The 57,671-nt window shown below is 71.0% G+C and carries 40 protein-coding genes and 1 pseudogene (1 of these 41 running past the window's edge); 12 read left to right on the top strand and 29 right to left on the bottom strand.

Going from position 1 to position 57,671, the window contains the following annotated elements; genetic code table 11:
- From LZ198_RS19680 to LZ198_RS19660, 5 genes are all read right to left on the bottom strand, one after another.
- Positions 1-2,217, bottom strand: the 5' portion of a protein-coding gene (locus tag LZ198_RS19680; protein ID WP_253973549.1) for a M36 family metallopeptidase. Its footprint begins 1,881 nt before the window's first position; only the first 2,217 of its 4,098 coding nucleotides appear in the window; it begins with the start codon at positions 2,215-2,217; its stop codon lies off the left edge, out of view.
- An 81-nt stretch (positions 2,218-2,298) separates the two neighbouring features.
- Positions 2,299-5,997 (bottom strand): choice-of-anchor A family protein, encoded by a 3,699-nt coding sequence (locus LZ198_RS19675; RefSeq protein ID WP_253973548.1) that lies wholly within the window; start codon positions 5,995-5,997, stop codon positions 2,299-2,301.
- A gap of 169 nt (positions 5,998-6,166) precedes the next feature.
- Positions 6,167-8,032, bottom strand: coding sequence for a Hint domain-containing protein (locus LZ198_RS19670; protein ID WP_253973547.1), 1,866 nt, complete (start codon positions 8,030-8,032; stop codon positions 6,167-6,169).
- A gap of 43 nt (positions 8,033-8,075) precedes the next feature.
- A complete protein-coding gene (locus LZ198_RS19665) occupies positions 8,076-9,395 on the bottom strand; it encodes a S8 family serine peptidase (RefSeq protein ID WP_253973546.1) in 1,320 nt (439 codons plus the stop codon).
- 407 nt (positions 9,396-9,802) lie between these two features.
- A complete protein-coding gene (locus LZ198_RS19660; protein ID WP_253973545.1) occupies positions 9,803-10,693 on the bottom strand; it encodes a sigma-70 family RNA polymerase sigma factor in 891 nt (296 codons plus the stop codon).
- Positions 10,694-10,890: 197 nt separating this feature from the next.
- Here LZ198_RS19660 and LZ198_RS19655 point away from each other — a divergent pair, with 197 nt between their 5' ends.
- Positions 10,891-11,970, top strand: coding sequence for a serine/threonine-protein kinase (locus LZ198_RS19655; protein ID WP_253973544.1), 1,080 nt, complete (start codon positions 10,891-10,893; stop codon positions 11,968-11,970).
- Positions 11,971-11,995: 25 nt separating this feature from the next.
- On the opposite strand, the gene LZ198_RS19650 is transcribed toward LZ198_RS19655, so the two are convergent.
- The 3 genes from LZ198_RS19650 to LZ198_RS19640 are packed head-to-tail and all read right to left on the bottom strand — an operon-like array spanning position 11,996 to position 16,727.
- Positions 11,996-13,489 (bottom strand): SpoVR family protein, encoded by a 1,494-nt coding sequence (locus LZ198_RS19650; protein ID WP_253973543.1) that lies wholly within the window; start codon positions 13,487-13,489, stop codon positions 11,996-11,998.
- 41 nt (positions 13,490-13,530) lie between these two features.
- Positions 13,531-14,640 (bottom strand): DUF444 family protein, encoded by a 1,110-nt coding sequence (locus tag LZ198_RS19645; protein ID WP_253973542.1) that lies wholly within the window; start codon positions 14,638-14,640, stop codon positions 13,531-13,533.
- A gap of 23 nt (positions 14,641-14,663) precedes the next feature.
- Positions 14,664-16,727 carry a PrkA family serine protein kinase gene (locus LZ198_RS19640; RefSeq protein WP_253973541.1) on the bottom strand — a complete coding sequence of 688 codons (2,064 nt, stop codon included), beginning with the start codon at positions 16,725-16,727 and terminating at the stop codon, positions 14,664-14,666.
- A 572-nt stretch (positions 16,728-17,299) separates the two neighbouring features.
- On the opposite strand from LZ198_RS19640, the gene LZ198_RS19635 reads away from it, so the two are divergent.
- Positions 17,300-18,883: an ArnT family glycosyltransferase gene (locus LZ198_RS19635; protein ID WP_253973540.1), complete on the top strand. Its 1,584-nt coding sequence runs from the start codon at positions 17,300-17,302 to the stop codon at positions 18,881-18,883.
- Positions 18,884-18,893: 10 nt separating this feature from the next.
- Here the strand turns inward: LZ198_RS19635 and mltG are convergent, their stop codons facing one another.
- The gene (mltG, locus tag LZ198_RS19630; protein ID WP_253973671.1) at positions 18,894-19,952 is read right to left on the bottom strand and encodes an endolytic transglycosylase MltG; all 1,059 of its coding nucleotides are present in this window, start codon (positions 19,950-19,952) and stop codon (positions 18,894-18,896) included.
- A gap of 9 nt (positions 19,953-19,961) precedes the next feature.
- A complete protein-coding gene (gene ruvX, locus LZ198_RS19625) occupies positions 19,962-20,417 on the bottom strand; it encodes a Holliday junction resolvase RuvX (protein WP_253973539.1) in 456 nt (151 codons plus the stop codon).
- 193 nt (positions 20,418-20,610) lie between these two features.
- Here ruvX and LZ198_RS19620 point away from each other — a divergent pair, with 193 nt between their 5' ends.
- Positions 20,611-22,125 (top strand): hypothetical protein, encoded by a 1,515-nt coding sequence (locus tag LZ198_RS19620; RefSeq protein WP_253973538.1) that lies wholly within the window; start codon positions 20,611-20,613, stop codon positions 22,123-22,125.
- A 5-nt stretch (positions 22,126-22,130) separates the two neighbouring features.
- Complete coding sequence (locus tag LZ198_RS19615; RefSeq protein WP_253973537.1) at positions 22,131-22,655, top strand: tetratricopeptide repeat protein; 525 nt, start codon at positions 22,131-22,133, stop codon at positions 22,653-22,655.
- A 245-nt stretch (positions 22,656-22,900) separates the two neighbouring features.
- On the opposite strand, the gene LZ198_RS19610 is transcribed toward LZ198_RS19615, so the two are convergent.
- From LZ198_RS19610 to LZ198_RS19595, 4 genes are all read right to left on the bottom strand, one after another.
- Positions 22,901-24,094: a M48 family metalloprotease gene (locus tag LZ198_RS19610; RefSeq protein ID WP_253973536.1), complete on the bottom strand. Its 1,194-nt coding sequence runs from the start codon at positions 24,092-24,094 to the stop codon at positions 22,901-22,903.
- 56 nt (positions 24,095-24,150) lie between these two features.
- A complete protein-coding gene (locus LZ198_RS19605) occupies positions 24,151-25,311 on the bottom strand; it encodes a tetratricopeptide repeat protein (RefSeq protein ID WP_253973535.1) in 1,161 nt (386 codons plus the stop codon).
- A 146-nt stretch (positions 25,312-25,457) separates the two neighbouring features.
- Positions 25,458-26,570: an ArsA family ATPase gene (locus LZ198_RS19600; RefSeq protein WP_253973534.1), complete on the bottom strand. Its 1,113-nt coding sequence runs from the start codon at positions 26,568-26,570 to the stop codon at positions 25,458-25,460.
- On the bottom strand, positions 26,567-27,481 hold the full coding sequence (locus LZ198_RS19595) for an ArsA family ATPase (protein WP_253973533.1): 915 nt from the start codon (positions 27,479-27,481) through the stop codon (positions 26,567-26,569). The genes LZ198_RS19600 and LZ198_RS19595 overlap by 4 nt, the downstream gene beginning before the upstream one ends.
- A 159-nt stretch (positions 27,482-27,640) precedes the next feature.
- Here LZ198_RS19595 and LZ198_RS19590 point away from each other — a divergent pair, with 159 nt between their 5' ends.
- Positions 27,641-27,955 (top strand): hypothetical protein, encoded by a 315-nt coding sequence (locus LZ198_RS19590; protein ID WP_253973532.1) that lies wholly within the window; start codon positions 27,641-27,643, stop codon positions 27,953-27,955.
- Between the two features lie 24 nt (positions 27,956-27,979).
- The gene (locus tag LZ198_RS19585) at positions 27,980-28,783 is read left to right on the top strand and encodes a ParA family protein (RefSeq protein ID WP_253973670.1); all 804 of its coding nucleotides are present in this window, start codon (positions 27,980-27,982) and stop codon (positions 28,781-28,783) included.
- Between the two features lie 4 nt (positions 28,784-28,787).
- Here LZ198_RS19585 and LZ198_RS19580 read toward each other — a convergent pair whose 3' ends face one another.
- Positions 28,788-29,432 carry a polyhydroxyalkanoate synthesis regulator DNA-binding domain-containing protein gene (locus tag LZ198_RS19580; RefSeq protein ID WP_253973531.1) on the bottom strand — a complete coding sequence of 215 codons (645 nt, stop codon included), beginning with the start codon at positions 29,430-29,432 and terminating at the stop codon, positions 28,788-28,790.
- 168 nt (positions 29,433-29,600) lie between these two features.
- Between LZ198_RS19580 and LZ198_RS43235 the strand changes: the two genes are divergently transcribed.
- Entirely contained in the window at positions 29,601-32,369 is a 2,769-nt protein-coding gene (locus LZ198_RS43235) for a zinc-ribbon domain-containing protein (RefSeq protein WP_267145478.1), read from the top strand.
- Positions 32,370-32,375: 6 nt separating this feature from the next.
- Positions 32,376-33,155, top strand: a complete 780-nt coding sequence (locus LZ198_RS19570; protein WP_253973530.1) for a hypothetical protein — start codon at positions 32,376-32,378, stop codon at positions 33,153-33,155.
- A 12-nt stretch (positions 33,156-33,167) separates the two neighbouring features.
- Here LZ198_RS19570 and LZ198_RS19565 read toward each other — a convergent pair whose 3' ends face one another.
- Positions 33,168-33,395 (bottom strand): twin-arginine translocase TatA/TatE family subunit, encoded by a 228-nt coding sequence (locus LZ198_RS19565; RefSeq protein WP_253973529.1) that lies wholly within the window; start codon positions 33,393-33,395, stop codon positions 33,168-33,170.
- Positions 33,396-33,507: 112 nt separating this feature from the next.
- Between LZ198_RS19565 and LZ198_RS19560 the strand changes: the two genes are divergently transcribed.
- Positions 33,508-34,233: a glycerophosphodiester phosphodiesterase gene (locus LZ198_RS19560; RefSeq protein ID WP_253973528.1), complete on the top strand. Its 726-nt coding sequence runs from the start codon at positions 33,508-33,510 to the stop codon at positions 34,231-34,233.
- A gap of 7 nt (positions 34,234-34,240) precedes the next feature.
- On the opposite strand, the gene LZ198_RS19555 is transcribed toward LZ198_RS19560, so the two are convergent.
- The 3 genes from LZ198_RS19555 to LZ198_RS19545 all read right to left on the bottom strand — a co-directional run bounded on the left by LZ198_RS19555 (position 34,241) and on the right by LZ198_RS19545 (position 39,605).
- Positions 34,241-35,164: a hypothetical protein gene (locus LZ198_RS19555; RefSeq protein WP_253973527.1), complete on the bottom strand. Its 924-nt coding sequence runs from the start codon at positions 35,162-35,164 to the stop codon at positions 34,241-34,243.
- Positions 35,165-35,334: 170 nt separating this feature from the next.
- The gene (locus tag LZ198_RS19550; protein ID WP_253973526.1) at positions 35,335-38,568 is read right to left on the bottom strand and encodes an MXAN_5808 family serine peptidase; all 3,234 of its coding nucleotides are present in this window, start codon (positions 38,566-38,568) and stop codon (positions 35,335-35,337) included.
- A gap of 215 nt (positions 38,569-38,783) precedes the next feature.
- Positions 38,784-39,605 carry an EI24 domain-containing protein gene (locus LZ198_RS19545; protein WP_253973525.1) on the bottom strand — a complete coding sequence of 274 codons (822 nt, stop codon included), beginning with the start codon at positions 39,603-39,605 and terminating at the stop codon, positions 38,784-38,786.
- A 59-nt stretch (positions 39,606-39,664) separates the two neighbouring features.
- On the opposite strand from LZ198_RS19545, the gene LZ198_RS19540 reads away from it, so the two are divergent.
- On the top strand, positions 39,665-41,008 hold the full coding sequence (locus LZ198_RS19540; protein WP_253973524.1) for a glutamate--cysteine ligase: 1,344 nt from the start codon (positions 39,665-39,667) through the stop codon (positions 41,006-41,008).
- Between the two features lie 22 nt (positions 41,009-41,030).
- Here LZ198_RS19540 and LZ198_RS19535 read toward each other — a convergent pair whose 3' ends face one another.
- The 7 genes and pseudogenes from LZ198_RS19535 to LZ198_RS19505 form a co-directional block, all read right to left on the bottom strand.
- On the bottom strand, positions 41,031-41,654 hold the full coding sequence (locus LZ198_RS19535; protein WP_253973523.1) for an outer membrane beta-barrel protein: 624 nt from the start codon (positions 41,652-41,654) through the stop codon (positions 41,031-41,033).
- A 121-nt stretch (positions 41,655-41,775) separates the two neighbouring features.
- Positions 41,776-43,446: an Hsp70 family protein gene (locus LZ198_RS19530; protein WP_253973669.1), complete on the bottom strand. Its 1,671-nt coding sequence runs from the start codon at positions 43,444-43,446 to the stop codon at positions 41,776-41,778.
- A 2,826-nt stretch (positions 43,447-46,272) separates the two neighbouring features.
- Positions 46,273-46,518 (bottom strand): annotated as a pseudogene (locus tag LZ198_RS19525) (Hsp70 family protein); the annotation flags it as partial.
- Positions 46,515-47,180 carry a hypothetical protein gene (locus tag LZ198_RS19520; RefSeq protein WP_253973522.1) on the bottom strand — a complete coding sequence of 222 codons (666 nt, stop codon included), beginning with the start codon at positions 47,178-47,180 and terminating at the stop codon, positions 46,515-46,517. The gene LZ198_RS19520 and the pseudogene LZ198_RS19525, both read right to left, overlap by 4 nt.
- Positions 47,180-49,873, bottom strand: a complete 2,694-nt coding sequence (gene alaS, locus LZ198_RS19515; RefSeq protein WP_253973521.1) for an alanine--tRNA ligase — start codon at positions 49,871-49,873, stop codon at positions 47,180-47,182. The genes LZ198_RS19520 and alaS overlap by 1 nt, the downstream gene beginning before the upstream one ends.
- 211 nt (positions 49,874-50,084) lie before the next feature.
- On the bottom strand, positions 50,085-50,528 hold the full coding sequence (locus tag LZ198_RS19510; RefSeq protein WP_253973520.1) for a serine O-acetyltransferase: 444 nt from the start codon (positions 50,526-50,528) through the stop codon (positions 50,085-50,087).
- 290 nt (positions 50,529-50,818) lie between these two features.
- Complete coding sequence (locus LZ198_RS19505; protein ID WP_253973519.1) at positions 50,819-51,436, bottom strand: hypothetical protein; 618 nt, start codon at positions 51,434-51,436, stop codon at positions 50,819-50,821.
- A 345-nt stretch (positions 51,437-51,781) separates the two neighbouring features.
- Here LZ198_RS19505 and LZ198_RS19500 point away from each other — a divergent pair, with 345 nt between their 5' ends.
- Positions 51,782-52,528, top strand: a complete 747-nt coding sequence (locus tag LZ198_RS19500) for a HEAT repeat domain-containing protein (RefSeq protein WP_253973518.1) — start codon at positions 51,782-51,784, stop codon at positions 52,526-52,528.
- Positions 52,525-53,262 (top strand): sensor histidine kinase, encoded by a 738-nt coding sequence (locus LZ198_RS19495; protein WP_253973517.1) that lies wholly within the window; start codon positions 52,525-52,527, stop codon positions 53,260-53,262. The genes LZ198_RS19500 and LZ198_RS19495 overlap by 4 nt, the downstream gene beginning before the upstream one ends.
- 31 nt (positions 53,263-53,293) lie before the next feature.
- On the opposite strand, the gene LZ198_RS19490 is transcribed toward LZ198_RS19495, so the two are convergent.
- The 3 genes from LZ198_RS19490 to LZ198_RS19480 form a co-directional block, all read right to left on the bottom strand.
- A complete protein-coding gene (locus LZ198_RS19490) occupies positions 53,294-56,233 on the bottom strand; it encodes a helicase C-terminal domain-containing protein (RefSeq protein ID WP_253973516.1) in 2,940 nt (979 codons plus the stop codon).
- 57 nt (positions 56,234-56,290) lie between these two features.
- Positions 56,291-56,713 (bottom strand): cupredoxin domain-containing protein, encoded by a 423-nt coding sequence (locus LZ198_RS19485; RefSeq protein ID WP_253973515.1) that lies wholly within the window; start codon positions 56,711-56,713, stop codon positions 56,291-56,293.
- 60 nt (positions 56,714-56,773) lie between these two features.
- Positions 56,774-57,671 (bottom strand): hypothetical protein (locus LZ198_RS19480; protein ID WP_253973514.1); only part of this gene is annotated, 898 nt, incomplete at its 5' end.

Raw genomic sequence — 57,671 nt, 5'->3', positions numbered from 1 at the left:
GTTGTGGGCGTCCGCGTGCGCGCCGTAGTTGTCCCGCAGGGGATGGGTGTCGGGCAGCGCCTCGCTCTCGCTGAGGTGGCGGAAGCGCAAGGCATTGCGCGCGGGGTTGCGCGAGTAGGGGACCCGGCGGGCGCCGTAGTACGTGCTGTCCCCGGTGATGAACGCCGCGTAGCCCCCCACGCCGTACGTTCCGTCGAGGTCGTCCCCGGACCGCACCATCAGGTGGAGCGCGATGAAGTCCGCCCACCCCTCGCTCTGCGCCAGGCATTGCGGCTCCGCGCAGCTCACCAGCCGCAGGTGCAGCAGGTGGCCCCACTCGTGGGCGACGACGGTGTTGTCGATCGTCCCGTCTCGCTCGGGCCGGGTCAGGCGACGCGACATCGTGCCGGTGACCGCGCCGTTGCGCAGCAGCTCCTTGAACGCGACGCCCGCCTCGTAGGTGACGGAGAGGACCGGGAGGGTGGGGTTGAGGCTCGCGTCGGCCTCGAACATCACGGGCGGTTCCGCGCCTGGGATGTGATTGAGGACGATGAGGCCGGCCGCGCCCGCGCTCTGCGCGTTGACGGCCTTGAGCTCGTAGGAGCAGCCGCCACCCCGGTCCGCCAGGACGATGGCCCCGGTGACGTCGTTGGTCAGCGCGGTGCATGCGGTGGTGGTGACGGTGCTCGTGCCGCTGTTGGCCAGCACCAGCCGTCCGTCGCGCAGGTCGAACGTCCGCTGTCCGAACTCGGCCCGCCCCGTGGCGTAGTCCGTGCTCCCGACCCGGACGTTGCGCGTCTCCGGGACCTCCCAGAGGAACATCTCCATGCGAGGCGACGTCCCGTCCTTCGGGACATACATATACGCGTTGTTGCGGACGGTGACGGTGGGGCCCAGGTTCTGGGCCTCCGCGAGCAGCGGGTCGTTCGCCACGCCGCCCCGGCCCAGGTTGTCCTGCTGGGCGTTGCCCGCCACCTCCGTGAAGCCAGACTCGTAGAAATAGTCGTGGAGCCAGTTGGTCGTGTAGAAAAGACTCACGATGGCCGCGCGTGTCTGGTTGGGATTTCCAGGCACGATGGGTTCGAGCGCGGGGTCGAAGTCGTAGTGGAACTGGCGTGGCCCCGGGCCCACGGGGGCTTGCAGGTCCTGGCCCTCGGTGTAGCCGTCCGGGTTGACGTGGTCCGCGTAGGCGCGGACGTTGTTCCCCGCGGCCTGGCTCGCGTTGGCGTCCAGCCAGGGGTCCACGCCGAGCGGGCCGTTGCTCGGGCGTCCCGCCCACGTGATGTCCCGGGGCGCGACGAAGCCCGGGTCGTAGCCCGCGTTCGGACTGTCGTACGGGTAGGGCGTGAAGTCGGCGAGCGGTCCATCCTGGGGTGTCCCGTCCGCGTCCGCCCAGACGCGATAGGAGAACGTGTTGCCGAAGACGCGGTTGGTGCTCCGAAGCGGCCTGCCGTCCACCGCGTCGACCAGGTATTCGTAGCCCTTCCGGTCGAGTCCTCCCGCGCGCTCCGCGAGCAGGTCGACGGAGTAGGCGGGCCGCAGCGTCCCCTCGAAGGGGAGGTAGACGCGCTGGACGGTGGCGGGTTCGAGCAGCGTGATTCCCGAGCGCGCGTCCGCGCTGCTCGCGGTGAGCTCGAACCGCTCGACACCCGGGCGGAGCGTGGCCACGGGCTGGACGGCCGCGCCCTCCGAGAGCGTCAGTCCGTAGAGGTCCTCCAGGGCTCCGAGGACGGCCCCCGAGGGCGGCATGGAGAAACGCTCCGGGGAGGCGCTCAGTCCGGACGCCGTGCCCAGGAGCGCGTCCACGCCGTCATGCAGGTTCCCGGTGAGGGCGACCAGTGAGAGGTCCCGGGTCATGAGGACCTTCAGCTCCGTGCGCGCCACCTCGACGTCGCCCACGCGCTGTCGGAAGAACACGATGATGCCGCCCCGGCCCGTGTCGTGGACGTGGTGCACGTACGCCGTTCCCAGGGCGGCGGGGGACAGGCGGTAATGCGAGGCGTGGGCCTTCAGGTAGTCCCAGGCGGCGGCCTCCGGGGTCCGGGCCTCCGGGCCCGCGATGAAGGCACCCGACGGTGCCCACATCATCGTCGGGACCCGGCGCTCCGCGTCCCGTGAGACGACGACGGAGTCCTGGGCGGCAAGCTCACGTCTCCCGACCTGTGTTGCCAGGTCGGGAGACGCGGGCGTGGGGGATTCCACCGCGCACCCCGCACAGAGCGCGAGCGCGGTGAGCATGGAGGATGTTCTGCGCCTCAGATTTTCGAGCACCCTGGACCCCCACTGTCGCGGTTCAGCGGCGAACGCTGAAGTCTGACATCAATTGCAGATGTCGGTGTCCCGCAGCCGGTTGATCTGTCCGACCGCGTTCCCCTTCAGCGAACGGGCGTAGATGCCACCCACGAAGCTTCCTTCATTGAAATTGATGTCTGCGTTTGGTGCAAGCACCGTGCCGTAGAAGCCATAGTCAAAGGCGGTGATGGAGGTGGCGTCGGGGAAGTTGAAGAGGACGCCGGTCTCGTCGATGCCGCCGTTGAAGACGTGGCCGAAGTTGGTGAAGACGGGGTAGTCGCCGCGGACGTTGATGATGACGTGGCTCTTGGTGGGCGCCTCGATGGTGAGGAGCACGGTGCCCTTGAAGACGCTGGCGTCGACGTCGAAGATGTTCGTCTTCTTGTTCGTGCCCGTCAGGTAGACGCCGCCCCACGACTCGATGACCGTCTTGCCGTTGGGGGGGAGGTTCCCGAGGTTGCTGGAGAGCGCGCGCATCCAGTTGCCCTGGGCGGCGAAGTTGATGGGCGTGGCCTTGGCGACGGTGCCGCGCGGGTAGGAGACCTTGCCGTCGACGACGTACTTCCCACCATACCGGGCGTCGCCCCACACGCTGCCGTTGACGAGCGTGAGGTTGCCTCCGACGACGAGCACGTTCGAGACGTCGTTCTCCGCGAGCTTGGTGCCCACCGAGAAGTTCTTGAGCGACACGTTGCGGCCGGCGGCGATCTTCCCGTAGACCTCGTTGCCCTCCGAGTAGTCGTTGAGGACGAAGAGGTTGTATTCGCCCAGGCGGACCGGGATGCACTGGTTGGTCGCGGTGTCGCCCACGGTGACGGTGATGCTGGTGAGCACCGTGCCGTTGAGCACCATGACCGTGGCCATGCCCGGGGCCACGCCCGTCAGCGTCCCGTCGGCGGTGATGGTGGCGATGCCCGTGTTCGACGTGGAGTAGCGGGTCCCGAGCGTGGCGGAGGAGACGTCGCGCGTGACGCCGTCCGAGTACACGCCGTGCACGACCAGCTTGCGCGTCGCGCCGGGGCCGCTGAGGGTGGCGTCGCCGTTGAGCACCTCGAGCGTCTTCAACTGCGCGGACGTCACCACCGGCAGCGTCACCTTGGGCGCGTAGAGCGTCTGGCCCTGCGCGTCGATGCCGAACGCGGAGAAGGTGACGGAGCCGAGCGCCTCGACGGGAATCTGGAACTGGGTGGTGAAGGGACCCGCCTCGAGGATGGTGGCGCGGCCTCCGCCGATGATGCCCACCGTCTGGGGCGCGAAGCCCCCGGTGCCCGCGACGGCGACCGTCACGTAGCCCCCCGGCGTCACCTGGGTGCCGGGCGCCGGAGAGGTGATGGTCAGGCTCCCCGCCGCGGCGCTGGCCAGCCGCAGGGTCTCCCTCGCGGCGGCGAACTCCTCGGGGGCGCGCATGGGGGCGAACCCCGTGCAGCCGTTCTCGCTCCCGAGCCCGAAGGGGCTGGGGAGGGTGGTGGTGAAGTTGGGGCCGCCCACCGGGCTGTTGAGCAGCGCGACGAGCCTGTCCCGGTGCGCGGTGTCGTTCGGGACCTTGAAGTGCTCCGAGTCCCGGTTCCCCGTCGTCACGTCGAAGGGGCTGACGGCGGTGCTCCCCACCGGGAGGCCTCCGCGCTGGTCCCAGGTCGCGACGAAGACGTCGTGCGGATCGTTGCAGAACAGGTGGCTGTCGGGGCCGAGGATGAGCTTCATCCGGAACGCGGTGTTCGAGTTCCCGTAGACCAGCGGGTGGTTGGTCTCCATCTTGGTGTACAGGACCTTGACGTTGTCGGGGAGGATGGTCGTGGTCGGGGTGCGCGCCAGGCCCTGCGCGCCCTGGCTGGTGAGGACGTGGGTGGGGACGGGCGTCTGGCGGATGAGCTTGATGACGTCGCTCTGGACCTTCAGGTCGTCGATGGCCATCGCCTTGGCGGGGTCGAGCGGGTCCTGGAGGAGGATGGGGGGATTCAGCGCCGCCAGCGAGTCCTTGACCTGTCCCCACGTCGTGGCGTTCTCGACCTGGATGAAGTCGCGCATCGCCACGATCTCGTTCGCCAGGCGCGTGCCGACGTGCGGCGTGTTCAGGGTGATGAGGCGGTTGATGGTGCCCTGGTTGAAGCTGTCGAAGCCGTAGTAGTTGCTCCAGTCGACGAACCGGCGGGCGAGCAGCCCGCCCATGCCGTGGGCGACGACGTCCGCCTGGGCGACGGCGATCTGCCGCTGGCGCATCTCGTCGAGCGCCTCGTGGATGGTCTCCGGGACCACGAGGGTGTTGGCGGCGGAGAGCATGGATTCGGACGCCGTCGACGAGTAGTCCGCGCACGTCACCTCGAAGAGCGGGCTCTGCTTGATGCTCCCGGCGCCGCTGATGAAGTCACACGAGGACCAGAGGTCGTGGACGAGCACCACCGGGGGACGGACGATGTCCAGCGCCACCTGGGTGGTGAAGCCCGTCCCCGTCGTGGGGACGTAGTTGGCGCTGAGGGTCAGGGGCCGGGAGGAAACCCCGGAGAACCCCCCGCTGTCGAAGTCCGCGGGCGCGGTGTACAGGGCGAACGCGTAGTGGACGCCGCCGAAGGGGACGGTGTTCACGGCCACGGTCGCGGCGCGCTCGGAGGTCCCGACGGCGCCCACGCCGCCGTTGGCGGGGCTGGTGCCGCTGATGGAGAACGTCACGCGGCCCGCGGCGGCGAACTTGGAGCGCAGGAGCACCTGCGTCACGCCGTCCGCGGCCACCGCCCGCACGTGGGGCACGGCCGAGGTGGAGTTCACCAGCAGGGACGTGTCCGTCAGGACGGTGCCCAGGAAGTGGTGGAGCAGGGTGGGGTTGGGGTCCACCACCTCCATGTTGGCGAAGGTGATGTTGTCGATGACCACCGCGGAGTCCAGCACGCCGTCGCCCAGGTCCCGGATGTCGAACTCCAGTGTGATGGAGCCGCCGGGGATGACCTCGAAGTTGGCGGTCCGGAAGTCGGTGATGCCCGCGTCCGGGAAGCGCATGATGTCCGGCGGGTAGGTGACCGGGAAGTAGTCGACGCCGGCCGGGTCGTCCGCGAACAGCGTGTCGTAGCCGGTGCCCGCGGCGCGGGTGGTGGACACGTCGAAGAAGGTGGAGCTGTTCACGGACGCGGTGGCCACGAGGCGCCGGCCACCGGAGTCCTCGACGTGGGCATTGAACGTGTCGTTGAACTGGGTCCCGATGTATTCGGGCGACTCGGCGCTCAGGAACCGGTAGTCGAACGACATCCGGTTGTTGCCGAGCGGCACGTTGAGGGTGACCCGGAAGGTGACCACGTCGCCGTCCACGCCCACGGGCGGGTAGTCCGTGCCGGGCTCCGGCAGGTTGGCGACGTTGATGTTGCCCGTGCTCAGGACGACCAGGGAGTCACCCCTGCGCGGCGTGATGTCGTTGCCGTACCTGGGCAGCACCATGGCCGCCTGGGGGTTGAGGCTCACGAGCGACGAGCCCGTCACCATGCCCGCGGGCAGGTCGAGCGCGTTGGAGACCTCCATCGCGCTGGCGAGCGAGGCGCCCACGGCGGAGGGCTTCACCAGGCTCAGGGTCGCGGCGCGGCGACGCTCGGCCAGGGCCTCGTCGCTCAGGATGTGCTGGGGCCGCTGCGCCGTGGGCGCGGTGGACGCGGGCTGCGGCGCGGGCGGTGGCGGGGTGTCTCCACCGCAGGCAGCCACCACCAGCGCGGCGGCGAAGGGGAGCAGGAAGGACTTGCGAGTCTGCATCAGGTTCACTCCGGAACGGCGGGCTCGGGGTTCAGGCGGACCACGGGATGTCGGAGGCGAGTACGGCCACTCCGCGAGCAACCGCGGAGTGGCCGTTCGAGGCGTGGGACGGCCCCGCCTTCACGCGGGCGGGGCCGTCGATGTGGACCATCGGGGGGGAGGGCGTGGACTACCGGCGCTGGAGCGAAAGCTGGTAGTCGCGGTGCCACCGGCTGGGCAGCCGGGCGAGCATGTCGCCCGTCTTGGGCTGCAGGGCGATGGACTCGTACTTCTTCTGGATCTGCCCGTCACCCACGAGGAAGCCGTTGGCGTACACCGCCGTCTGGTCCGCGCCCAGCGTGCTCTGCTCCGCCTGGGTGCCGACCTTGACGTTGTAGACCTTGCCGGTGAACGCCTCGCGGCGGACCTCGACGAGCTTGCTGGGGCCCGTCCTGGTCATGACCAGGTCGCCCTTCTTCAGCTCGCGCGCCTGGACCATGCCGCGCGCGGCGACCTGGATGGGGTGCATCTCCGTCATCAGCAGGGAGCGGCCCGACTCGCTGCGGATGCGCACCATGGGCGTGGTCTCGATGCCCACCGCCGTGTCCATCACCGTCAGCGACGGGGCGAAGGGGTTGGTGACGTGGTCACCCGCCTTGAGCGTCTCGATGGTGGCCGGCTTGCCCTCGGCCAGTTCGATCTCCGTGCCCGCCGCCAGGCAGCTGTTGGTGACGGTGATCTTCTTGAACACGTAGTCCGGACGGATGGCCGCCGGGTCGTTGCTCAGGGTGATGGAGGAGCGGTACGTGGTGCCGGCGGAGATGAGCGGCAGGGTGATGAACGCCGTCAGCTTCACGTCGTCCTGCACCTGGCGGCAGCCGTCGTCGAAGAACGCGGCGTTGGTGCCCGTCAGGTCCCAGGAGAAGGTCTTCTTGTCCGCGCTCAGCGTGACGCGGTTCCAGAACTGGGCCATCTTCGCCACGAGCGTGGTGCCGTCCGTGACGTCGCAGCCGCCGCCCGAGTTGGTGAGGATGAGCTTGAGGTGCCCCGCCTCCGGAACCGCGAGGCCGCCGTTCAGGTTCGTCTTGAAGCGGTCGATCTCCGTGGAGTCGAAGACGTGGCTGCTGGTGACGGAGATGGAGCCCTGCAGCGGCAGCTTGACGGAGTTCAGGTTGCCGGTCAGGTCGTAGTCGCAGTCCTGGGTCCAGGTGCGGTTGAGGCACACGGAGATGAGGTTGTCGTTGAACGCCACGTCGAGCGGCGCCAGCACGTTGGGGGGCGTCAGGCGGGGCGCCTCGTTGACCTCCGGGCCGCCGTTGAGGCCCACCTCCTTGTAGATGTAGGAGTCCAGGACGCCCTCGGCGGCCGACTCCTCGACCTTGTAGGACGAGACGCGGTAGCGCCGCTGGGTGGTGAGCGCCAGGTTGCCCTGGGAGTTGATGGTGAGCTTCCGGCCGCCGTCGAACTCCTCGCTCCACTCCAGGTTGCCCAGCGCCGCGCCGCTCGCGTCGGTGTAGCTGACGTCGACGTAGGTGTAGATGGCGCCACCCGGGAAGGTGGTGCTGGCGGTGCCCAGGCCGTCATTGGCCACCGGGGTCGTCTCGCCGATGCTGGCCTCCTCGATGAGGTGCATCTCCTGGAGGTCCGCGGTGCCCACCAGGCTGTTGGAGGCCTGGGGCAGCAGGCCCGGCTTGTAGCCCTTGGCGATGTGGTCCTGGCGCCGCTGCTCCAGCGCCTTGAACAGGTAGGGCGAGTTGTCCGGCGTCTTGCCCGCGAGCTTCAGGCGGGACATGGCGAAGCGGTACTGGGACTCGTCCGCCAGGTTCAGGCGGATGCGGACGTCGGGCCTGGCGATGGAGTGCAGGTACTTCTGGTCGGAGAGGAAGGTGGCCCACTCCGCCTTGGTGAGGCGGCCGGGCTCGCCCACGCCCTGCTGGTTGTGGCCCACGAACTCCGGCATGGACTCCTGTGGGTTGGACGTGCAGCCGGACAGCGGACCGAAGCAGACGCCGGCGATGGCCGCGCCCATCACGACATAACGACGCATTGGCAGCATGTTGAAGCCTCCTTGAATCCAACGAGGGTGGGGGAAACGCCGCTCACAGACAGACGGTGGTGTAGTCGGCGCAGCAGTCGCCGTTGCGCTCGCAGGCGTCGTCGCAGAAGCAGCCGTAGCTCTGGCCGCCGCAGAAGCCCTTGCAGCTGGCGACCTCGTTCGTGCAGTAGTAGTTGCCCTGGTTCAGGTCGGTGAAGAGGAAGACGTTGGGGGAGCCGCGCTCGTCGGTGACGCAGTTGAGGCTCGCGGAGCCCTCGACGTTGAGCTCCACCTGGGCGGGGCGCGCCGTGCGGTGGTCGCTCAGGTAGTTGGCCGCGGCGCCCGCGACGTGGGGGCTGGCCATGGACGTGCCGTCGATGGAGCGGGTGGCCGTGGTGCTGCCCAGCCACGCGCCCAGGATGCTGACGCCTGGCGCGAACAGGTCCACGCAGGGGCCGAAGTTGGAGAAGAACGCGCGGCGGTCGTTGTCGTCCGTGGCGCCCACGGTGATGGCCGCCGGGGTGCTCGCCGGCGAGCGCGTACACGCGTCCGACGTCTCGTTGCCCGCCGCCACGACGAACGTCACGCCCGCGGCGATGGCGTTGGCCACCGCCGTGTTGACCGCGTCCGACCGCCCGCCGCCCAGGCTCATGTTGGCCACGCAGGGGCCGTTCTGGTTGGGGCAGTCCGCGCGGACGAAGTCCACGCCCGCGATGACTCCTTCCCACGTCCCGGAGCCGCCGCAGTCCAGCACGCGGACCGGGTGGATGCGCGCCTGCTTGGCGATGCCGTACTGCGTGCCCGCCGCCGTGCTGCTCACGTGCGTGCCGTGGCCGTGACAGTCCTCCACGCCCCGGCCGTCCGTGATGGCCGTGAACCCGTTGCCGACTCGCCCGGTGAACTCCGTGTGGCGCGAATTGATGCCGGTGTCCACGACGTACAGGTGGACGCCCGCGCCCGTGCGGCCATGGTCGTTGTAGAAGCCGTCATGACCCAGGCGCTGGTCCACCCGGTCGATGCCGTCCGCCGGGCTGGGGAAGCTGGTGTTGGCCTGGGCGATGGCGTTCTCCTCGATATAGGAGACGGCCGGGTTGCCCTGCAGCGCCGCCAGCTGCGTGGCGTCCAGCTTGGCGGAGAAGCCCGGGATGATGCCGTACTGGTGCAGCACGGAGTTGTCGCCGCCCGCGGCGGCCACGTCGGCGACGGCGGTGGCGATCTCCGTCGTGCTCACCTCCGCGCCGAAGACGATGATGTACTCGCCGGGTACCACGTCGTTGGCGGCCGCCTTGTACAGCGGCGCCACGCGGCTCATCAGCCGCTCCGGCGGCGTGTCGGTGTCCTGCTCGGCGGGGCCGCTGCACCCGACGAACGCCAGCGACATCATTCCAACCAGCGGCAGGATTGGGGCGCGCGTGGATCGAGTACGACGGGCACGTGTCTGCTGTGTCTGCATGGTGCCTCCTGTGCTGCAGGTGACGAGTGCCCGCGACGGGCGCGGGCACTGCTTGGGGTGAACGGGTGGCGTCGCGGCGGGCCGCGAGGGCCGCCGGGGAGGGCGCAGAGGGTCGCGGTGGCGGAGGCGGCGGGGGACGTCCGCTCCGGCGAGGTCAGGTCGTGTGGCCCGCGGCGCACACGGCGTGGCGCGTGACAGGGATTCGACATCCCCGTCCCAGGATGGGTGTTCGCGGGTTAAAGACGCGCTCGGGTGTCAGGCTATGCAAAGAATCTCCAGCTACATCGTCGGCGGATTCTTGCCTTGTCGCTGTGTTGCGCTGCCTTGACGTGGCGGTGTCAGCCTTCGGTGAGGAGCCGGCTGATGCTGAGGTTGAGCTGGCTTTCCACCGCGCGCAGGAGGCTGGTGAACTCCTGCGAGGACAGGTCCAGGCGCTCCTTGAGGATGCGCCGCGTCTCGTCGTGGACGTCCTGTTGTGCACTCTGCAGCCACCTCGAGGCGGTGGACTGATTGACATTGAAGAGGGCGCCAATCTTCGACGTGGAGAGGCGATCCACGAAGTGCAGCCGCAAGAGGTAGCGGTGCTTGCTGGGCAGGGCGGCGAAGGCCTCCTCCATGGCCTGGCGGAATTCGACCTGGTAGCGCCGCTGGATGGCCTCCACCTCCGGGTCGTCGCCGGGGGAGGGCATCAGGTCCAGGATGGCGTCGCTCACGGAGCCCTCCTCGCGCGCGGTGCGGAGCTGGCTGAGCGCGGTGCGCACCGCCACCACGCGCACCCAGTTGCTCAGCAGGCCCCGCCCCGAGTACTCCGTGATGCGCGGCGGCGCCTCGGTGCGCACCAGCAGCCGCTCCCGGACGCGCTGCCGGATGTCGTCGACCGTCGACTCGGCCAGCTTCATGTGCGCCAGTGTCGCGGGGATGCTCGCCATGTGGTGCCGCTCGAAGGCGGCGAGCGCCGCGGGCAGCCCCTGCGCGCACGCACACGCGAGGTAGAGGTCACCGGGGTGCAACGGCGCGAGCACGCGCTGCAGGTCCTCCCCCGGCGCCCACGGCGGCGAGCGCTCGGCGAGATAGACGATGAAAGTCTCCGTGGAGAGTGGAATGTCTGGCCAACGCGCCGTGCCCTCCGCCCAGAGCAGCCGAAGCTGCGCTTCCAGGCCCTCGAGCTGTTGGGCTTGTTCGACCTGCCATCCCGCGTGTGTCAGGAATGTCCGTGCGAATACCACCACCCCTCCGTCAGCTGATCTGGCCATAAATAAAGCCCAGCGCCGTATTCCTTCGGAATGAGGGACCGACGGGAGGGGGGACGTGGCCACACAGGACCCGGGGGGCGCTGCGAAGCGCCGGCGTTTTGTGAGAGGCTGCGTCCCGGGGTCTTCCGAGGGGGGGCAAGCGATTGCCAACGGGATGCCTGTGCAATGAGGACGTGACGGCGCTGCTCGAGGGACGTCTGGCCATGGCGGCCAATTCGCTCGCGCATCGCCACGCCGCCGAGTGCTCCGCGTGCCACGCGCTGCTCGTGGCGCTGGCGAGAGGGGACGGCCCTGCTTCGGAGCTCCGTTCGCCGCCGTCGCCGCTGGGCGCGGCGTGGACCCCGCCGGAGGAGGTGGATGAGTTTCGCCTGGTGCGGCTCCTGGGGCGAGGTGGGATGGGGGCCGTCTATCTCGCGCACGACACTTCGACGAACCGGCGGGTGGCGTTGAAGCTGTGCGTGGCGCGGCAGCCGGACGCGGGGACGCTGGCGAGCTTCGCCATCGAGGCGCGCGCCATCTCCCGCATCAAGCACCCGAACGTGGTGGCCCTGCACCGGGTGGGAGAGGTGGGGGGGCGGCCGTTCCTCGTGTACGAATACGTGGAGGGCCAGTGCCTGGTGGAGCTGCGGCCGCCCCTGCCCTGGCAGCGGGTGCTGCACATCGCCGTGGGGCTGGCCCGGGGCCTGCGGGCCGCGCACCAGCGCGGGGTGCTCCACCGGGACATCAAGCCGGGCAACGCCATCCTCGCGCCGGACGGCACGGTGAAGCTGTTCGACTTCGGTCTGGCCACCTTCGTGGGCGCCGAGCGGCTCACCTCTCCGTCCGGGCCGAGCGTGGTGGGCACGCCGCGCTACATGGCCCCGGAGGTGCGCCAGGGGGCGGGCGCGACGCCGCGCAGCGACCTCTACGCGCTGGGGCTGCTCCTGTTCGAGCTGTGCACGGGCTGGGTGCCCTCCAGCCGCCCCGGCGCGGCGCACGGGGCGCTCCCGCCGGAGGACGGGATGCGGGCGTTGATGTCGGAGCTGGTGCCGGGCATCGACCCGAGCTTCGCGGCGACGCTCGGGTGCTGCCTGGCGGCGGACCCCGGGGAGCGCTTCGCGCACGCGGACGCGCTGTGCGCGGTGCTGGAGCACGTGGCGCGCTCCGGCTCCTCACCGGGCGCGGGGGACTGGCTGCCGCCCGCGCTGCTGCGGGGCCCCGGGGCCCACGCCTCGGAGGGGCAGGCGGGGCTCCTGCGCGGCCCGGGGGCCTGAAGCGCCCCCGCGCCGGGGGCGTGGACTACAGCTCCACCTTCTTCTCCGTGTGGTTCGTCCCGTCGAAGCGCAGCAGGACGCTCTTGTTGTCGTAGCGGGTGACGAGGCAGACGGGGCGGCGCCACAGCGACTGGAGGTTGCGCAGCGTCTCCCGGGCGTAGTCGCCCTTGAGGTCCTGGCCGTCGTGCTTGTGGGCCAAGAGCAGCTCGCCGCGGTTCTCGTGGTTGCCGTCCACCACCTCGATGATGGGCTGGCCGAAGTTGGTGAGGCCCTGCAGGAGCTTGTTCTTCACCTTGCGGAACTCGCGGTCCAATATCTCCCACGAGTTGCGCTTCTCGTTGAAGCCATACACGAAGAGCTTCTGCTCCATCGCGAACTCGGCGGTGAGGAACGTGTCGATGAAGGTGATGTCGTTGTAGTGCTTGCGCACCTCGAAGATCTTCTCGCGGCCCGCGCCCAGCTTCTTGTCCCAGTTGCGGCGGGCGCGCAGGTCGTCACACTCGTCCCACTCCTTGCCGAAGCGGCCCTTGTTCCAGCGCTCCTCGATGTCGCGCCACAGCTCGATGCCCAGCTTGTACGGGTTGATGGCGCCGGGGCGGGTGCCCATGGTGCCGGAGTGGTGGTCCGCGTAGTCGATGAGCTCGTCGTCCTTGAGCGCGCGGCGGGTCATGATGGTGGAGTGCCAGTAGCTGGCCCACCCCTCGTTCATGATCTTCGTCTGGCCCTGGGGCGCGAAGTAGTGGGCCTCCTCGCGGAGGATGGCGAGGATGTCCGACTCCCACGGCTCCAGCGGCGCCTCCTCCAGGAGGAACAGCAGCACGTCGCGCTGGGGGCGCTCGGGGAACTTCTTGGCCCGCTGCTTCTCGTCCTCGACCTTCTTGCGCTGCGAGTCGAGGAACTCCGACGGGTTGATGTAGCCGCGCATGTACTCGCGGCCCACCTTGAAGCCCTCCACGCGCTCGTTGGCCTTGAGTTCGTCCTCCGCCCGCCGGGGGTCCGGGTTGCGCCGGATGTGGGGCGAGTGCTGGTCGATGAGGTTCTCCAGGCTCAGCGTGCGGTCGATGAAGTCCTCGACCTTCTCCACGCCGATCTTGTCCACCCAGCGGCGCACGCGCGTGGCGTGGTTGGCCATCTCGTCGATCATCCGGCGGTTGGTGTGCCGGAAGGAGAAGTTGTTCTTGAAGAAGTCGCAGTGACCGTAGACGTGGGCCATGACCAGCTTCTGGTCCACCTCCGGGTTGCTCTCCATCAAGTAGGCGTAGCAGGGGTCGTTGTTGATGACGAGCTCGTAGATCTTGGAGAGCCCGTACTCGTACCCCTTGGCCAGCTGTTCGTACTCCATGCCCCAGCGCCAGTGGGGGTAGCGCGTGGGGAAGCCGCCGTAGGCGGCCACCATGTTCATCTCGTCGTAGGACACCATCTCGAAGACGGTGTCGAAGAAGTCGAGGCCGAACTCCTTGGCGTAGCCGTGGATTTCATCCCTGAGCGCGGCGAGGCGGGGTGTCAGGCTCTTGGGCATCGAACGGTTGCTCCGAATGGCGCGAGGGTGGGGTGCCTGCTTCACCGGCCCTTGCCGAGGAAGTCCTTGATGGACGCGTAGATGGCGTCCTTGTCCGCGATTTCGCTGAGCGCGACGTGGGGCGAATCGCCCACCGCCTCGCGCAGGTCCTTGATGAACTGGCCGCTGCCGTAGGGCGACTCCACCTGCCCGTAGGCGAACTGGTTGACGTTGGGGAGCACGTCGTTGCGCAGCATGTCGATGCACTGCCGCGTGTCGTCCGCGCTCCAGTTGTCCCCGTCGCTGAAGTGGAACGGGTAGATGTTCCAGGCGCTCTTGGGGTAGTCCGCCAGGATGATGTCCCGGCAGAGCTTGTAGGCGCTGGAGATCATCGTCCCGCCGGACTCGCGGGTGTGGAAGAACGTGTCGCGGTCCACCTCCCGCGCGACGGCGTCGTGGATGATGTAGCGCGACTCCAGGCCCTTGTACTGGTGGCGCAGCCACGTATCGAGCCAGAAGCTCTCGATGCGGACGATCTCCTTCTGCTCGTCACCCATGGAGCCGGACACGTCCATCATGTAGATGATGACCGCGTTGGTCTCCGGCAGGTCCTGCAGCTTGTAGCTGCGGTAGCGGCGGTCCTCCCGCGTGGGGATGATGACCGGCCGCCCCGGGTCGTAGGTGCCGGCGGCGATCTGCCGGCGCAGGGCCTGCTTGAAGGTGCGCTTGAAGTGGCGCAGCGACTCCGGGCCGGTGGTGTTGATGCCGGTGTAGCGGATCTTCTGCGTGACGAGCTTCTCGTTGTGGCGCCGCTCGATGTTGGGCAGCGCCAGCTCCTCGCCCAGTATCTGCGCGAGCTCGTCGAGCGTGATGTCCACCTCCAGCGCGTGGTCTCCCTCGCCCTGGCCGGCCTGGTGGCCCTCCCCGGGCTCCACCGCCCCGGGGCCGAGCTGCTGGCCCACCTCGCCCTCTCCCTGGCCTACGCCCCCCTGCTCCTTGTGGCCGTACTTGAAGCGCGGGATGTCGATGAAGGGGATGGGGATGCTGATGGCATCCTTGCCCCGCTTGCCGATCATCTCGCCCTTCTGCACGTACTTGCGCAGGTTGGCCTTTATCTTCCCGCGGACGATCTGTTTGAAGCGGGAGTGGTCCTGGTGGATCTTCAAGGTCACGACGGCTCGCCCCTCTCCTGGTGCTACTCCTTCGCGTCGCCGCGGGCGAAGATGCTGGCCACGAAGTTGAGGACGTCCGTGGAGCAGATCTCGCAGTAGCCGTAGTTCTTCATCATCCGGTCCTTCACCAGGTCGATCTTCTCCTGGGTCTCCTTGTCCACGACGGAGGAGACGAGGTTCTTGAGCTTGATGCTGTCCTTCTGGTCCTCGAACAGCTTCAGCTCGAGCGCCTTGTGCAGCCGCTCGTTGGTCCGGTAGTTGAAGGTCTTCCCCTCCACCGCCAGCGCGCCGATGTAGTTCATGATTTCGCGCCGGAAGTCGTCCTTGCGGCTGTCGGGGATGTCGATCTTCTCTTCGATGGCCCGCATGAGCCGCTCGTCAGGCTCCTCGTAGAGGCCGGTGTACTTGTTCTTGACCTTCTCCTTCTGGGTGTAGGCCTTGATGTTGTCGATGTAGTTGCCGCACAGCTTGCCGATGGCGTCCTCGTCCGCGGAGATGGCGCGCTGGACCTCGTTCTTGACGATGTCCTCGTACTCCTGCTTGACGGAGGTGAGCAGCTCCTTCATCCGCTTGCGCGCGTCCTCGCTGTTGATGAGCGAGTGCGCCTTGAGGCCGGCCTCCAGCTCGTTGAGGACCATGAAGGGGTTGATGCAGCCCTCGCCCTTGTCGCTCACCAGGGCGTTGGAGATCTTGTCCTGGATGTAGCGGGGGGAGATGCCCTCCAGGCCCTCGCGGATGCTCTCCTTGCGCAGCTCCTTGATGTTGTCCTCGGTGAAGTTGGGGAGCGTCTTGCCGTTGTAGAGCTTGAGCTTCTGGAGCAGCGACAGGTTGTGCTTCTTGGGCTCCTCCAGGCGGGTGAGCACGGCCCACATGGCGGCCATCTCCAGCGTGTGGGGCGCGATGTGCTTGCCCTTGATGGCGCGGGAGTTGAAGTCCTTCTCGTAGATCTTCACCTCTTCCGCGAGCTTGGTGATGTACGGCACGTCGATCTTCACCGTGCGGTCGCGCAGGGCCTCCATGAACTCGTTGTTCTCGAGCTTCTTGTACTCGGGCTCGTTGGTGTGGCCGAGGATGACCTCGTCGATGTCCGTCTGCGGGAACTTCTTCGGCTTGATTTTGTGCTCCTGCGACGCGCCGAGCAGGTCGTAGAGGAAGGCGACGTCCAGCTTGAGCACCTCGACGAACTCGATGATGCCGCGGTTGGCGATGTTGAACTCGCCGTCGAAGTTGAAGGCGCGCGGGTCGGAGTCGGAGCCGTACTCGGCGATCTTCCGGTAGTTGATGTCGCCGGTGAGCTCGGTGGAGTCCTGGTTCTTCTCGTCCTTGGGCTGGAACGTGCCGATGCCGACGCGGTCCTTCTCGCTGAAGACGAGCCGGTTGACGCGCACGTGCTCCATCACCCGGGCGAAGTCGCCGTGGTACTGCGTCATCAGGTCCTTGAAGACGAAGCGGCAGGCGGGGCACAGCTCGGAGCCGTCCGGGACGGCGTGGCCGTCGTCCGGCGGGGCGAGCTCCGCGTAGACCTTGGCGCGCCACTCACGGGGAACCAGGTTGAGCGGCTCCTCGTTCATGGGGCACTTCATCTTCTCCTTCACGGTGGTGCCGTCCGGCAGCTTCTTGTCCGTGGTCCAGGAGAACGTGTAGGCGGCGCCCTCGGGCGTCTTGGAGTACTCCTCCGTGCCCTTCTTGAGCAGGCGGGCGATGGTGGACTTGGACGAGCCCACGGGGCCGTGCAGGAGGATGACGCGCTTCTCCGTGCCGTAGCCCTGGGCGGCGGACTTGAAGACGTTCACCAGCTTCATCAGCGGCACGTCCAGGCCGAAGATGGCGTCCTTGCCCCCGAACTTCTCGTCGCTGAAGAAGTGGTAGCGGATGAGCTTCTTCTTGTTGTCGATGTACTCCGTCTTCCCGTGGCTGAGGATCATGTCGTAGATCCTCTGGAAGGCGGTGCGCGTCACCTTGGGGTTCTTCCGGACGATCTCCAGGTAGTCCTCGAAGGAGCCTTCCCAGTTGAGCTCCGCATAGGTCTTCGCGTCCTGGAGCGCGGCGATTCTGGAGACCCACGAACCCTTCTCAGCGTCCCTCATGTCTCTCCCTCGGAGCCTCCTCGGCGCCGCGATAAGTCGCGACGAAAAGGGGCCAGTTTGGTGAACCTGGAGGACTGGATTGCCATTCCACACCCACCCCGCCGAGGTCCCAGGCACGACAGCCCTGCCGCCCATTCGGGACCCCGCCGCGGAGTGGGACCGCGCGTTACGCTCGTGTCAGGGGCGCGTCATCTGCGAATGGCGGCCCCCTCCACGGGGTGAAGAGGCAGGGCTGATTATAGGGCGGCTCGTCCACGGGGGTAGGGTCCCCCCCTCTGGGCGAGGGGTATTGAACGCCTGAGTGCTTTCCCGCGCTCACGTTGACACTGGAATGTCCGCTGACTGTGGGGTGGCGTCTGAGTTCGCGCCACATGTCGGCGAGGAGACCGGGTCGCGGCGCGGCGAAGGATGGCGGCAGGCGGGCGAGCGTCCTCGCCCTTCGGGGCGGGCGAGCGCCCGGTGTTTCACGGCGCCAGCCTTCGCGCGGGGTGAAGTCCGGCGGCGGCGGAGAATGCGGGAAGCGGGGTCGCCGGCTTGGCTTTGTGCCGTGCCTGCGTATCCTGCCGCGCGTCATGGCGACCGCCCCCTCTCCCGTGTTCCTCCCCCCGTCCCCCGCGCCGAGCCTCGCGGCGGTGCCCGCTCCCGCGTCCGAGCCCTCGACCCGGTGGCTCATCGGGATGCTGCTGGTGGTGGTCCTCCTGCCGCGCCTGGCGGTCTTCGCGTTCAACGAGAACCTCTACGGTGACGCGGTGGTGCGCACGGAGCTGGCGGAGCGGTGGCTGCGCGCGCCGCACGTCATCACCGCGTACGGGGATGGCGCGTACCAGTTCGGTCCGCTGCACATGTACCTGGTGGGCGCGGCGCTGTCCGTGCTGGACCGCGAGGTGGCCGGGCGCGTGGTGAGCCTGCTGTTCGGCGTGCTGTCGGTGGTGCCGCTGTTCGCGTTGACGCGGCGGCTGTTCGGCTGGCGCGCGGGCGTGGTGGCCGCGCTCGCCTTCTCCGCGTGGGGCATGCACCTGCAGTTCTCCACCACGGCGGGCAGCGAGGCGGTGTCGCTGTTCTTCATGCTGGCGGCGTTCGCGCTGTACGCGGAGGCGGTGGACGAGAACCGCTTCGGGCCCCTGTTCCAGGCGGCGGTGATGCTCAACCTCGCCTGCGCGCTGCGCTACGACGCGTGGATGTACATCCCGCTGTTGTGCGCGGCGCTGTGGTTCAGCAGCGACGACAAGGTGGCGGCGCTGACGCGCGCGGTGGGCTTCGGGCTGGCGTGCCTGCCGTTCCCCCTGCTGTGGATGCAGGGCAACGAGCTGATGCACGGCGACCCGTTCTATCCCATCAAGGCGGTGGAGGACTTCCACCACGCCTGGGTGCGCTCCTCGGCGGGGAGCGGGGCGGCCATCGGCTGGCGCCTGCAGCAACTGGGCTTCTGGCCCGGGGTCGCGCTCGTCACGCTGACGCCGGGGGTGGCGCTGTTGGGCATGTGGGGCATGGTGAAGGCGTGGAAGGCGCGGCCGGACACGCGGTGGCTGGTGGCGGCGGCGGTGGTGCCCACGGCCTACTTCACGTTCCGCTCGGTGGTGCTGCTCAACTTCGTGCCGCTGGGGCGCTTCACGGTGACGCAGTTGGCGGTGCTGCCGGTGTTCGTCGCCTTCGGGTTCGCGTCGCTGGTCGGCGCGCGCGGCGAGGGCGTGCGCCGGGCCGTGGCGGGCGTGACGGCGGTGCTCGCGGTGGGCATCCCGGTGGCCATGGGCCTGTTCACCTTCCGCGCGGAGGGGCGCTACCAGGACATGATGCGGCCGGTGAGCCCCACGTCCACCAACCCCGTGCCGGTCATGGCCGTGGCCACCTTCGTGAAGGACGAGGTGGCGGCGAAGGGGGGCTCCATCGCCCTGGACGACGACCCCAGCTACATGGACCTCCAGGTGGCCTTCTTCTCCGGCCTGCCGGAGGAGCGCATCGCCCGCGTGCGCTGGGACACCTTCCGCCAGCGCCTCCAGGAGGCCCGGCCCCAGGTGCTGGTGCGCTTCGACCAGGGCTCGCTCGCGAAGCTCCCGGGCGTGGAGCTGGACGGGCGCACCCTGGTGCTCGACGGCGTGGCCTACGAGGAGCTCGACGGCTTCTCCGCGCCGCTGCACGTCTACCGCCGCCGGGACTAGGGGCGGGGCCTCACGGCTTCGCCTCGGGGGGCTTCGCGGGCGCGGCGCGGAAGAAGTCCACCTGCCACTGCTTCACCAGCGCCTCGTGGCACGCGTAGGTGGGGCAGAACACGTGCGTGCCGTCGTTGCGTGACACGAAGAAGAGGTCGTCGCAGTCGTCGGGCGCGAGCGCGGCCCGGAGCGCGGCGGCGCCGGGATTGGCGATGGGCCCGGGCGGCAGGCCGGCGACCTTGTACGTGTTGTAGGGGTGCGCCGTCCGGAGGTCCTCGCGGGTGAGGTTCTTCGGGTACGCGCCGCGCAGCAGGTACAGGGCGTAGAGGACCGTGGGGTCGGTCTCCAGGCGCATGCCCCGGGCGAGCCGGTTGTGGAAGACGCAGGCGATGCGGGCGCGCTCCTCCGGGGCGCCGGTCTCCTTCTCCACGATGGAGGCCAGGGTGATGGCCTCGACCATGCCCAGGTGGACGCGCGGCTTCGTCGCCTCGGCGGCCCGCTGGTATTCGGCGTAGGCGCGCATGACCATCCGGTCGAGCACCGCCTCCTCGCTCTCGCCGCGCGGGAAGGCATACGTGTCCGGGAACAGGAAGCCCTCGAGCGACTTCGCCGGGACCTTGGTGAGGCGCAGGAAGGTGGCGTCCGTGGAGAGCGCCTCGAGCTTGCGGGCGTCCAGCCTCAGCTCGGAGGCGGCGAGGAGGGCGAAGACCTCCTGGGCGCGCAGGCCCTCCGGCACGGTGATTCGGTACAGCTTCACCTTGCCGGAGACGAGGTGCTCCACGACCTGCGCGGGCGTGAGGGCGCCCGAGAACTCGTACTCGCCGGCCTTCAGCCTGGGGCCGAGCCCCTCGCGGCGCAGGTAGAGGTAGAGCAGCTCCGCGTCCGTCACCACGCCGCGCTCGGCGAGCCGCCGCGCCAGCGTGCGCGGACCGATGCCGGGGGGGACGTCCACGGTGACGGGGGCGGGCAGGGAGACGGGGGTGGCCGCGAACGCGCGGAGGTGGTGGTCGCGCTGGAAGAACCAGCCACCCACGGCGGCGCCCGCGAGCACGCCGGCGACGAGCAGGGTGACGAGCATGCGCCTCACTCAGGCCTCCGGGTCGTAGTCGTCCGGGTGGTAGTCCGTGTCCTGGGGGCGGTGGGCGTCCAGCCAGCCCTGGAGGATGAACTGCGCGGCCATCTGGTCGATGACCTCCTTGCGGCGCGCGCGGCTGACGTCCGCCTCCAGCAGGGTGCGGGTGGCGGCGACGGTGGACAGCCGCTCGTCCCACAGCTCCACCTGGACGCCGAGCGACTGGGCCACCTGGTCCGCGAACTTGCGCGAGGCCTCGGCGCGAGGGCCCTCGGAGCCGTCCATGTTGAGGGGCAGGCCGATGACGACCCGGTCCGCTTCGTACTCCCGCGCCAGGGCGGCGAGGGCGGCGAGGTCCGCCTTGAGTGAGGTGCGCCGCACGGTGGTGACGACCTGGGCCGTGAGCCCCAGCCCGTCCGAGACGGCCACCCCGATGGTCTTGGTTCCGAAATCCAAACCGAGGGTGCGCATGCGCTGCGGAATGTAACCGCAATCCTCCCCGGCGGACCGCGCCGTCCATGCCCGGGGACACGTGCGGCTCGCAAGCCTGTCTAACCGGCGGAATTCGTTGAACCGCGAGCGCCACCTCGTCCGGCACCCCCGCTGCAATCCGGCCAGCCCATCGCGCGGCACTCCTTCCAACCTTCGCCGCGTGGGAGGACGCATGCTGGACTTCCTGAAAGGCGCGGCGAACCTGCTGGCCGGCCCCATGTCCGCCGTGGTGGACGTCGCGGGCAACGCGCTCGGGCTTCCGCCGCTCATCACCAACGGCATCAAGACGGCGGCGGGGGTGGCGACGGGCAACGTGATGATGGCGGCCAGCGGCGTGCTGGGCGTGGCGGACGACCTGAAGAAGAACCCGCCCGGGAAGACGGAGTACCAGGCGTCCTCGGGGACGTCGGCCAAGGCGACGGACGGCTACGCGGCCGCCTCCGCGAGCAAGAGCCCGCTGGACCCGAAGCTGCTCGACTTCGAGGACGCGCTGAAGGTGCTCGAGGCGAACTTCTCGCAGTTGGACCTGCTGGACGGGAAGAAGAGCGGCGCGCTGTCGAAGAACGACCTGGCGCGCGCGGCCCACGACGACAGCCTCTCGCCGAAGCTGCGCGACGCGGCCCGCTTCCTCACCGACAACCCGGCGTTCTTCGAGCGGGTGGACGGGCGCGGGGTGTTCTCGGCGGTGATGCCGACGCTGGGGCGGCTGTACAACGACGACAGCATCCGCGTGGGCGACCTCCGCACCGAGCTGACGAAGGTGGCGGAGGAGTTCGCGAAGTACGGGCGTCCGCAGCGCCCGGGGGGCGCGTCCCCGGGGCCCGCGGGGCCGTGTCCTCCGCCGACGTCGGGGACGGGGACGCCGCCTCCGGCGGCCGAGTGCCCGCCGCGTTCGTCCGGTGGTGGCGGCGCGTCCGGTGGCGTGCCCCCCGACCGGGGCGGGGGGCCACGGCCGGGCACGGACTGCGGCCCGTCGACGGGGGGCGGCTCGACGCCGCCGACGACGGGCAGCAACCCCTCCACGCTCGATCCGGACTTCCGCGAGTACCGCGAGGCGCTGGCCATCCTGCGGGACAACTGGGACACGTTCGATTCGGCGGTGGGGGCGCGGGACAACGTGATGACGCGCGACAACCTCCAGGCCATCCTGGACAGTCCGGCGTCGTCGTCGATGCTGAAGCGGGCGGCGCAGTTCTTCAAGGACCACCCCGAGTACTACGACCGGCTGGAGATGGCGGCGGGCGTGGGCGAACGCGACGGCATCGTGGGGCGGCCGGACGTGACGGCGGCGCTGGGGCAGGCCGACTCCACGCTGGGGACGTCGTCCTCGTCGGGCGGCGGGCGCGCGTCGAGCGGCGTGAGCGTGAAGGGCATCGTCGACAACCCGAACATGAGCATCGAGGACAAGATCCAAGCCATCCTGATGAACATCACGACGGAGACGGACGACGAAATCATGGACGTCATGCAGAGCATGGCGGACGCGCGCGACCAGAAGGCGACGCTGGGCACGAGCGAGGCGGACAAGAAGAAGGGGGCGAAGCTCGAGAGCAGCATGCAGGAGCTGGAGCTGCGGCTTCAGCGGCTGGTGGAGAAGCGCAAGGCCATGTTCGACCTGATGAGCAACATGTCCTCCAAGTTCAACGAGATGGCGAAGACGGCCATCTCCAACCTGCGGAGCGCGTGAGGACCATGGGACGCGTCATCAAACACGAGGGGGCGGTGGCCATGCGGATGGAGCACGGCGAGGTGCAGCGGCTGCGGTCCTTCGCGCGGGGCGAGGCGACGTGGGCGGAGGTGGAGGGGATGACCTTCGAGGAGGCGAAGGCCATTGCCCAGGTGGGCTGCGACCTGGCCGCGGCGGGGCGCCTGGAGGAGGCGCGAATCCTCTTCGAGGGACTGGTGGCCGGAAACCCGAAGGACGTGGGCGCGCGGGCGGCGCTCGGCACCGTGTACCAGAAGCTCGGGCGGCTGGAGGAGGCCATCGCCGAGTACAGCGCGGCGCTGGCCCGCGACCCCCTGCACCCGGTGGCGCTGGCGAACCGGGGTGAGCTGTACCTGCGCAAGGGGGAGCGTCAGGGCTTCACGGACCTGGCCAACGCGGTGGAGGTGGACCCCCACGGCGAGACGGCGGCGGGGCGGAGGGCGAAGGCGCTGGTGCGGGCCATCACCCTGGTGGCGGTGGAGAAGCTGAAGGAGGGCGGGACCTCGCCGTAGTGCGCGCCGCGGGGGACGGGGAGTGCGACACGTCAGACGCCCGTGAGAAGTGCAGTCGGGTGCAGCACCCCGGTGTCCACGTCTGGGTGGAAGCGCTGTTGAGGGCACCGGGGGCAGTCGGGGGGATGCAGTCGCGGTACGGAGTGCCGCCGGGATTCGGGGGTGTTTCCCGGGGGCGGCTGTCGGTGGGTGGGCTCGGGTCGGGAGAGCGAGGGGAACGGGGAGCCCACCTGCCGGCCGCGTTTTCAGGGCGGGGGGAGCGCGGCGAGCCGCTCGGCGATGGGCGGGTGGCTCAAGCCCTTGAGGACGACCCAGCGCGGCGGCTCCGGGTCCATCTTGTTCACGCGCGCGGCCTTCACCAGCATCCGGCGGAAGGCGTCGGCGTCGCCGGTGAGGCGCAGGCCGTAGCGGTCCGCCTCGCGTTCGCGCTCCCGGGAGAAGGCGCCCGCGACGGGGCCGCCCAGCATCAGCACGAGCGACAGCAGCAGGGAGAGCAGCGGCAGGGTGCGGATGTCCGCGAAGCGCGTGGCGCCGAACCAGCCCCGCGAGGCCGCGACGCGCAGCATCCGGTCGATGGCGAAGAGCAGGGCGACCAGCGCCAGCGACGAGGCGATGCGGCCCGGCCACTTGGGCTCGTTCACGTGGCCCGCCTCGTGGGCGACGGCGGCGAGCACCTCGTCCGCGGAGAGCTCCTGGAGGATGACGTCGTTGAGGACGATGGTGCGGGTGGGGCCCTGGCCCGCGAAGTAGGCCTGGAGCCGGCGCGAGGCGACGGAGGTCTTCTCCACGAGCACGTCGGAGAAGGGGATGTCCGCCCGGGCCATCAGCGCGGTGATTCGCGTGCGCAGCGCGCCCTCCGGCAGGGGCTGCTGGTCGAAGTAGAGCCGGCCCCGGTACGGGTCCAGCGCGGACGACACGAGCAGCACCAGGGCGACGGGTACGCCCAGCATCCACCACCAGTGGCGCGCGCGGCGCGCCAGCCCGTACATGCCGACGACGAGCGTGGCGATGGCGAAGCCGCCCAGCAGGTGGCCCTTGAGCATGTCCCAGGCGAAGGCGGCCGGGGTGTAGTTGGACATGCCGTGCCGGTGCTCGAGCGTGTACGCGAACCAGATGTCCACGGGCGCGTAGACGAGCTTCACGAACAGGTCCGTCATCAGCGCGAAGAGGATGGCGGCGCCCCAGCCCCGCTCGCCCCACAGCCGGTCCATGGCGAGGAAGAAGGCGCGGCTGACGGGCGCGGTGCGCAGCCCGCCCAGGCGCCGTTCCAGGACGGCCGCCAGCGCCGTGGCGCCGCGGAAGAAGGGCCGCACGAGCACGCCCAGGAGCAGCGCCAGGAGCGCCAGCCGCGCGAAGGGGTCCACGGCGGCCCGGACGTAGTAGGGCACGTGGTAGGCGTGAATCTCCGCGAGCTGTTCGGGCGTGAAGAGGGGCTCCATGCGTGGCGTGGGAGGCTACGCCGCGCGGCCCCTGGCTGCCCAGCGGGGGTGGCCGCTCAGGAGTGCGGGTCCGCGTCCTCGTCGGGCGGGAGCGGGACGGGCTCGCCGTCCGCGTCGGCCAGCAGCAGCGCCTTCACCTTGGCGAGGCTCTCGCGGGTGCGGTCCACGAAGGCGCTCTGCGAGCCGATGCGCTCGGCCGTCTCCAGCGTGCGCTCGTAGATGTTGATGGACTTGGTGAGCAGCACGCGGATCTTCTTGCGCAGCTCCTGGCGGTAGACCTGGGCCTCCTCGGCGTTGAGTTCGGACGGGGCCGGGGAGTTGACCATGTGGTGGTAGAGGTCCTCGTACATGGCGCCGATCTGCGAGCCCGCCGCGGTGGCCCAGTAGCCGTTGCCCACGCGGATGGAGCGCAGGTAGTGGCCCTGGGCGGACAGCAGCAGCTCCGCCTTGTAGTTGAGGTCCTGCGCCAGCTTGTCCGCGCCCTGGGCGGGCTCCAGCTTCACGCCCTCGTAGTGGAGCCGGTACAGCTCCCCCATGAAGAAGTGCGCCTGGGCGGGGAAGTAGTCGTCCACCTCGTCCTTGTCCGCCAGCGCCTCGTAGGTGGTCAGCGCCTTGCGGAGGGTCTCCTCCGCGGTGTCCGTCTGGCCGGCCTCCAGCTCACAGATGCCCTGCTGCACCTGGGCCTCGACGCGGCGGTTGACGGGGATGTCCCGCCGGGCGGCCACGGTGGCCAGGAGCCTCACCGCGTCGTCGTAGCGCTCCAGGTGGTACTGCGTCTCCGCCACGCGGAAGGCCGCGTCGAGCGCGTCGCCCTGGCCCTTCTCCGGGTCGGACAGCTCGGAGAAGCGGTGCCACGCCTCCTCCCACTCCTTCAGGCGCTGGTGCGCCAGGCCCGCGTTGTAGAGGGCCGCGCGCCGGTGGACGCTGTCCGGGTGGAAGTCCGCGATGCGGCCGAAGTAGCGCGCCGCCTGCTTGAAGTCGTTCTCCGCGAAGAAGGACGTGGCCGCGGCGAAGAGCTCCTCGTCGTTGAGCTTGTCCAGCTCCAGGTCCGCCGTCACCGTCACGGCGTCGAAGCGGATCTCCTGCGGGGCCGCCGCAGCGGGGGCTTCTGGCCGGGCCGCCGTGCCCGTCGTGCGACACGCGGCGACGCCCAGCCCCAGGGCCACCACCCAGAACCACCGGCTGACCGACTCGTACGTCCGCTCGCTCCGCGTCACGGGATGCGTCCTCCTGGACCTGCCGCCCACCGGACAACGCGGCGACCCGCCGGGTTCCCACGGCCCGGAAGGGCGCACCCAGTCTAATCCTCCGCCCGCCGTCCCGCTGCCCGGCTCCTCCACCAGGCGGCCGGGCGGGTCGGCGCTCAGAGGGTGTCGTCCCCGAGCAGGAAGCGCCCCGTCCTCCACAGGCTGGTGATGTCGTGGACATCCAGCGAGAAGCGGGGAACCTGGATGAGGGGGATGCCCGGGCAGGCGGCCTGGAGCTGGGCGATGCCCTGGCGGTCCTGCTCCGCCAGCACCTTCAGTTCGCGCAGCGTCTGCTCCACCTTGTCGCGGCGGCCGGGCGCCACCGTGGCCACGTCCTTCCACATGGCCTCGGTGGGCATGGGGTGGACGCGGTTGACGACCAGCGCCACCACCTCCATGCGGTGCTGCTTGAGCAGGGTGTTGAAGTGGATGGCCTCGTCCATGCGCTCCGGGTGGGGGCTGGTCACCAGCACGAAGCCGGTGGACGCGTCCTCCAGCAGCGCCCGCACCCCGCGCGCGCGCTCGCGGAAGCCCTCGTTCATGCCGGACAGCGACAGCATGAAGCTGGAGAGCTCCTGCAGCATTTCCGTGCCGGTGAACTTGGACAGGCCGCGCAGGACGTAGCCGCTCTTGTTGAAGAGGGACAGGCCCAGCTTGCCCGCCTTCATGGCCGGGGCGAGCAGCCACTTCGCGGCCTCGTTGTCGAGGAAGTCGAGCACGCGGTTGGGCGCGTCGAGGAAGTCCAGCGCGTGGGCGGTGGGGGGCGTGTCGAGGACGACCAGCTCGTACTCCCCGCGCCGGCGCAGCTCCCACACCTTCTCCATGGCGATGTACTCCTGGCTGCCGGCCAGGGCGGTGGAGAGCGACTGGTAGAAGCGATTGGCGAGGATGCGCTCGCGCTGGTCCGGCGGGGCGACGCGGGTGATGAGGTCGTCCCACGTCTGCTTCATGTCCAGCATCATCGCGTGGAGCGTGGCGCGGGGCGTGACGCCCAAGGGCTCCAGCGCGGAGGCCGGCACGCGCGTCTCCGCGTTGCCCAGCGCGGACAGGCCCAGCGAGTTGGCCAGGCGCCGGGCCGGGTCGATGGTGCACACGAGGCTCGAGCGGCCCTCCACCGCGGCGCGCAGCGCCAGCGTGGCGGCCACTGTCGTCTTCCCGACACCGCCGGAGCCGACGCAGATGAGGACGCGCTTGCGTGCGAGCGCGGGACCCAGGGCCGTCGTGCTCACGTCTCCCCCATCACCAGTGCTTCGAGGTGCCCCATGACCTGTTCGATGGCCTCGCGCCCGAACGCGGGCAGGAACAGCCGGGGGACGTTGACCACCGGCACGTGAAGGTTGCGCTCCAGCTTGGTGCCCGCGAGCACCGTCAGCGCCGCGCGGTCGTGGTGGGCCTGGGCCACGTCACGCAGCTCCGGGCAGCCCGCGAGCGCCTCCAGGTCCGCCGCCGTGAAGCGCTCGGGGATGGCCTGGTTGAGCACGGCCGCGTGGGTGCGCAGGTGGACGCGGTCGGTGAGCGCCGCGTGCAGCTCCAGCGCCTCGTTCACCGGCATCTCCTCCGGCAGCGCCACCAGCACCGCCGCCGTCACCGCCGGGTCCACCAGCAGGTCGCGCATCTTCTGGGCCTCGCGCGACAGGGGGCCGGGCGGCACCGTCTGCACCAGCACCTGCGGCACGCTGAGGAAGGAGATGGCGTGGCCGGTGGCCGGCGCGTCCAGCACCACCGTGTCGAAGCGCCACCGTCCGTCCGGCAGCTTCTCCTGCAGGTGGAACATGATCTTCCCCAGCAGCACCAGCTCCTGGAGGGAGGGGATGAAGCGCAGGAAGTAGCGCGCCAGCCGGTTCTCGAAGACCGTCTTGTAGAGGGCCTCGAAGCGCAGGACCATGAGCCCGTACTCGCGCATGGCCTCCTGGGGGCGCACGTCCACCGCCCACAGGTTCTCCTCCAACAGGGTGATCTCCGGCCCGGCGGCGGGGTGCTCCAGGAAGCGGCTGATGCGCTCCTGCGTGTTCACCTCGCACACCAACGTCCGTCGCCCCGCCCGCGCCGAGCGCAGGGCCAGGGCCGCGGCGACGGTGCTCTTGCCCACGCCACCCTTTCCGGAGACGACCCACAACCGCTTGTCCAGAAGCCCAGCCATAAGCGAGCGGCGAACCGTAGGAATCGTCCCTCCAGGAGTCAACGCGTTTGGCCCTGCCTGGGTGCCCAGCTTGACACGTCGCGTTGCCCCCTCACAGAGTGCGGCGTCTTTTTCCCGACGTCCACCGCCCGAGGTCGGTCGGCGGGTAAGGTCCCTTCCATGCTCAAGAACAACCCGGTGATGAAGAAGCTCGTGGAGACGGGCGAGGAGCGCGTCGGCAAGCTGGCGCAGCAGCTCCTGTCGAACGAGAAGTTCGTGGCGGCGGTGCAGACGCTGGTGTCGCGCTCGCTGGCGGCGAAGGGCACGCTGGACACGGCGCTGCGCACGGCGCTGTCGGCCATGAACCTGCCGTCCACGGCGGACCTGGAGCAGTTGCGCTCGAAGGTGGACGACCTGGAGCGGCTGCTCACGGCGGTGGAGGGCAAGGTGGACACGCTGGTCGCGTCGAAGTCGCAGGCCGCCGGCAAGAAGTAGGCGGACCGCGACGTGCTCCGGACCATGCGGCGCATCGCGTTCATCAACGAGAAGGGCGGCACCTGCAAGACGACGTTGGCGGTGAACACCGCCGCGTGGCTGGCGCGGGAGCGCGGCCTGCGCGTGCTGCTGGTGGATCTGGACACGCAGGGCCACGCCAGCAAGGCGTTGGGCCTGGACGTGCGCACGCTGCCCCGCAACGTCTTCCACCTGCTGACGGATGGGGCGGTGCGGCTCGAGGACGTGGTGCGGCCGTCGGCCGTGCAGGGGCTGGACGTGGTGCCCGCGTACAAGGAGATGGCGGACTTCCCGGTGGTCGTGGCGGCGGACGCGCGCCGGGCACACCGGCTGGCGGACCGGCTCCAGGCGGCCCAGGCGGCGGGCTACGACGCGGTGGTGTTCGATTCTCCGCCCTCCATGGGGCTCACCACGCGCAACATCCTGGTGGCCGCCACGGAGGTGGTGGTGCCCGTGGCGCTGACGTACCTGGCGCTGGACGGCTGCGCGGAGGTGGCGGAGACGGTGCGGCAGGTGGGCGAGGCGGAGGGGCGGCCGGACCTGGGGGTCACCAAGGTGGTGCCCACGCTGTACCGGAAGACGGCGCTGGCGACGGCCATCCTGGAGCGCCTGCGGGCCTACTTCCCGGAGTCCCTGGCCACCACGCCCCTGGGCTACGACGTCAAGGTGGACGAGGCCCAGAGCCACGGGAAGACCATCTGGGAGTACGCGCCCTCCAGCCGGGGCGCGCGCATGCTGGCGGCCATCGCGGCGGAGATCCACGGCGGGCCCGCTCCCCGGAAGCGGAAGCGGGCACCGCGCGACGCGTAGCGGACTACTCCTTCTTCGACTGCTCCATCTGCTCGAGCTTCTTCTCCAGCTCCTCGAGCCGCTGGGTGAGCGACTGCATGTCGCGGCCCAGGGCGGGGAGGTTGCCGGTGAGGTTCTCGACGACGTGCTTGACGCGCTCGTCGATCTTCCGCTGCCAGTCCTCGAACGCGCGCTGGCTGGCCTTGAGCAGGTCCGCGGGAGACAGGCCCCCCGCGGCCGCCGCGGAGTCCACGGTCTGCACCGGAGGCTCCTCGACGGCGGGCTTCACGCCATCCTCGCGGCGCAGCAGCTTGTCCAGGCGCGACTCGGCTTCCTCGCGGATGGAGGCGACCCGAGGGCTGACCTCCTTCTGGATGAAGCCGGAGATGGACTCGCCGGGGTGGCGGATGATCTCCCGCAACACCGACAGCGGCATCTGGTTCTTCTTCTTCTCTTCCTCGAAGATGATCTGCGCGAGCGTGACCGAGGTCAGGTCTTCTTTCGTGCGGTTGTCGACAATCCGCACCTCGGTGCCCTCTTTGATCATCGCGGCGATTTCATCGAGCGTCACGTACCGGCTCTCGACCGTGTCGTAGAGCTTCCGGTTCGTGTAGCGCTTGATGATCTTCGGCTCCTTGCTCGGAGCGCCTGCTTGCTCGGCCTCGCTCATTGGTCTCTCCGCCCCTTTTGGGCTCGACTCCAACGCCGGATTTCACGCCTGAGTCTCGCAGGGGCGAACCTCGTACCACTGGGGTTGGAGGCGAGCAAGCAGCGAGAAACCGGGTTCGCCGTGCCCGCCCGGTGGTCCTATACTCGCGCCCGCCCAGGCCAGCTCTGAATGATAGTCAAGTGCGCGCAGTGCCAGACGCGGTTCAAGATCCCCGACGAGAAGGTGACGGACAAGGGGGTCAAGGTCCGCTGCACCAAATGCCAGAACACGTTCCGCGTCACCCGCGAACCTGGCGGGGAGGACGCCGGTGGGTCTGCGCCTCCTCCTCCGGCCGCCCAGGCCGACCCGTTCGCCAGCTTCGGGGTCGCTCCTACCCCGAAGCACGTGGAAATCACGAGGCCCGGCTACTTCGCGCTGGGCGTCGAAGCCACGCGGACCGCGCCGGATGACGCCTCGCGTCCATGGAACAGCATGGACGGCGGGCTCGATACCGAGGACGGCGTGTTCCGCGAGCCCACGCGTATCGGGCCGCTGCCCCTGCCTCCTCCTCCGGGGCCCTCGGTGGGAGGTCCAGGGGCCGTCGCGCTCCCCGCGCCTCATGGCGCGATGCGTGAACCAGTGGACACTTCCTCCGGGCTCTACGGTGGCGCCGTTCCCCCCGGGTTCGACGCGCCACCGGTCGACATGGGCGCCGTGCCGCTGCCGGGTGTCGCGGGACCGCGTGTCGCGCCGCCGCCGCGGGCCCAGGTTCCCCCGCCCGCCACGCGTCCGCCGCCTCCGGTGGCCTTGCCCGAACCGGATCCGTTCGCGGAGTTCATGTCGGGGCCCGCGCCCGCGGGGCCCTCCGCGCTCCCCGGCCTCGATGACCTGCCCGCGCCGGTCGCCTCTCCGTCCGCCGCGAAGGGGGCTGCCCCGGGGCGTGCCGCGCCGCGTCCTCCTCCTCCCGAGCCGGATGCGGACCCGTTCGGCTCCATCGAAATCGATGACTCGACGATGGCGGGGAGCCCCGCGTTCGCCGCGCCGCCCGCGTCCCCGCCGAGCGTCGAGGAGGATCCGTTCGGCTCCATCGACATCGACGACACGACGGTCGCGGAACCTCGGCCCTCGCCCCAGGCCGTGCCGCCGCTCGCCGCGAACCCCGCACGGGCACCGAAGCCGGCGGGAGCCTTCGCGCTCGACGACATGACGTTGCCGGGGCGCCCGCCCGTCGGGGCGCCCCCCGCGCGAGCACCGAAGCCGGCGGAGGCGCTCGCGTTCGACGACATGACGTTGCCGGGGCGCCCGCCCTCCGCGCGTGTGCCGAAGCCGGCGGAGGCGCTCGCGTTCGACGACATGACGTTGCCGGGGCGCCCGCCCCCCGCGCGTGTGCCGAAGCCGGCGGAGGCCCTCGCGTTCGATGAGATGACGCTGCCGGGGCGCCCGCCCTCCGCGGCGCCCGCTCCCGCCGCGCCAGCGGAGGCGGACCCGTTCGCTTCGCTCGACATCGACGACGCGACGGTGCCCGGGCGTCCTCCCCAATCGGCGCCGCCACCCGCCGCCGCGCCGCGCCCGCTGGCCGAGACGACGGGGTTCGCGCTCCCGGGCCGTCCGCTCCAGGGTGTCCCGGGGGCCGCCGCCCGGCCCGGGCCAGCACGGCCACCCCAGGCCGCTCCGCCGGCGACTCCGGGTCTGGGGGTGGGGGGCCTTGGGCACCCCGCCGCACAGCCGGGCGCCACGCCCGTGGGGCAGGGGCGCTCGCCGGGCCTGGATGGCCTGGGGCACCCCGCCGCGCAGCCGGGCGCCACGCCCGTGGGGCAGGGGCGCTCGCCGGGCCTGGATGGCCTGGGGCGTCCCGCCGCGCAGGGGGGCTCGTCGGGCCACGTTCCCTCGCCAGGGACGCCAGCCGCGGCGAGCGCGGACCCCTTCGCGCTGGATGCGCCGCCCCCCGCCACGCGGCCGTCCACCTCGGGCCCCACGCCGCCGCCGCTGGGGGGCGCGGACCCGTTCGCCTCGCTCGACATCGGCGATGCGACGGAGACGGGGGTAGCGCCAGCGCCCGCGCAGGATGCGCGGGACCTGTTCGACCTGGCCGGAGACTCCTTCGGGGAACAGGCCGGGCTCCAGCCCACCGACACGGGGCGCGCCGCGCTGTTCGGTTCGCCGTCCGAGTCCGAGTCCGAATCCCTGTCGGTGAGCTCGTTGCTCGGCGACGTCCCGCCCGCGGACACCGGCCTGGGTGTCTCCCTGGGGCGCGTGGGTACGTCCGGGGTCGGCCAGCGCGAGGTCCTGGACCTGGGCGAGCCCGGGGCGGGGGCTCCAGCCGTCTCCGTGGTCAAGCCCACGGCGCGTCCCGAGGACGTCGGCATCCCCCAAGCGCGGCCTCCCAGCCGCGTGCGCAAGGTGACGGCGCTGGTGCTCAACCTCGTCGTGGCCGCCGTGCTCGTGGTGGGGCTGGGCGCGGTGGGGCTCGTCTACCTGCGCGAGGGGCGGCTGGACCTGTCGGTGCTGTCACCCGAGCAGCTCGAGGCGCTCTTCCTCCCCGAACCCAAGTCCTTCGTCGCGGTGGACGTGTCCAACGGCCTGTACGAGACGCGCGCGGGGCGGCCCGTGTTCTACATCCGGGGCGAGGTGGAGAACCGCACCGCGCGCCCCACCCATGTGCGCGTGCGCGGCGCGTTCTTCGACGGCGACCAGCGCGTGCGCTCCGCCGAAGGCGTCGCGGGGGCGGTGGCCACACCCGAGGAGCTCCACGCCGTGGACAACGCGGAGGCCGCCACGGCGCTGCGCCAGCGCCTGGACGTCGCCTCCGTCGCCGTGCCCCCCGGGGCCCGAGCGCCCTTCCTGCTCGTGTTCCAGGAGTACCCGAAGGACCTGGGCAGCTTCCGCCTGGAGGTGACGGCGGACGCGGCCTCCGCACCGACGCCGCCCGCGCACGTGGCGCCGGCGCCCACGGAGTGAGTCGTCATGCCCACGCTGGATGAGGCCCGCACGGTCGCCCGTTTCATCCACGCCCTCAGCGGCGGCGCGGAGGTGCGCCGCAAGGCCGCCGCGCGCGAGCTGTCGCGCGGCGACCCGGGCGACGCGAACGAGCTGGTGGGCCACCTCATCTCCCTGGCGCGGGGCGGCTGGGAGCCCGCCTCCTGCGTGCTGTCCGACTTCATGTCCGCGCTGGAGCGCGAGGCCGAGCACATCCCCCACGTGGGCGCGCTGCGCCGGTTGGCCCACGTACAGTCGCTCGACACCGTGGCGGACCTGTTCGTCCAGGGCCCCGCGAAGCGGGAGATGGACCCGGACGCCGCGGCCCGCGCGGACGCGACGGCCTTCTCCCAGTCCCTGGGGCACCTGAAGCAGCAGGCGCGCCTCACGAGGGACCCGGACACGCTGTCGCGGCTGGCCACCGTCAGCGACCCGTCCGTGCTGCGCAACGTGCTCATCAACCCGCGCCTCACCGAGGAGCTGGTGGTGCGCATCGCCGCGCGCCGCCCGGCCCGGCCCGAGCCGCTCGTCGAAATCTGGAAGTCGTCCCGCTGGTCCGTGCGCCACGCGGTGCGCCGGGCGCTCGTCTTCAACCCGTACCTGCCCCCGGAGGTCGGCGCGAAGCTGGTGCCGCTGCTCAACACGAGCGACCTGCGCGAGCTGACCCGGGACAACGGCGTGCACGCCTCCCTGCGCGCGCAGGCCACCCGGCTCCTGGAGGAAGGCCCGCAGCTGGCTCCGCCACGCGGAGCCCCTGGCCACGACTGACGGGGCGTCAGGCTAGCGGCGGCGAGGCTGCTCGGGCTCCGTGTACTCGGCGTCCGACGAGCCCTTGCGAGGGCGGGGGAGGCTCTTCGCGTCGATGAGGTCCTCGCCCTTGGAGGCCTTGCGGAACGAGTAGACGAAGCGGCCCACTGCGTTGCCGAGCTGACCCATGCGGGCGGCCGAGAAGACCACCAGCAGGATGAAGCCGAGGACGATGATTTCTCCGAGGCCGAGGCCCAACATGGTGAGGGCACAGTGCAGCAAAGGGGCGGGGGAGGCAAGCCGCGCGTCCACCCCCGAACGGCCGCCCGCACCCGGGCTGCGCGCAAGGGGCCTTTCGTCGCACACTGGGGCCATGCTCCTGCTTGCCCACCGAGGCGCCAGCGCCGACGCACCGGAGAACACCCTCGAGGCCTTCACGGAGGCCGTCCGCCAGGGCGCGGACGGCGTGGAGCTGGACGCCATGGTGTGTGGCTCCGGCGAGGTCGTCGTCTGTCACGACGAGGTCCTGGAGCGCCTGGCGGGCCTGCCCTGGGAGGTCCGCGCCACCCCCTGGTGGAAGCTCCAGCGCGCGGACGTGGGCTCGTCGCTGGGCTTCGCCCCCGCGCGCATCCCCCTGCTGGAGGAGGTGCTGGACGCCCTGCCGCCGCAGTTGCTCGTCAACATCGAGCTCAAGTGCGAGCGCGTGGGCGACGGGGGCCTGGCGGCGAAGGTGGCGCGGCTGGTGCGCGAGCGCGGCATGACCGAGCGCGTGGTCGTCTCCAGCTTCAACCCCCTGTGCCTGCTCCGGCTGAACGCCGTCGCGCCCGAGCTGCGCCGGGGCTTCCTCATCGACCCGGAGCGCTCCTGGGGCGTGCAGGCGTACGCGCTCAGCCCGCTCGTGTCGTCCCACTCGGTGCACCCGTTCCACGAACAGTGCACGCCCGAGCGCGTCGCCGCGTGGCGGACGGCGGGCCTCCGGGTGGCCGCTTGGACGGTGGATGACGCCGGGCGGGCGCGCGCCCTGGAGCGGATGGGCGTCAGCTACCTCATCACCAACCGGCCCGGCGCGGTGCGCGAGGCGCTGCGCACCGCCGCCTGAGGCCCGACTAGAAGTCGAAGCCCAGCGTCGTGTTGAAGGCGAAGACGGCGGGCAGGCCGCGGTCCTCGGTGACGTTGGGGTTGTTCAGCGTGGGTACGGACACGCTGCCGGTGCGCGTGAGCGACAGCTCCGCGCCCAACTGCAGCACGCCGCCGATGAACCGCACGCCGCCGTAGATGCGCTGGTTCATGTTGTCGCCGAAGGACACCTTCGCGTACTGCCCCGCGGTCTGCAGGGCCGCGCGGGAGTCGTCGTCCGTGGTGCCCTCGTAGCCGCGCTCCGGGTCGAACTCGAGGGTGCTGGTCGTGGCGCCCACGAAGCTCAGGTCCAGGCCGCCGTAGGGCGTCAGCGTCACCATGCCGCCCAGCGGGAACTGCTTGCCCACGCCGATGTCGAGCCCCATCACCGTGAGGCTCAGGTCGCGCGCGCCGAACAGCTTCGTCACGTGCCCGCGCACGCCGACGTCCGGCAGCCACGTGAAGCCCTCGTTGACGGCCCACTTCACCTCGCCGGTGGCCACCACCTGGCTGCTCTTCTCCACCCAGCCCACGCGCCCGCCCAGCTCCAGCGAGAAGGGCAGGCCCTTGCGCACGTGGATCGACGGGATGAGGACCGTGGAGGGCTGCTGGGGCTTCTCCGTGGGGATGGCCACGCTGTCCGGCAGGGACACCACGGACAGCTCCGCGTTGACGGCCCAGGCCGAGTGGCCCGTCGTCTCCGGCGGCATCAGGTTCACCGAACCGATGGCCGCCCCCATGACACGGGCGAAGGCCTGGAAGTTCGCGTTGGCGGCGGCGTTGGTGAGGTTGCCCTCCGCGTCCTGCGCCCTGGGGTTCCCGAAACGGGAGACCTGCAGGTCGTTGTCGTCCGCGTACGCGGCGGCCCCCGAGACACAGGCCGCCAGGGCGAGCCACCGACTGAACGTCCGCATGCGAGTCACCGCCTCCCAGGCGCGCTCCGGCCGGGGGCGCCCCTCTCAGCGTCGGACGCTAAACCCAGCCCGCGAGGAGCGTCAACAAAACGGGCGGCCCACCCTGTGTGTCCCTTTCCAGGGACTCACCGGATGGCCGCCCGGGGTGACGCCCGAGGGGCGTCGACGGCCTACTGGGGCTGGGGCTTCACCGCGCCCGGGTTCGGCCCGGACACCTTCTGGGCCACCTCCGCCGGCCGGCGGCGGATGACGAGCGTGCGGCGGCTGGCGAAGTCGGTGCTCTCGCGGGCCACCACCAGCACGTTGTTGTTGCCCTCCTTCAGCGCGAACTCGGTGGAGAACTTCAGCGTGTTCGGCTCGCCGCCCTTGGGGTCCACGCCCTTGAAGTAGACCTTCTGGTCGTTCACGAGCACGTACACGTCGAGCAGGCCGTTGGGGTCGGTCACCACGCCGGAGAGGGTGAACTTCTCGCCGTTGGCGACGAGCCCGCCCGAGGACGGGTCCGCGTCCAGCTTGATTTCCGGCGGACGGCGCGTCGTCGTCCACGCCAGCTTCGGCGCGGCGGCCTTGGCCGCCTTCACGTCGCGGACGTCCTGGCTGCGCACGAAGGCGAAGCGGCCCTTGTCCAGCTCCACGCGATAGAAGCCCTTGGCCACCGCCTCCGTGGGCAGCACCGCGGCCGCGTTGAGCCTGGCCACCGTGCGGGCGTCCGCCTCCGGAGAGCCGAACAGCTCCGTCTTGTCGGCCACGCGCACCGAGCCCTTCTTCGGCTCCAGCGTCGCCACGGCCGCGTCCTTCACCGGCAGCGCCATCTTCTCCATGACGAACTCCTCGAGCGGCTCGTCGATGATGGCCAGCTTCAGCGGGAAGGTGTCGCCCTTGTAGCCCTTCTTCACCTCGACCTGGAAACGCGCCGTCTTCGTCTCGCCCGGCTTGAGCTCGCCCAGCTTGAAGCGGCCCTGCTCGATGAAGATGTTCGCGTCCCCGCCATTCTTGATCTGCGTGAACGAGTCCAGCGCCGTGCCGGTGCCCACGTTCGTCACGTCGAGCAGCACCGCCACGGACTCGCCGCGCTGCACCACGCCGTCGCCGTTGCAGGCGGTGCAGTCGTCGATGACCTGCCAGTTGAAGGCGAAGGACGGGCGGGGCAGCTCCACGAAGTTCAGCTCGGACACGCGCGTCTCCGGCAGCGCCCCGTGGTCGTCGGAGAAGTGCACCGTCACGTCGTCACGCCGGCTGGTGAGGTCCTTGGGCAGCCGCACCTTCACCTTCCAGGACTTCTTCTCGCCCGGGTTGAGCGCGCCGAAGAGGAACTCGCGGCGGTCGAGGAAGGCGTTGTCGCTCTCCGTCCAGGCGCGCACGCGCTTGAGCGGCTCCTGGCCCTTGTTCTCCGCCGTGACGACCATCTCCAGGAGGTCGCCGGCCGGAATCTTCGCGTCCGGGGACGGGGACACCGTGGCCGCCAGCTGCACGTTCTTCGGCGTGGGGCCGGGGCTCCAGTCCACGCCCAGCGCGGCGATGGCGTTGTTGATGCGCGTCTCCTCGTCGCGGCGCTTCTGCTCGATGAAGGCCTTGCCCTGCTGCAGCTGCTGCTGGCGGTTGGCCGCCGGGGCGCGCACGACGTAGTCGCGGGCGAACTGCACCTCGAAGTCCTCCTTGATCTCCTCCTGCGTCTCCGCGTCGAGCTGGTCGTCCAGGTCCTCGCTCTGCCCGGCCACGTCGAGCAGCGGGTCGTTCTCCCCGTGCTTCTTCTGCTCGGGCTTCTCCGCGGCGGCCGTCTTCGGCTTGGGCTCCTCCTTGGCGGCGGCGGCCAGCTGCTGCTGCTGCTTGGGGTCCACCTTCAGGTACTTGAGGCTCTCCAGCGGCTTCTCGCGGTCCAGCACGTCCTCGCGCTTCTTGGCGACGGTGGAGGAGTCCGGGTTGCCGAAGTGCTGGTCCAGGTCGGCCTCGCCCATGGAGCGGCGCGACGCGAACACGTCCACGCGCTCGTCGGTGACGCGGGTGGGGACCAGCTGGATGTCCGGGACGATGCCCACCTCCTGGATGGAGACGTCGCCCGGCGTCAGGTACTTGGCGATGGTCAGCTTCAGCGCGCTGTCGTCCGGGAAGTCGTACAGCACCTGCACGCTGCCCTTGCCGAACGTCTGCCGGCCGATGATGACCGCGCGGTTGAGGTTCTTGAGCGCGCCGGCCACGATTTCGGACGCGGAGGCGCTGCCGGCGTTGACCAGCACCGCGATGGGGTAGGTGTCCTCACCCTCCGTGGGGCGCGCGCGCTTCTCCTCGCGCAGCTTGTCCGACAGGCCCACCGTCGCGACGATGGTGCCGCTCGACAGGAACGTGTCCGACACCTGGATGGCCTGCTCCAGCAGGCCGCCCGGGTTGCCGCGCAGGTCGAGCACCAGGCCCTTGAAGCCGCCCTTGGCGTCCGCCTGCTTGCGCAGCTCGCCCAGCGCCGACTCCAGGTCGCGCGTGGTGTTGCCCTGGAAGTTCTTCAGGCGGATGTAGCCCACGTTGCCGGCGAGCATCTTGTGCTGGACGCTCTCGATGGAGATCATCGCGCGCGCCAGCGTCATCACCCGGGGCTTGTCCCAGCCGTTGCGCTCCACGGTGATGGTGATGCGGCTGTCCACCGGACCGCGCAGCTTGGACACGGCCTCGTTGAGGTCCATGTTGACGGTGGACTCCTCGCCGATCTTCTTGATGCGGTCGTCCTTCAGGATGCCGGCGCGGTGCGCGGGCGTCTTGGGCAGCACCTTGACCACGGTCAGGTTGCCCTCGCGCATCTGGATGACGAAGCCCAGGCCGCCGAACTCACCCTTCGTGGAGAGCTTCATCTCCCGGTACAGCTCCGGGCGCAGCAGCACCGAGTGCGGGTCCAGCGTGGACAGCATGCCGTTGACCGCCGCGTACTCGATGTCGCGCGTGTCCTCGATGGGGCGCATGTTCTTCGACAGGAAGTCGAACACGTCCTTGAGCGCGAAGGACATCTTCCACAGCGAGTCCACGTGGCCGATGTCGAACTCACGCGCCTTGCCGTTGACGTTGACGTTGAGCTTGCCCGTCTCCGCGTTGCCGTCCACCAGCACGTCCGGGACGCTCTTCTCGACGTACTCCAGCGCGGCGATCATCATCTCCTTGGGCCGCACGCGCTTGGGGTCGACGTAGTTCTCCTTCACGTACAGGATGACCTTGGTGAGGACCCGCAGGCTGTTGAGGTCGTGCGGAGCCTTCTCGCCCTTGGCCGCCGGCAGGCTGCCGTCCCAGGTGTTCTGCCCCTGCCCTGCCTCGGCCGCCCCCATCGTCAGCGGAAGCGGTGCCCGGTTGCTGCCCACGAGGGCCCAGGCGCCGAGGAGCACGGCTACGGCGGCGATGCGGCGGAGAAAACGCGGCATGTGGTTCATCCAAGCTGGAGCGCGTCGCTGCGCCCCGGGGTGTGGCGTGAAATGCCTTGAAAATCCGAACGTTTGAAACGCAAGTCGAGCGCAGGAAGCGGCCGGGCAAGCCTAATCACGGGTTTCAGGTGCTTCAAGGCATCGCCTCTCTGCTGAAGACTCAGAACGTCCCTGGCGGGCACTGCGTTCCCGGCCTTTCCCGGTGGGACACCCGGTCGGGGCGTTTATTTCAGGGAGGCGCCCCCCGGGGAGGGGGTGGGGGGTGGAGGGAGGAGCCCGGCCTCTCGCATGCCCCGGTACAGCAGCGTGCCGGCGACGATCGCCACGGGGAGGAAGAAGGTGTTGAGGATGGGCACCCAGAGCAGGACGTAGACGCCCGCGCCCAGGCCCAGGCAGAGCGCGCGCCGCTGGCGCAGCATGCGGCGCACCTCGGCGAAGGGGTACAGGTGGCGCGTCATGGGGGCGGCCAGGAACTCGCCCGCCATCCAGGTCATGGTCCACACGCCGCCGAGCACGGTCCACAACACGCTCCCCACCCCGGGAATCAGGTTCAGGGGGGCCAGGAGCACCAGCCCGGCGAGCAGGAAGAACAGCCGGGCGAGCGTGTGGGCCAGCCCCGTGACGATGCCCCGCACGAAGCCGCCCACCGTGAAGGGGGGACCGTCCTCCCCTCCACACAGCGCCTCGGTGGCCTCGGAGAGGGGGTCCTGGAGGGGCGCGAGCAGGAGGGGCGGGACGACGTTGGCGCCCACCACCCAGAGCACGAGCCCTCCGAGCACCAGCGCGGTGTACCACCCGGCCTGGCCGTACCAGGACTCCGGGCGCGTCCAGAGCGAGTCCAGGGCGCCCGGGCCGTGGGTCCACAGGAGCCAGGCCAGGCCCACCAGGGCCACGGCGGTGACGACGGCGCACAGGGCGGACAGGACGAACAGGCGCCGGGAGCGGAGGATGAGGCCGGAGGCGCGGCCGAGCAGACCCAGGCCCTGAAAGAAATCCGACAGGCGGGGGTGGGGGGAGAGGGTCGGAATGGGGGAAGTGGGACTCATGGTGGGCCCGTGCGCAAATCGAAGCGGGTCTGGAGGTCCCCGTTATATAGGGCGCGCCCATGTCTCTCGACCTCAAGCGCGCGGCCTCCGAGCCCATCACCTCCATCGACATGCTGGTGTCCGGCTTCCGGTCCGCGGAGAAGCCCCAGGGCGATCTGCGGCTCGGCCTGGAGCACGAGAAACTCCTCTATCCGGTGGGCTCCACGGGCCCGGTGTCCTACGAGGGCCCCTCGGGGGTGGGGGCGCTCCTGGAGCGGCTGGCCCCGGACGGCTACGTCCCGTTCCGCGAGACGCCCGACTCCCCCATCATCGCCCTCCAGCGCGCGCAGGGCGAGGCCACCATCTCCCTGGAGCCCGGCGGCCAGTTCGAGCTGTCCGGCAGCCCGTTCCACACGGCGCGGCAGGCCCACGCGGAGAACCTGGCCCACCTCGCCCAGGTGAAGGCGGCGGCCGGCGCCCTGGGGCTGCGGCTCGTCACGCTGGGCTACCGCCCCACGGGCTCGACGGCGGACATGCTGTGGATGCCCAAGACGCGCTACAGCGTCATGCGGCGCACGCTGCCGGAGCGCGGCCGGCTGGCGCTGAACATGATGCTGATGACGGCCACGGGCCAGGTGTCCCTGGACTGGACGGACGAGGCCGACTGCGTCCGCAAGACGGTGGTGGTGGCGCGGCTGTCGCCGCTGATGAACGCGCTGTACGCCAACAGCCCGCTGGTGGAGGGCAAGCCGTCCGGCTACCTGTCCTACCGCAACCGCGTCTGGGACGAGGTGGACCCCACGCGCTGTGGCTACCTGCCGGCGTTCTTCGACGGCTCCTTCTCCTACCGCGCCTACGTGGACTGGGCGCTGGACGCGCCGCTGCTCTTCCTGCGGCGTGAAGGCAAGTACCTGCACCCCAAGCTCACCTTCCGGCAACTGCTCCAGGAGGGCTTCGAGGGCCAGCCGCCGGACCTGGCGGACTGGACGGACCACCTGTCCACGCTGTTCCCCGAGGTGCGGCTGAAGAAGGTCGTCGAGGTGCGCGGCGCGGACTGCGCCAACGCGGCGATGACGGGCGCGCTCCCGGCGCTGTGGCGCGGCATCCTCTACGACGCCACCGCGCTGGAGGAGGCCGAGCGGCTGGTGCCGAGGCTCTCGTACACCGAGCACCTGGCCTTCCACGACACCGCGCGCCGCGAGGGGCTCGGTGGGAAGCTGGGCTCGCACGAGCTGTGGCGGCTGGCGGAGGAGATGGTGGGCATCGCCCGGCGCGGCTTGCAGCGGCTGGATGCGGCGGACGCGCCGCTGCTCGACGTGCTCGCGGACGTCGCGGCGTCGAAGCGCTCGCCCGCGGCGGTCGTGCTCGAGGCGTGGCACAAGGACCCACGCCCCGAGACGGTGCTCGCGCTCGCCACGGTGTAGCGGGCGCGTGGCGGTGGGGGGCCTAGAAGCGGCCGCCCACGGAGATGTTGCCGTTGAGGACGCCGCCGTGGGCCCGCTCGTCGGTCCCCGGGCGGTCCACGATGTTCTCGCCGCCGATGAGGTGGTAGGTCGCCCGGGCCCCCGCGTAGAGGTGGCCGAAGCGATACTCAACGCCCGCGGCGAGCGGGACGTCGGTGGTCCAGTCGTTGCGGTAGACGTTGTCGGCGCCGTCGGACGGGTTGAAGTAGTTCACGCCGAAGCCGACACCCACGAAGGGGCGCCAGCGCTCCTCGACGTAGGGGCCTACCTTGGCGAGCACCCCCAGGCCGTTGCGCCAGAGCCCCTCGCCCTCGTCGCCGACGCGACTGCTGTCGATGCCGTTGCGCTGGATTTCATAGCCGGCCTCGAAGCCGAGGTACTTCCACGGCGTCACCTCGGCGACGATGCCGAGCAGCGGCCCGACCTTGGTGTCGTCGCCCAGCGAGCCGGTGAGTCCGCCCAGGCCCAGGCGCACGTCGAGACCCGCCTCGGGGTCGTCCCTCATGCCCAGCTTCTTGGCGACATGCTGGGCCTCCACCGCCGCCAGGGCCGGACTCGCCAGACCCAGGGCCACCACGGTCACTCCTCCCGCCATCGAACGTCGCATCGCATACCTCCCCGAGGTTTCGGTCAGCGACAAGGTGGGCATCCGTCGAGTCGGCTACAGAGAGCGCCCACGGGGCCGGCGGTGGGTCGGAGGGTCCGGCAGGGGACGGGCGGCGGGGCGCTCAGCGGCGACCGAACAGCTTCTTCAGCCCGGACAGCAGTCCGCTCGGGCGCGCCTCGGGTTCACCGACGAGCGGCGAGCGGGCGATGAGCGCCTCGCGCCCCGCGTCGTCCAGGTCCTCGAGGGCGAGGGAGACGGGCTGGCGGCGCACGCCCGGCAGCGTGGCCTCGAGCGACAGCACGCCGTCGACGGAGAGCGCCAGGTGCAGCTCCACCTCGCCCGGGCGCTCGACGTTGAGGGAGACGCGGCCCAGGTACTCGTTCTCCGCGACGAGGGAGGAGGTTCCCTGGAAGAGGGCGAGCTCCAGCGGGCCGGGCGCCGTCATGGGGAAGACGAGCGTCTTGCCGGCGGGGAGGCGGGTGGTGCGCTCCAGCACGCGGCGCATGGTGCCGCCGCGCTCGGCGACGCCCACGGGCATGGAGAGCACCTCGGAGACGGAGGCGGCGGGCTTGCCCCCTTCCGCGAGCAGCAGCGCGTGACCGAGCAGGGCCGCGCCGAGCGCCACCGCGCCCCGCGCGTCCACGTCCTCGCGCACGGGCACGCCGAGGCTCTCCTCCAGGCGGCGGCGCACGAGCGGCGTGCGGCCCTGTCCGCCGACGAGCAGCACGGCGTCGAGGCCCTGGGGCGACAAGGCGTTGGAGTCGAGGACCTCGCGCACGACGGCGGTGACGCGCTGGGCGAGGTCGGCCGTGAGCGCCTCGACGCGCTCGCGGCTGAGTGGGGGCACGGTGCCGGTGGGCATCGGGACCTCCACCTCGGTGCGTTCGGAGAGGGCCATCTTGGCGGTCTCCGCGGCCGCGCGCAGCGGGCCCCAGTCGAGCAGGTGGTCCGGCCTGGGCACGCCCTGCTCCGCGAGGTCGCTGGCGAGCGCCTCCGCGATGCGCGTGTCGAAGTCCATGCCTCCGACCAGCGGGTCTCCACCGGTGGTGATGACCTCCAGGTCGTCACCGGTCACCTGGACCACGGCCACCTCGAGCCCGCCGCCGCCCACGTCCACGACGAGCACCCGCTTGCGCGCGAGGCCCCGGCCGTGACCGTGCGCGAGCGCCGCCGCGGCGGGCGCGGTGAGGATGCGTTGGGCGTCGAGCCCGGCGAGGGTCGCCGCGTCACGCAGGGCCGCGCGCTGGCGGTCCGTGAAGTGGGTGGGCGCGCAGATGACGGCGCGCGTGGCCTTGCGTCCGACGAAGGTGGCCGCGGCGTGCTTCAGCTCGCGCAGCAGCAGCGCGGTGAAGAGGGTGGGGGAGACGAGCCGGCCACCGAGCTCCACCGCCGCGTCGCCGTTCGGGTCCGCCGTGATGGGGAAGGGGAGGTGCGGCGTCAGGGCGCGCAGGCGCGGTGAGCGGGCCCGGAGTCCGAGCAGCCGCATGAGGCCGTGCGCGGCGCGGCGCGGTGCGCGGGTGGCCTCGACCTGCGCGGCGGGGCCGACGAGCAGCTCCTCGCTGCCATCCACGGCGACCAGGGCGAGTAGTTCGTGGGTCTCCGTGCCCGGCAGCGGGACGAGCCGCGCGGTGCCCTCGTGGAGGACGGCGACCCGGGCGTGAGAGGTCCCCAAGTCGATGCCGAGGATGACCTCGGGGACGGAGGCGGACGGCGAGGCCGTGGGGACGGGGACCTCGAGCAGCGCCCGGCGCCGGCTTCGAGCCGATTCGACGTCCGCGGTCGGCGTCGGCACGGACTCGAGGTGGGGACCACGGCCCGTGGGGGCGTCCGCGCGTTCACGGCGCGAAGGCTCCGTGTCGGCTACTGGCTGCTGCGCGCTGCCAGGCGCGGACTCCGTGGTCGGGGCGCGGCCCGTGGAAGGTGCGGAGTCAGTCGCGGCTGGCTGCGCGCTGTCAGGCGCGGACTCCGTGGTCGGGGCGCGACCCGTGGAAGGTACGGAGACGGTCGCGGCTGGCTGCGCGCTGTCAGGAACGGACTCTGTGGTCGGGGGGCGACCCGTGGAAAGTACGGAGACGGTCGCGGCTGGCTGCGCGCTGCCTGGAGCGAACTCTGTGGTCGGGGCTGCGGAGTCAGTCGCGGCTGGCTGCGCGCTGTCAGGCGCGGACTCCGTGGTCGGGGCGCGACCCGTGGAAGTTGCGGAGACGGTCGCGGCTGGCTGCGCGCTGTCAGGCGCGGACTCCGTGGTCGGGGCGCGACCCGTGGAAGTTGCGGAGACGGTCGCGGCTGGCTGCGCGCTGCCTGGAGCGGACTCCGTGGTCGGGGCTGCGGAGTCAGTCGCGGCTGGCTGTGTGCCCCCGGCTGGGAGCGAGGAACTGGAGGTGCTTGTCTCTCCGGGCGCTGCTTCGCTCTCAGCCGAGATGGTTGTCGAGGCAGCGGGAGGCTTGGGCTCCTGGCGTGCCGCTCCCTCCTCGCTCGCGGTGACCGCCGTCGGAGCAGTCGACGAGGTATCGGGAGCTGGTTGGCCGAGAGCGTTCTCGCTCGCGGTGACCGTCGTCGGAGCCGCCGACGAGGAATCGCGGGGCGGTTGGCCGAGAGCGGCGCCCTCGTCTAGTCGTGGTGATTCCGCCGGAGTCAGTGCGTCGAGCGACGGGCCCGAGGAGGTATTGCCACTGTGTTGCTGAGCCGCCTCGGATGGTGAGGGCTCCGTCAGCGGAGAGGAGGCACCCGTACCTGGCTGGTCCGCAATGTCCGATGTGAGGCTCGAGATATCTCGGTCGTGGTCTCGTGGCTCCGCGGGGGGCGGAGTCTCCGCCGAGGAGCCTGCATCTCGCTGCTCCGACGTGTCCGCCGAGTGACCTGAGATGATTCGGTCGTGGTCGTGAAGCGCGTCGTATGTCGGAGTCTCTGCCGAGGCATTCGTGTTGACTGGCGCCGATGCGTCCGTCGAGCGGACCGAGGCGTCGCGGTCGTGAGCCCGAGGTGTCTCGGACGTCGGAGCTTCTTCCAAGGAGGCGGAGACACTTTCGTCTCGTGGCTCCGATGCGTCCTCTGGGGCGACAGGGGCGGTGCTCTCGCTCCCCCCTGACATCTCGGATGTCGGCTCCACTGCCGACGAGGCCGTGGCACTTGTGTCGCATGGTGCCGAGGCGTCCTCCGAACCAACCGTGGTGTCCCGGTCGTGGCGCCGTGATGCCTCGGACGTCGGAGTCTCCGCGGAGGGGGCGGAGGCACTCGCTTTGCGGTGTGCGGCGGTCTCTTCTGAGAGGGGCGGGACGTTGAGCCGTGACGGCTTGTCCGTCACGGATTCCGTAGAGGAACTCGAGTCACTGACGACGTGTGGTTCCGCTACGCCTGTCGAGGGACCCGAGTCGTCGCCCGCGTGCTGCCAAGACTCCTCGGATGCCAGAGCCTCTGTCGAAGTGTCGGCGCCCGCTGCTTCGCTTGGCGCCGATTCAGCCATTGTCCCGGTGCTCTCTTCGGGACGCTCGTTCCAGTGGGGTGCTGCCTCACCGGACGTCGCGGGAGCGGCCGTCGAGGCATCACGCGCTGCGGACTCGGTGGATGCCTGGGGCGCCGTAGCAGTGGAGGCGTCCGCAGACCCTGACGAGGAGCTCGTGCCAGATGTCCCTGTCGGGGACTGGCTCGTGTCCTGCGCATCTGCCGTCGTGGACTCACTCCGCAAGGGTTCCGCTGGGCTCGGTTCCTTGACGACTGACGCGGCGACGGCCGGTTCGGAGTCCGTGTCCTCTTGGATATCCCACGAGAAAACGTCGTCATCCGGTTCCGACGGCGTCGTGCCCGGACTCGTGGAGGTCGCGAGCGGCACGTTCTCGGACGACGCGGACTCGAGGCCAGCGGCCACTTCGTCGCTGGGACGGCGCTGTCCCGGGACTGCTCGGGCCTGTGTCTCCACGCGGGGCGCGGCCGGTCGCGCGGAGGGACCGTCCGAGGGCGGAGCCAGCTCGAAGCGCGGTGCTCCCGTCTGGGGGCGAACCGGGACGCTGACCGTGGGCGTCGTCGTTGCGTGGGCCTCGATGCTCGCGACCGGAACCGCGCCCTTGTCCACAGGACGTGGAGCCTCGGGCCCGACGGGGACAGCCTGCGAGTCGGGGGACGCCGACGACTCCGCATCGTCCGAGTCGAACAGGCTCGCGGTGATGTCGAAGTCGAGCCCGTCGCCCTCATCCGACGGCGGTGCCTCGACAGCCCCGCCCTCCGCTCGGGCGGGCGATACGGCCTGATGCTCCTGGGCTTCTCCGGGAGTCGCGGGCTCGGCGTGGTGCTCCGAGGCGTCAGCCTCCGCGCTCGGCTCTCGAACGTCTTCAGCCTTGCTGGTCTCGGCCGGGGACGGCGCGTCCTCGTGAACCACGTGGGCGCTGACCGGCTCCGTGGCCGACTCGTCCCGAGCCGCCGCGGGCTCCTCGGCGATAGGGGGCTTGCGTGTCTCCGCCGGAGGGGATTCCGCGGGCTTCGCCACGGGAGGCTGCTGCGCCTTCCTCACGAGGCCCGGCACCGTGTGCACCGGAGCAGGGGGGGCCTCGGGAAGGCCTCGTCGCGCGACGACGCGGTCGACGACGGCCTTGCTGGCGGCATCCAGCTTCACGAAGCGCACGGTCATCCCGGTGCGCCCGTTGCCGGATTCGACCTGGGCCTTCACCACCACGCCTTCACCGCGCAGCAGCCGCGTCCCATCCGCGAGCACGAACTCGAACGCGAGCCCGGTGCCCTCGGGCTTCAGCGCACGCGTGGCCACGAACACGCCACCCCGCGCGACGTTGGAGCCGTACTTGTCGATGAACTCCTCTTCCGTGGAGTACGGAAGACGGATTCTCAGGGGCAGCAGCTTGGACGCGAGCCCGCTCATCGCAGGGGGATCCGCACCTCTCCCCCTGTCCCGGGGATGACCAGGCCCAGGGTGCTTTCGCGCAGGGCCTGTGGGGGGAGCTCGAACAGGAGGACCATGTCGGTGCGCTCATCCGGCCCCCAGGTGCGGCGCAGCGGGCGCGTGCCCGCGAGCACCTGGACGTCCCGGGCCACACCGTAGGCCGTGCCCTTCGCGTCGACGACCTTCGCCTCGTCGAGGTCCAGGCTCGCGGGCTTCTCGCCCACGTTCTGCGTCACGAGCTGGACCCGGAGGAACTGGTCCTCCGTCGTCATGCTCAACTTGCCCGAACCCTTCACCGAGTGCGAAGCCTCGAGCCCCGTGAGCTTCATCGCCACGGTGTCGACGTGCACCGTGTCGTTGGGCTCCGGCAGGTTCAGCTTCTGCGGCGCCATGTCCGTCTGCGCCGCCGCGAGACCCGCGAGCTGCGCGTTGGGGGCTGCTCGCACCGGCTCGGGGGCGGCGGTGGCTCGGCCGCCCTGGTTCACCCGGTCGACTTCCTGACGCAGCTTCTGGAGCGTGCGCTCATCCGCGTTCCCCATCGCGCCAGGCGACGCCTCGTCCTTCGTGCAGCCCCCCACGAGGAGGGCCGCCGCCAGGAGTCGTGCCACCGGGGCCATGGGGGCGGAGGAGCGGGTTCGCATCAGGCGCTCGCGCCCTTCACCAGCTCGTAGAGCTTCTCCAGCGCCGCGGACAGCTTCGTCGCGTCGGGGCCACCGGCCTGGGCCATGTCGGGCTTGCCGCCGCCCTTGCCACCGACCTCCTTGGCCATCTCCCGCACGAGGTCGCCCGCGCTGATGCCCTTGGCCACGACGTCCTTCGTCGCCGCCACGAGGATGATGGCCCGGCCGTCCTTCTCGCCGCCGATGGCCACCACGCCCGAGCGGATGCGGTCGCGCAACTGGTCCGCCATGCCGCGGAACACCTTGTCGTCCGCCGGGTCCACGCGCGTCGCCAGCACCTTCATGCCGTTGACGTCGCGGGCCTGCTCCAGCAGGTCCTTGCTGCCCGCCGTCTGCGCCTTGACGGAGACCTCCTCGACCTTGCGCTCGAGCTCCTTCACGCGCTTCTGCGTCGCCTCGACGCGCTTGGCGATCTCCTTCGGGTTCGTCTTCAGCAGCTCGGCCACCTTGCGCAGCTCGTGCTCCTGCTCGCGGACGAACTGGAGCGCGCCCACGCCCGTGAGCGCGATGATGCGGCGCACGCCGGACGCCACGCTGCTCTCGCTCGAGAGCTTGAACAGGCCGATGTCGCCGCTGCGGCGCACATGCGTGCCGCCGCACAGCTCGGTGGACTCCGGATGCACGGTGACGACGCGCACCGTCTCGCCGTACTTCTCGCCGAACATCGCCACCGCGCCGGACTTCTTCGCGTCCTCCAGCGCCATCACGCGCGTCTGCGCCGCCGTGTTGTCGCGAATCCAGCCGTTGACCAGGTCCTCGACCCGCTCCGACTCCTCCGTGGTGAGCGGTCCGAAGTGCGAGAAGTCGAAGCGCAGGAAGTCCGGCGCCACGACGGAGCCCGCCTGCTTCACGTGCTCGCCCAGCACCAGCTTCAGCGCCTTGTGCAGCAGGTGCGTCGCGGAGTGGTTCGCGCGGATGGCCTTGCGGCGCTCCACGTCCACCGCCGCCTGCACCATGTCGCCGACCTTGAACGTGCCCTCGGTGATTTCCACCGCGTGGACGGTGAGCCCGGAGACCGGGCGCTGCGCGTCCTGCACCTTCGCCACGGCCTTGCCGCCGTGACCGACGATGTCGCCCGTGTCGCCAATCTGTCCGCCGGACTCACCGTAGAAGGGCGTCCGGTCGAGCACGACCTCCACCTTGTCGCCCTGGGACGCCTCGGACACCTCGACGCCGTCGCGAATCAGCGCGCGGATGCTGCCCTCGCCCTCGTGTCCCTCGCCCTCGTAGCCGAGGAACTCGGTGGGCCCGAGCTTCTCGAGGAGCTTGAGGTACACGTCGCCGACGGCCTTGTCCTTGTTGAGCGCGGACTTGACGCCCTTGGAGTCGTCGTCCTTGACCCGCTCGTAGCCCGGGAGGTCGGCCTCCAGGCCGTGCTCCTGGAGGATGATCTGCGTCAGGTCCGACGGGAAGCCGTAGGTGCCGTGGAAGAGGAACACCTCCTGGCCCGTCATCACCTTCTCGCCCGCCGCCTTCATGCGGGTGACGCTCTCCTCGATGAGCTTCATGCCGCGGCTGAGCGTCTCGCGGAAGCTCTGCTCCTCGAACTCCGCCACCCGGAGGATGAACGGGCGGCTCTCGCGCAGTTCGGGGTACGCGTCGCCCATCAGCTCGATGACGCGGTCGATGACCTTGTGGAAGAAGTGCTGCTCGATGCGCATCAGGTGCGCGCCGTGGCGGATGGCGCGGCGCATGATGCGGCGGAGCACGTAGCCGCGGCCCTCGTTGGAGGGCTGCACGCCGTCGGCGATGAGGAACGCCGCCGCGCGGCTGTGGTCCGCGATGACTCGGTGGGAGGCGCCCGTCTCCTGTGAGTACGGCTTGCCGGAGACTTCGACCACCTTCGCGATGATGTCCTGGAAGAGGTCCGTGTCGTAGTTCGAGCGCTTGCCCTGGACGACGGACGCGATGCGCTCCAGACCCGCGCCCGTGTCGATGGACGGCTTGGGCAGCGGAATCAGCGGCGCGTCCTTCTCCTTGCGCTCGAACTGCATGAACACGAGGTTCCAGATTTCCAGCCACCGGTCGCAGTCACACGCGACGCCCAGGCACTTGCTGCCCGCGGCCTCCTCGACACAGGGGATGTCGTCGCCCTGGTGGTAGTGGATCTCGGAGCAGGGGCCGCACGGGCCGGTGTCGCCCATGGCCCAGAAGTTGTCCTTCTTGCCGAGCTTGTAGATGCGGTCTCGGGACACGCCCTCCTTCGCCCACAGCTCGAACGCCTCCTCGTCCCAGGGGATGCCGTCCTCGCCGTTGAACACGGTGATGGCCAGCCGGTCCTTCGCCAGGCCGAGCGTCTTCGTCACGAACTCCCAGCCGTACGCGATGGCGTCCGCCTTGAAGTAGTCGCCGAAGGAGAAGTTGCCGAGCATCTCGAAGAACGTGTGGTGGCGCGCCGTGTAGCCCACGTTGTCGAGGTCGTTGTGCTTGCCACCGGCGCGCACGCACTTCTGCGAGGTCGTCGCGCGGGTGTAGTCGCGCCGCTCGCGGCCGGTGAAGACGTCCTTGAACTGCACCATGCCCGCGTTGGTGAACAGCAGGGTCGGGTCGTTGGCGGGCACCAGCGAGGAGGAGGGGACGCGACGGTGTCCACGCTCCTCGAAGAACTTGAGGAACGCCTCGCGAATCTGGGAGGCGGTGAGGGCGGAAGGCATGGTGTGGGTATATGCCACAAGAGGAGGCGGCGCAGGAGTTCTTGGAGTCTGCATGGGGTAGGAGGACGCCCCACGGTCCAGGGGGCTGACCCTCCCCGCTGGTTGCATGACGAAGGGGGGACTCCGCCGCTCCGGGGGCCCGTTGGACGCAGGGCGGGGCGGTCCTCCCGAGGTGGCGGGCCGGAGGGCTTCCGAGCGCCCTCCGGGCACCTCAGGGAGAGGGCGGTGGTCCGCGCCGGGCGAGCTCCCGGGCCGGGGCGCCCGCCACCACGGCGAGCGGGGGCACGTCGGAGGTCACCAGGGCCCCGGCCCCAATCACGGCGCCGTCTCCCACCGTCACCGGGCCGATGATCTGCGCCCCCGCGCCCACGAAGACGTTGCGCCCGATGCGCGGCGCCCGGGCCTCGCCCAGCAGGGGCTCCACGCTGACGTTCTGCGCGAGGAAGCTGCCCTCGCCAATCTCCACGCCGGGCGCCACCACCACGCCCACGCCGCCATAACCCAGGCCGACGGAGGCGTGCAGGCGCGCGTCGATGTCCACGTGGCCGTGCAAGAGGTGGTCTCCCGCCGCCGCGACGAGGCCGGGCAGCACGGGCAGCCCCAGCTCCCGCAGGCGCCTGGCGGCCCGGTAGAAGGTCAGCGCGGTGGGGCCCATGACCCACCCCTCGTCCGAGCCACGCGTCCCGGGGGCCGGCTCCCGACGGGGGGCTCCGGGGCTCCAGGCGTCGCGAGCGGCGTGGGGACCGGGGCAGCGGGGCGGGGCATCCAGGGTGGAGGTCGCGTCATGGCCATCGCTCGGGGCCAATCTAGGGGGCGCCTGCGCGCCAACCACCCGCACGCTCGCGAGGGAGGGGAGAGCGTCCGCCAGCCAACCCCCGGCGCGTCCACGCGCGCCCTCGACTGATGGCGGCCCGACACTCCGGACCGCCACCCGGGGCGGTGTCCTCAGGAGGCCGCGTCCGCGCGCAGCCGCTCCAGGGCGTCCTCGACGTACTGGACGCCCTTGGGCGTGATGGCCTTGCCCTTCTTCGTGTCGTGGGCGTAGCCGGCGTGGAGCCGCAGCGCCTTGGCCGCGTTGGGCGCCGCGTAGGTGACGCCCAGCTCCCCCCAGAACCGGGACGTCGTCCCCGACGTCACCTCGAGGTCGAGCTGCCCCGCGTGCGCGAGGTAGAGCGGAATCAACGAGCGCACGAGCTGGTCCTTCTGCTTGCCGGCGACGACGAGCTGCGCGTGGTGGGGGTGCGCCCGCAGCGCCGCGACGAGCTGGCCCACCACCTCGCCCAGGTCCTGCGACGCCGCGTTGGCCGCGCCCTGTGCCGGCGCGCGCGCGCGCTTCGACGGAGCCTTCGCCTTGCCGGCGCGCGAGGCGCCGCGCTTGTCCGCCTTGGGCGCCGCCGCCTTGGGCGCGGTGGTGGCGCGGGTCTTCTTCGTGCCCCGGGCCTTCTTCACCTTCGCGTTCGCGTCCGCGAGCACGGGCTCGACGGGGACGGGCTCGGGCGGCCGGGGTCTGGGCGTGCGCTGGGCCACCGTGGGCTCGGGCGCGCGGGCGGGCGGAGGACTCACGGGCTCCGCGGCGGGAGCGGGGGGCGCCGCCTCACGCCAGGCTGGAGGCGGGGGAGACGGATGATGATGCGGGGCGCCGTTGCGGGTCGGCGTCGGCTCGCGGGGATACCCGAGTCGAGAACGCACCTCTTCCACCACCCCGCCCAACCCCACTTGATGCAGCAGACCTTCCAACCGGGAAGCGAATGACACCGGGCATGCCCTCCTGGACCGGCGCACGTTACCCCAGGATGGCTCCCAGACGGATCCATGACGCCTACGCGAGCAGAGAAGGTGGGCGCGGGAGCCCCGAGGCGACTGTTCGCCAGGAGGCAGGCGGCGCTACACTGACGGTCCGTCCCCGCCATGCGGCTGCCCCCCGTCCTCGTCCCGCTGCTCCTCGTGCCCCTCGTGGCCCTCGGCCAGGGGGACAGCCGTATCACCTTCCTGGGACGCCAGCTCCAGCAGGGCAAGGACCCCCGCTCCCGCTCCCAGGCGGCGCTGGTGCTCGGCGCCACCGAGGACCCGGACGCGGTGCCGCCATTGTGCGGTGGGCTGGGCGACCCCAGCGAGCTGGTGCGCGCGGCGGTCGCCAAGGCCCTGGCGAAGCTCCAGGAGGCGTCCGCGCTGCCGTGTCTGGAAGCGCACAAGTCGGAGGCGGACGCCACGGTCCAGGCGGCGGTGCAGGAGGCCGTGAGCGCGCTGAAGGCCTACCAGGCCCGCCCGCCGCGCTTCTACATCGTCATGGACGCGCTGAAGGACGTCACGCGCTCGCTGCCCCCGGAGCTGGTGAAGTCCACCGAGGCCCGGCTCCGCTCGCGGCTCGTGCGCCGGGGGGCGATGCTCGCGCCGGCCAAGGAGTCCAAGGCCGCGGCGAAGGGGACGTTGAAGAAGCTGGGAGTGCACGGCTATCGCATCACCCCGGAGGTCCACGCCCTGGAGGGCGGCGGGCTCCGGGTGGCCATCGTCTGCATGAGCTACCCGGAGCAGTCGCTCCTGGGGCAGGTGGACGTGAAGGCGGCGGGCGCTCAGCCCGCGGACCTCCTCAAGGCGCTGGTGCCCAAGGCCGTGGAGGAGGCGGCGGAAACCTTCGAGTGGAGCAACGAGACATGACGACGACCACGACGCACGCGGCGCCGCCGAAGCGGCGATGGCGCAACTTCCTGCTGGATGCGAGCTTCCAGCTCAAGCTGACCGCGTACATCGTCGGGGTGACGGTGGTGCTGTCCGCGCTGCTGGGCGTGTTCCTGATGCGCTCCGCGCAGGCGCTGATGCGCGAGACGGCGACGGCGGTGGAGGCCCGCTCCCGCGCCGCGGAGGTCAGCCGGGAGCTGTCCGGCGCCACGCTGTCCAACGAGCTCCTGGCCCGGATGGACGACCCGACCTTCGAGGCCACCTTCCGCGAGAAGGCGCGCACCATCGACGCCACCTACGACGCGGAGCGCGCCGCCATCGTCGCCCAGCGCGCGGAGCTGGAGTGGCGCCAGCGCGTCACCTGGTGGGTGCTGGGCATCGGCCTGCTGGGCTTCATCGCGGTGGTCGCGCTGGGCACCATCGTGGTGACGCACCGGGTGGCCGGCCCCCTCCTGCGCATCCGCCGCATGGTGGGCGACGTCCAGGCCGGCAAGCTGTCCCCGCCCAAGCACGGCCTGCGCGACGGCGACGAATTGAGGGACCTGTTCGAGGCCACGCGGACGATGGTGCAGCAGCTGCGCGACCAGGGCGAGGACGACGCGCGCGCGCTGGCCAAGGCCCTGGAGACGGCGGAGCGCGCGGGCCTGTCCGGCGAGCCGCTCGCGGAGCTGCGGGCGCTGGAGGCCCGCTTCCGCGCGCGGCTGGAGTCCTGAGCCCCCGGGCCCGGGACGGACGGTGGCGCGCTCAGCCCGGCGTCGCCACGTCCACCGCGAGGCCCGTCTGCTTCAGCACGGCGTGGATGCGCAGCCGGGCCTGGGCCCAGGGCAGCGCCTCCACGCGATAGCCGTCGAGCGCCTCCAGCAGGTGCGCGCGGTAGCTGGGGTGGCCGGGGTCCGCGATGATGACCACGCCCCGGTCCGTGGTGGAGCGGATGAGCCGCCCCACGCCCTGTCGCAGCAGGAGCAGCGCGCGCGGCAGCCGGTACTGGAGGAAGCCCTGGTACTCGTTGCCTCCTCGGGCGAGCGGCTCCTCGCGGGCCGCCACCAGCGGGCGCAGCGCGGGCTCCAGGGGCAGCTTGTCGATGAACACGCAGCCCACGCCCCGCCCCGGGATGTCCACGCCCTGCCAGAAGCTCTTGGTGCCCAGCAGCACCGTGCCCGTGTCGCGCTCCTGGCGCGCCGCGAGCGAGCGGCTGTGGCCGCGGGACTGCCGCAGCACCTCGATGCCCAGGGGCTCCAGCCGCGCGCGCGCCTCCTCGCCCACGCGCTCCATGCGCCGCGTGGAGGCGAACAGCCCCAGCAGCCGCCCGCCCATGGTCTGCGCGAGCCCGGAGATGCGCGTCGCCGCCCACTCCACGAAGGGCTCCTCGTGCGCGCGCGGCGCGTCCGTGACGAGCACCACCAGGGCCTGCTCGCGCAGTTGGAACGGGGAGGGCGCCCGCAGCAGCCGCGGCGCGGGTCGGTCCCCACGGCCGTCGAGCCCCAGGCGTCGCAGCACGAAGGGCAGGGCGTTGCCCACGCTCGGCCCCAGCGTCGCGGAGGCCAGCACGAGCGCGCGCTTGGTCGCCGCGAAGTCGCGCGAGACGTGCAGGGAGACGTCCACCGGCTGCGCGCCCAGGCTCCAACGCTGCCTGCGCGGCTCGGCGGTGGCCGCGTAGCACCGCCCCGCCGCCGGCTCCGCGGACAGCTCCTGCGCCAGGGTCGTCAGCTCGCCCAGCTCCGACGTCGCCCCGGACAGCTCCCGCTCCAGCGCGGGCTGCCGCGCCGCCAGCTCCGGCAGGGCCTCCAGCACGCGCACCGCGAGCAGCGTGTGCAGCGCCTGGAGCGCCCCGCGCACCGCCTCCAGCCCCTCGCGCACGGGCTCCCAGGTGGGCAGGGCCCGCACCGCCTCCGTCACGCGCAGCTCCGGCGCGTAGGCGCCCTCGTCGGGGTCCTCGCCCACCGTCGTGGCCGAGGGCTCGCACAGCGCCGTCACGCACGCGGCCAGGTCCCGGGCCTCGTCCAGCAGGCGGCGCAGCGCGTCCTCGATGTGGCCCATCAGCGCGCGGGACTCCTGCCGGCGCGACGTGGCGAGGGCCCGCCGCAATTCGGCGAAGAGGCCGCGGCGGCCGTCCCGTCCATGCAGCCGCTCGGTGAGACGCAGGAAGGCCAGGTCCGACAGCTCCACGGTGAGCGCCGTGGTGGCCACGTCCTCCACCTCGTGCGCCTCGTCCAGCACCAGGTGGTCCAGCTTCGGGTAGCGCGCGGGCCAGGCGAAGGCGAGCGACTGGTTGACGACCAGCACGTCCGCCTCGCGCGCCTGCGCCACCGCCGAGTGGTAGAAGCACCGGTGGTAGTGCGGGCACTTCTCGCCCAGCGTCGTCGCCGCCTCCGAGCGCACCGCGGGCAGCAGGCCCAGCAGCACCGGGAAGCGTTCGCGGAACCAGTGGCTGAGCCGGTCCAGGTCTCCGTCCGTGCTGCGGCGCAGGTAGGCCCGCAGGTACGCCCGTGGGGCGCGCGCGGCGTGGCGCATCCCCGGCTCCACGCGCGTGGCCTCCAGCGCGCGGCGCCGGCACAGGTAGTTGGACTGGCCCTTGAGCAGCGCGTAGCCGAACGCGCCCCCCAGGGCGCGGTGCAGCCGGGGCAGGTCCTTCTCCAGGAGCTGGTCCTGGAGCGTCTTCGTGTGCGGCGCCACGCCCACCTTGCGCCCGTTGCGCGCGGCGAAGAGGGCCGCGGGCGCCAGGTACGCGAGCGACTTGCCCGTCCCCGTCCCGGCCTCCACCGCCACCTGCCCGCCGTCCGACAAGGCCCGGCCCACCGCGTGCGCCACGTCGAGCTGCGCGGCGCGGCTCCGGAACCCCTCGTCCATCCGCTCCAGGGCGCCGTTCGGGCCCAGCACCGCCGTCACCTCGTCGTCCCGCACCGGGACGACGGGCGTGTCGGGCTCCGGCTCCACGGGCGTGCTCCCGCTGGCGCGCCGGCGCTCCGGCCTTCCCTGGAGGAAGCCCTGGGTCTCCAACGCCAGCGGCGCGGAGACCTCCCGGCACGCGTCGCGCAGCCGGGAGAGCAGCTCCAGCAGCGGGCGCTCCTCGGTGTCGGCGCCCGCGCCGTCGCCGTCCGTCGTGACGAGCCGCAGCGACGCGCGCGGGTCCAGCGTGGCGAGCAGGTCCGCGACGTCGTCACCGCGTCCGTCGCGGATGCAGCGCTCCATCGTCTGCACCAGCACGGCGTAGACGGCCTCGCAGTCCGACAGCGCGCGGTGGGGCTGGCGGATGCCCAGGCCCGCCCAGCGCAGCAGCGACTCCAGGGAGTGGCTGCGCAGCTCCGGGTGCAGGTAGTGCATCAGCTCGCACGAGTCGAGCACCGGCGCGCGGATGGGCCCCAGCAGGTCCGGCAGGAAGCCCTTCTCGAACTGCGCGTTGTGCGCCACCACCGTCCAGCCGGCGAGCCGCTCGCGCAGCTCCGCCATGTCCACGCCGAAGCGCGGCCGGCCCGCGAGGTCCGCGTCCGTCAGCCCCGTGAGCCGGCGGATGGTGAGGGGAAGAGGCCGGGACGCCGAGTACAACCGCGCGAAGCGGTCCACCTCGCGCCCGTTCTCGAAGAAGAGGCAGCCCAGCTCGATGATTTCGTCGACACGCGGGTCCAGCCCCGTCGTCTCGAGGTCGAGGAAGACATGCCGCGTGAAGAGCTCCGCCGCGCCGCCCATGCAGGGCGCCGAGACTAAGGCCGCCCTGGCGCGGTGCCCAGATTTCCGCCGACCTGCTCAGTCCACCATGAAAACGCCGGAAATCATCTTCCCCATGGCGCAGCCGTAGACGAGCTTGCCGGACTCCTTGGGAGTGAAGGTGATTTCCACCGGCTGGTTGAGCGGCAGCGGCGTGTTGATGTCGTAGCCGTCCATGACGACCTCGGTGGCGCACGTCTGGTCCGTCTTGCGCGTCACCACCAGCTTCACCGGCTCGCCCTTCTTGAGCGTCACGGGGCTGGGCTCGTAGCCCTTCTCCGTCACGGACAGCTCCACCACCCGCACGCCGCCCTCCCGCTTCTCCGGGACGGAGGGCGCGGCGGACTCCGGGGCCTTGCCGCCGCCGTCCTTGGTGCAGCCCTGCTGCGTGGCGGCGAGCATGACGGCCGTCGCGACCAGCGCGAGCAGGGGCTTGATGATGCGGGAGAAGAACTGTCGCATGGTGATGCCTCGCGGAAGGTCGGGCGGGGTGAGGAGGGCGCACGCCCCCGCGTCGAGGCCTCAGGCCCCGGCGGCGGGAGCGTCCGCGGTGCCCGGCTCGAAGCGGAGCAGGGCGTGGAGCGGGACGAAGACCTCGCGGCCCGTCTCACCGAGCAGCAGGTCGAAGCGGCCCACGTGCATCAGCGGCAGTTGGAGGGTGATGCCGTTGCGCAGCACCAGCTTCACCGTCTGGCCGATGTGGTCGAGGAACGCGCGCGGGTCCGAATAGGGGCGCTTGTCCGGCTGACGGGCCACCGTCGCCGGCTTCTGGGTGAGCTTCTGGTCGCGCTCCAGGCCCGGCAGCAGCCGCTCCCACTCCGCGCGCCGCGCCAGCAGCACCACCTGGAGCTTCTCCAGGCGGCCGGTGCGCTCCAGCGTGAAGGCGATGGGCTCCTCGGCCACCAGCGTGTCGAGCAGCGAGCGCTCGGCCAGCACCACGGACAGCTCCGTCTTGCCGGCGATGAGCCCGCTGAGCAGCTCCGCGACGACGGCGTTGTCGACCTCGCCGCGGGCCTGCTTGATGGCCGCCTTGCGCTGCGTGCGCTCCTTGCGCGCCATGAACTCGGCCACCGTCATGCCGCTCTGGAGCACGCCGAACGCGTCCCCCAGCGACAGGCCCGGCGTCTGCCCCATCAGCTCGTAGACCTGGTCGAAGCGCTTGGCCTCTTCCGCGTGGAGCTTGCGCCAGATGCGGCACTTCATCTTCCCCTCGAGCTCGCCCTTGGCGATGCGCGCCGGCACGTGCTCGCGCTGCGCGAGCGCGAGGATCTGCTCGGGCGTCGGCGGGGGCCGGGGCGTCGACGGGCGGAAGCCACCCGGGCGGCCCCCGAAGCCACCCGGGCGGGGCCCGGACGGCGGCCCGCCCATCCCCGGCGCGCGGGGGCCGGCGCTGGGAGGCCTCGGTCCGCTGGGTCGGGGC

It is taken from the genome of Myxococcus dinghuensis (assembly GCF_024198235.1).
In the GTDB taxonomy this organism is placed as follows: Bacteria; Myxococcota; Myxococcia; order Myxococcales; family Myxococcaceae; genus Myxococcus; species Myxococcus dinghuensis.
Note: the sequence above shows the minus strand (reverse complement) of the source record. Positions and strands in the feature narration are given on the sequence as shown.

Bases quoted from the DNA above. Each gene is read 5' to 3' on its own strand.
- LZ198_RS19675 (WP_253973548.1), bottom strand. From the start codon at position 5,997: ATGCAGACTCGCAAGTCCTTCCTGCTCCCCTTCGCCGCCGCGCTGGTG.
- LZ198_RS19670 (WP_253973547.1), bottom strand. From the start codon at position 8,032: ATGCTGCCAATGCGTCGTTATGTCGTGATGGGCGCGGCCATCGCCGGC.
- LZ198_RS19665 (WP_253973546.1), bottom strand. From the start codon at position 9,395: ATGATGTCGCTGGCGTTCGTCGGGTGCAGCGGCCCCGCCGAGCAGGAC.
- LZ198_RS19650 (WP_253973543.1), bottom strand. From the start codon at position 13,489: ATGCCCAAGAGCCTGACACCCCGCCTCGCCGCGCTCAGGGATGAAATC.
- LZ198_RS19640 (WP_253973541.1), bottom strand. From the start codon at position 16,727: ATGAGGGACGCTGAGAAGGGTTCGTGGGTCTCCAGAATCGCCGCGCTC.
- LZ198_RS19635 (WP_253973540.1), top strand. From the start codon at position 17,300: ATGGCGACCGCCCCCTCTCCCGTGTTCCTCCCCCCGTCCCCCGCGCCG.
- mltG (WP_253973671.1), bottom strand. From the start codon at position 19,952: ATGCTCGTCACCCTGCTCGTCGCCGGCGTGCTCGCGGGCGCCGCCGTG.
- ruvX (WP_253973539.1), bottom strand. From the start codon at position 20,417: ATGCGCACCCTCGGTTTGGATTTCGGAACCAAGACCATCGGGGTGGCC.
- LZ198_RS19620 (WP_253973538.1), top strand. From the start codon at position 20,611: ATGCTGGACTTCCTGAAAGGCGCGGCGAACCTGCTGGCCGGCCCCATG.
- LZ198_RS19615 (WP_253973537.1), top strand. From the start codon at position 22,131: ATGGGACGCGTCATCAAACACGAGGGGGCGGTGGCCATGCGGATGGAG.
- LZ198_RS19610 (WP_253973536.1), bottom strand. From the start codon at position 24,094: ATGGAGCCCCTCTTCACGCCCGAACAGCTCGCGGAGATTCACGCCTAC.
- LZ198_RS19595 (WP_253973533.1), bottom strand. From the start codon at position 27,481: ATGGCTGGGCTTCTGGACAAGCGGTTGTGGGTCGTCTCCGGAAAGGGT.
- LZ198_RS19590 (WP_253973532.1), top strand. From the start codon at position 27,641: ATGCTCAAGAACAACCCGGTGATGAAGAAGCTCGTGGAGACGGGCGAG.
- LZ198_RS19585 (WP_253973670.1), top strand. From the start codon at position 27,980: ATGCGGCGCATCGCGTTCATCAACGAGAAGGGCGGCACCTGCAAGACG.
- LZ198_RS19580 (WP_253973531.1), bottom strand. From the start codon at position 29,432: ATGAGCGAGGCCGAGCAAGCAGGCGCTCCGAGCAAGGAGCCGAAGATC.
- LZ198_RS43235 (WP_267145478.1), top strand. From the start codon at position 29,601: ATGATAGTCAAGTGCGCGCAGTGCCAGACGCGGTTCAAGATCCCCGAC.
- LZ198_RS19570 (WP_253973530.1), top strand. From the start codon at position 32,376: ATGCCCACGCTGGATGAGGCCCGCACGGTCGCCCGTTTCATCCACGCC.
- LZ198_RS19565 (WP_253973529.1), bottom strand. From the start codon at position 33,395: ATGTTGGGCCTCGGCCTCGGAGAAATCATCGTCCTCGGCTTCATCCTG.
- LZ198_RS19560 (WP_253973528.1), top strand. From the start codon at position 33,508: ATGCTCCTGCTTGCCCACCGAGGCGCCAGCGCCGACGCACCGGAGAAC.
- LZ198_RS19555 (WP_253973527.1), bottom strand. From the start codon at position 35,164: ATGCGGACGTTCAGTCGGTGGCTCGCCCTGGCGGCCTGTGTCTCGGGG.
- LZ198_RS19550 (WP_253973526.1), bottom strand. From the start codon at position 38,568: ATGAACCACATGCCGCGTTTTCTCCGCCGCATCGCCGCCGTAGCCGTG.
- LZ198_RS19545 (WP_253973525.1), bottom strand. From the start codon at position 39,605: ATGAGTCCCACTTCCCCCATTCCGACCCTCTCCCCCCACCCCCGCCTG.
- LZ198_RS19540 (WP_253973524.1), top strand. From the start codon at position 39,665: ATGTCTCTCGACCTCAAGCGCGCGGCCTCCGAGCCCATCACCTCCATC.
- LZ198_RS19535 (WP_253973523.1), bottom strand. From the start codon at position 41,654: ATGCGACGTTCGATGGCGGGAGGAGTGACCGTGGTGGCCCTGGGTCTG.
- LZ198_RS19520 (WP_253973522.1), bottom strand. From the start codon at position 47,180: ATGCGAACCCGCTCCTCCGCCCCCATGGCCCCGGTGGCACGACTCCTG.
- alaS (WP_253973521.1), bottom strand. From the start codon at position 49,873: ATGCCTTCCGCCCTCACCGCCTCCCAGATTCGCGAGGCGTTCCTCAAG.
- LZ198_RS19510 (WP_253973520.1), bottom strand. From the start codon at position 50,528: ATGGGCCCCACCGCGCTGACCTTCTACCGGGCCGCCAGGCGCCTGCGG.
- LZ198_RS19500 (WP_253973518.1), top strand. From the start codon at position 51,782: ATGCGGCTGCCCCCCGTCCTCGTCCCGCTGCTCCTCGTGCCCCTCGTG.
- LZ198_RS19495 (WP_253973517.1), top strand. From the start codon at position 52,525: ATGACGACGACCACGACGCACGCGGCGCCGCCGAAGCGGCGATGGCGC.
- LZ198_RS19490 (WP_253973516.1), bottom strand. From the start codon at position 56,233: ATGGGCGGCGCGGCGGAGCTCTTCACGCGGCATGTCTTCCTCGACCTC.
- LZ198_RS19485 (WP_253973515.1), bottom strand. From the start codon at position 56,713: ATGCGACAGTTCTTCTCCCGCATCATCAAGCCCCTGCTCGCGCTGGTC.